Source organism: Paraburkholderia sp. RL17-381-BIF-C, from assembly GCF_046026435.1.
In the GTDB taxonomy this organism is placed as follows: Bacteria; Pseudomonadota; Gammaproteobacteria; order Burkholderiales; family Burkholderiaceae; genus Paraburkholderia.
On record NZ_JARESX010000061.1, the window covers coordinates 1 to 44,240 of the forward strand.

Genomic DNA, 44,240 nt, shown 5'->3' on the forward strand with positions numbered 1-44,240 from the left:
AAACAAATCAAGGAAAGGCCAAAAACCCAAAGAACAAAACCACAACCACGCCACAAAGGCAAAAAAAAACTAATCGGGCAACTCCGCCGCCCCCATCCTGCGAGCAATAACCCGCGACCGCTGCGCAAGATAAGGCGACCCTCGATGCTCATCAAAATACTTAGGCTGCGGCAACATAACAGCCAACCGGGCCGACTGCGCAGCAGTCAACTTACTCGCTGAAGTCTTATAGTAATAACGAGCCGCGGCCTCAGCCCCATAAACCCCATTCCCCCACTCAACGGAGTTGAGATAAATCTCAAAGATCCGTTCCTTATCCATCAAGGCCTCAAGCATCCACGTAATGATGAGTTCCTGCCCCTTGCGGATATAACTCTTCTCCCGCGACAAAAACAGATTGCGCGCCAACTGCTGAGTAATGGTCGACCCACCGCGCACAATCTTGCCCTTGGCCTTATTCCGCTCCCAGGCCTGCAAGATAGCGTCCGTCTCATACCCATTGTTATTGACGAAATTCGCATCCTCGGAAGCGATGATCGCGCGCTTCAGATTGCGCGAAATCTGGTCATACGGCACCCACGTATGCTGCACGGAAAGATCCGGCCGATCCTGCGACAAGCGCCACGCGTCCGAGCGCATAAACGCAGTGCTGCGTGGATTGACGTAATTCCAAACGGCGATCTGCGCGAAATAAAACGCCTGCGTCGCAATCCAAGCGATCGCCACCACCGCGCCCAGATAGACGATCCATCGCACCGGACCTGGCCGGCTCACGCGCCGCGTTGCTGTCATCGTGCTCCAGGTCCTCGTGTCGGTGAATTCGGCAAGGTAAGACGCAGCATTTGCGTGACGCGGTTAAGCGTGCGGCGGCGCAACCAACTGCGCACGCAATTCGGCCAGCACCGGCGCGCCGTCGGGCCGCACGCCGCGCCAAACGTAAAACGACTCGGCCGCCTGCTCGACCAGCATGCCGAGTCCATCGGCGCCGCGTGCACCCAGCTTCCGCGCGTGCTCCATGAATACCGTCGGATGCGCGCCGTACATCATGTCGTAGGCGAGCGTGCCGCTGCCGAACGCGCGGTCGTCGCACTCGGGCAACGACGCGTCCAGGCTACCCGCCGTCGCATTGACGATCACGTCATACGCGCTCGCTTCGATCACCCGCGCGCTACCACCGCTCAGACGACACGAGGCGTCACTCGCGGCCTGCGCGAACTGGCCGACCAATGCTTCGGCCTTCTCCGCCGTACGATTGACGATGGTGAGCGTATGCGGCGCGCGCTCGAGCATCGGCAGAACCACGCCACGTGCGGCGCCGCCCGCGCCCAGCAACAGAATGCGCGCGCCCTTCAGCGACACGCCGAGATTCACCTCGATATCGCGCACGAGACCGAAGCCATCGGTGTTGTCGCCGAAAATACCGTTCGCGTCGACGCGCAACGTATTCACCGCGCCCGCAGCCGCCGCGCGCGGCGACAACGTGTCGGCCAACGCATGCGCTTCGAGCTTGAACGGCACGGTGACGTTCAGCCCGCGCCCGCCTGCCTCGATGAAGGCCCGCACATGCGGCACGAACGCATCCACCGGCGCGAGCAGACGGCCGTACTCGACCGGCTCGCCGGTCTGCTCGGCAAAACGTCCATGAATGAACGGCGACTTGCTATGGCCGACCGGATTGCCGATGACCGCATAACGGTCGAGTGAATCGTTGGCGCTCATCGTCCGGGCTCCGCAATCTGCTGTTGAGTGGCGGGATCGTTCGCGCCATCGCCATTGGCGGCGTCGCTCGGCGTGGCCGCCTCGTTGCCCTCGAGTTCGGCTTCGGCCTGAGCCTCGGCTTCGCCTTCGGCGCTCTCGTCAGGAGCGTCGATGATTTCCTCTTCGCTCTCGTCCGCTTCTTCAGCCTCGCTGCCGCTCGTCACGGTCGGCGCGTCGAGCACGTGCAGGAGACGCACGGACGCTTCGACGGTCAACTCGTCGGTCGACATCACTTCCATCTGCAAGCGCGTGCCGCGCGCATGCACGCCGAGACCCGGCACGTGCAGCAGCAACGGAATCTCTTCGAGACGCACCAGATCGCCCTTCACGACCGATGCCACCACCTGCTTCCTGTTTTCCTGCTTCAGCCAGCGCAGACACCAGAAATACTCCATGCGGCGCTGATGATCGGCATACGCGGTGTAGGTATCGTCGAAACCTTGCACGACGGCGAACAGGTCGGCGTCCTTCGGTTTGAACGGTGCGGCCAATTTGGCGGTCACGCCGTGCTGCACACAGGCGATCAACTGCCATTGGTTCACCAGGTCGACATAACGGCGCAGCGGCGACGTGCTCCACGCGTACTGCGTGACGCCGAGGCCTTCATGCGGCGCGGCGTTGGTTTGCATGCGCGTGCGCTTCGGGCCGGTCGGGGCGCCGAACGCGCGCTGCGTGCGATAAATGCCCGGCACGCCGTGGTCGTGCAGGAACGCGCCCCACGACGAGTTGGCGAGAATCGCCAGCTCGGCGACGATCGTGTCGAGCGGCGAACCGCGCCGGCGCGGCGTGATCGTGATGTGCTCGCCTTCCACGTAGAAGTTGAAATCCGTATTGCGCTGCACTTCGCGACGCAAACCGTAACCGGCGCGCGCGGTCTGACGCTTCTCGAACAGCGCCTGCGCGAACGGCCACAGCACGGCGATGTCTTCCTTGTGCGGATAGTCGCCGGTGCCGGCGGCGAGCGCCTCTTCAGTCACCAGCTCGTCGAGCGTGTTGTGGCGCAGATTGTTCTTCACGAACACGCGCTCGGCGCGCGTTTCGCTCGCGACGATCTCCTGCGTCTCGCGATTGACGATCACATACAGAGAAAGCGCGGGGCGCAAGCCGCCTTCGGCCAGCGTGAACGCTTCAACGACGCTGTCGGGCAACATGGTGATCTTGTCGCCCGGCATGTACACGGTCGACAGGCGCGTGCGCGCGATCGCATCGACCTCGTCGCCGCGCTGAATGCCGAGCGCCGGCGCGGCAATGTGCACGCCGATCCGCACACGGCCATCGGCCAGATGCTCGACGGAAAAGGCGTCGTCGATTTCGGTCGTGGTGATGTCGTCGATCGAGAACGCCTGCACGTTCGCTTCGGGCAGATCTTCGGGCAACGCGCCGACGGTAACCGGCGGGAAGCCGGTGCCGTGCGGGAAAAACTCCGAGAGGAATTTCGCCTCGTGCAATGCGCGCGCCGACGGAATGGCGCCGCATTCGAGCATCAGGCGCGCTTGCGAAATGCCGCGCGCCGCCGCCGCGCCTTCGAGCGCCTTGTATTCGATCGTGTTCTTGTCGGGCTTGGTCAACAGCGCCAGCGCCTTGCTGCCGGTGAAGGCTTCCGGCAAACGGCCGGCCTTCAGCTCTTCCTCATAGCCGGCCTGCACCAGCGCCTGCTGACGCTTGCGCTCGAGTCCGGCAAGCGCCATCTTCAGTTGTTCTTGCGGCGCGCGCTGATACATGCCGCGGCCTTTGCGGCGGAAGTACACCGGCGAGCCGTGCATGCGCAACACCAGCGCGGCGCGCTCGATCGAGCCGAAGCGCTCGCCGAAATACTCGGCGCCGAGCGTGGCGAACGGGAATTCGTCGTCAGGCGCGCATTCCCACAGGAAATCCAGGTCGATCTCCTGCGCGGCGGCGTCGGCCTGTTGCATCAACTCGGCCGCAGTCGGCTTTTCGAATTCGATCAGCACGTCTTTCGCGCGCACCTTGGCGCGGCGTCCGCCCGGCAGCTCGACCTGAAACGCATCGCCCTGGCGCGACAGCACGCTGCCCGCCTTGAAACTGCCCGATTCCTCGAAGAAAACGTTCACTCAATACTCTCGTTCTGACTTGCATCTGCCGGCGCGCCCGATCTTGCTCTGCGATCGGTCACTGCGTGCGCGGCACGGCAACGTGTTCGTGGTAGTGGATCCGCGACGCGTCACACGCGCGCCGGCGGCATGAATCTGATGAGCAGCCAATGCCTCGCTGCTGGAAAGCCCGGCCTGGCCGACTCTACGCGGCTTCGCGCGGGGCGGGCGGTTCGACGTCTTCCGCGTCGCAAAAGGCCAGCACCTCGTCGACGTATTGCGCGAACTCGCTGATCGCGTGGTCGCTCCCTTCGATCAGCGTAGTGCGTGCGCCGGGATAGTGCGCGAGCATTTCGCGGTAGTCGAGCACTTCGTCGCCGGTCGCGGCCATCAAATAATAGCGATCGGGCCGCGTGATCGACGCGACGCCGAGCGCGCGCAATTCATCCAGATGATGCGGCTCGACGACGATGCTGCCGCCGCCGTGCCACAACGGCTGCTCGCCGAGATAGGCGGTCAGGTCGCGCTGCGGCACGACTGCCGGGTTGAGCAGCACCGCGGGCCAGCCATGCTTCTCCGCCAGATAAGTGGCGAAATAGCCGCCGAGCGAACTGCCGATCAGCGTGACGTTTTTCGGCTTGGCTTCGGCCACCAGCGACTCGGCGAGCGCCACCGTCTCGAACGGCGAGACCGGCAGCATCGGACAGCACCATTCGTCGCTGCGGCCGAGTTCGACGAGCCGCGCCGCCAGCACGCGCGCCTTGAACGAATTGGGTGACGAGCGGAAACCGTGCAGATAAAGGATCACGAAGTGCCTCGCGCGGAAAGAGCGTCGAGCAGTTTCTGGTGCACGCCGCCGAAGCCGCCGTTGCTCATCACCAGAATCTGGTCGCCGGGGCGCGCGGCGTGGACTACCGCTTTGACCAGCGCGTCGAGATTGTCGAAAGCCTGCGCTTTGCCGCCGAGCGGCGCGAGCGCCTCGCCGAGATTCCAGCCGAGCGCGTCGCGGCCGGTCGGCGCGCCGTAGCCGAACACGAGATCGGCGTCGGCGAGGCTGGCCGGCAATTGCGCTTTCATCACGCCGAGCTTCATGGTGTTGGAGCGCGGCTCCAGCACGGCGAGAATGCGCGTGTTCTCGCGCCCTACGCGGGCGCGCAGCCCCGCGACGGTCGTGTCGATGGCAGTGGGATGGTGCGCGAAATCGTCATAGACCGTCACGCCGTCCACGCTGCCGCGCACTTCCATGCGGCGCTTGACGTTGCGAAAGCTCGCCAGCGACCGGGCGGCCTGCGCCGGCGGCACGCCAACGTGGCGCGCGGCGGCGATCGCGGCCAGCGCGTTCATGCGGTTGTGCTCGCCTTGCACCTGCCACTCGACCACGCCGACGCGCTCACTGTTGTGATAGACGGCGAAACGCTCGTCGACCGGCACGCCGTCTTCCGCGGGCAAGGTTTCCCAGCCGCCCTGCACACCAAAACGCTCCACTTCGCTCCAGCAACCGCGCGTCAGCACGCGCTCCAGCGCGTCTTCACGGCCGTTCGTCACGATGCGGCCAATGCCCGGCACGGTGCGGATCAGATGATGGAACTGCGTTTCGATCGCGGCCAGATCCGGGAAAATGTCCGCGTGATCGAATTCGAGGTTGTTCAGCACGGCGGTTTTGGGCCGGTAGTGGACGAACTTCGAGCGCTTGTCGAAGAAGGCCGTGTCGTACTCGTCGGCTTCGATCACGAAGAAGCTCGAATCGGTCAGCCGGGCCGACACGCCGAAATTCAGCGGCACGCCGCCAATCAGAAAGCCCGGATTGAGGCCGGCGTCTTCGAGCAGCCAGGTCAGCATGGAGCTGGTGGTCGTCTTGCCGTGCGTGCCGGCCACCGCCAGCACCCATTTGCCGTTCAGCACATGCTCGCCGAGCCATTGCGGGCCGGAGGTGTACGGCAGACCGCGGTCGAGAATGGCTTCCATCAGCGGGTTGCCGCGTGAGACCACGTTGCCGATCACGAACAGGTCGGCATTCAGACCGTTCAACTGGTCCGCGTCATAACCTTCGATCAGACGAATACCTTGTGCCTCGAGCTGGGTGCTCATGGGCGGATAGACGCCGGCGTCGCAACCCGTCACGGTGTGGCCCGCGCCGCGCGCGAGGACCGCGAGACCGCCCATGAACGTGCCGCAGATACCGAGGATGTGGATGTGCATAAGCCTGTCGTGCCGCGCGGGCGTTTTTTCTGGAACGACCCCCTAAACCTGCCGCTTCGCGCCAGGCCCCCAGAGGGGCAAGAAAACTTGGGGCGGGCCGGCGTTTTCCTGAGAGGGATGGGAGCGCAGAAGAGCGGCCGAATCGACCGTCTGCAAAGGACGCTATTGTAACCGACGCCTCCCGATCGCCCTATGAACGCTTGCCCGTACTTCCCGTGCCCGGCCGCGCGGTGCGACCCGCCAGGAAAGGCTGTCATCAATCTCTAGTATGATCGGGGGATGGTTCGCAAATCACATTTCGATCCGCAGCGCGTGCGCGAGGAAATCGCCATCGCGGCTGCGCGCATGATCGCCGAAGACGGTCTGGACTACGCCACGGCGAAACGCAAAGCGGCCCGGCAAGTGGTCGGCGAGAGCCGTGTTGCCGGCGAATGGCTGCCGGATAACGACCAGATTGAAGAAGAAATCCGGGAATATCAGTCGCTGTTCCAAGGCGACAGCCAGCCTGCTCTGTTGCGGCGCCTGCGCCGTATCGCGGTCGACTGGATGGAGCGGCTCGCGCCGTTCAACCCCTATCTGACCGGCGCGGTGCTCGGCGGCACGGCCGGCGAACACTCGGACATTCACCTGCAGGTTTTCTGCGACAACCCGAAAGAAGTCGCGATCTACTTCCTGAACGCGAACATCCAGTACGACGTTTCGGAAACGCGGCATTTCGCCGGCCGCGGCTATGTCGAGACGCTCAGCTTCCTGTGGCGCCCCACCAATGAAGGGCGCGAGGCGGAACCGGTCGGCGTGCACGTCGCGCTCTACGAAACGGACGACCTGCGCGGCGCGGTACGGGCCGACGCGCGCGGCCGTACCGCGCGCGCGAATCTGCAAGCCGTACAGACGCTGCTCGACGGCAGCGACGTCGCCCCATCAACTAGCTAGATTGACAAGATGAACACGAGACGGATTATGGCGGGCGCGCTTGTCGCGATCGTCGCCGCGGGCGGCGGTGTGCTGGCGAGCCACTGGCTGAACGGCGGCAACACCGAAGTCGCGCCCAATGCACAGCCGGCTTCCGGCGAAAGCGCTGTCGCCCAACTGTGGAGCGCTCCGGTGACCACCGTGGACGGCAAGCCGCAAACCTTAAGTTCGCTTAAAGGACACCCAATCGTCGTCAACTTCTGGGCCTCGTGGTGCGGGCCTTGCGTCGAAGAAATGCCGGCGTTGTCCCAGCTTCAGCGCGACTACGCAGGAAAAGGGATCCAGTTCGTCGGACTTGGCGTCGATTCGGACAAAAACGTTCAGGCGTTCCTGCAGAAAGTGAAAGTGGCCTACCCGGTGTATGTCACGGGCTTCGGCGGGGCCGACCTCGCGCGGGCCTTCGGTAATACGGCGGGCGGTCTGCCCTTTACCGTCGTAATCGACGCAAAAGGTGAGATTCGCTCGACAAAATTAGGACAAATCGATCCGCAAGCGCTGAAAAAGACCCTCGACGCGCTTTAAATTTCACATTCTTTTGACACTCAAATACTCGCAGAACGCGCAAAAATGCGCGCAAATCGCTCGGATTTGAGAGAAGATGGGCGCCCGGCGCGGCGGCAAAATGCCGCCGTAATCTAACCGTACGTTCGGGAAACTAGACAAGTTTCTCTAATCAGCGCTAAAGTGCGCCCAATTCCACGGAAAAAGAAGCGACCATGACGCGACTGCTGGTACTGCACGGACCCAACCTCAACCTTCTCGGCACCCGGGAACCCGAGGTCTACGGTCGCGTGACCTTGCCGCAGATCGATCAGGCGCTGGCGGACCGCGCAGCGGACGCAGGCGTCGAACTCGCGTCGTTCCAGAGCAACCATGAAGGCGCTCTGGTGGACCGCATCCAATCCGCCCGGACTGAACAGACCGATTTCATATTGATCAATCCCGCCGCGTACACGCACACGAGCGTGGCGATTCGGGACGCACTGGCGGGGGTCGGCATCCCGTTCGTCGAGATTCATCTGTCGAACGTGCATCGTCGCGAACCGTTCCGGCATCACTCGTATTTTTCCGACCAGGCGGAGGGCGTCATTTGCGGCCTCGGCTGGAAGGGTTATCTGTACGCGCTCGAATTCGCGCTCGACCGGCTCGCCGCCGGCTCGTCGCGCGGCTGATTCCAAACACGTCTAATTTGCGCCGGCTGCGTATGCGCCGGCACTTTTCGCATTGAAAGGGGCTTCCTGATGGATCTTCGTAAACTGAAAACTCTGATCGACCTCGTCTCGGAGTCCGGTATTTCCGAACTCGAAGTGACCGAGGGCGAAGGCAAGGTTCGCATCGTCAAGAATGCGCCGCCGGTTTACGTGCAACCGTCCGCCTCGTATGCGCCGCAATACGCGCAACCGGCGCCGGCCATCGGCGGCGAAGCGCCGGCCGCTGCCGCAGCTGCGCCGGCCACGCCGGCCGCCGCCGCGCCGCAAGGCCACGTGGTGACCTCGCCGATGGTCGGCACGTTCTACCGCGCGCCGTCGCCGGGCGCCGACCCGTTCGTCCAGGTGGGCGACACGGTCAAGGAAGGCCAGACGATCTGCATCATCGAAGCGATGAAGCTGCTCAACGAAATCGAGTCGGACAAGTCCGGCGTGGTGAAGGAAATCCTCGTCGAAAACGGCCAGGCGGTCGAGTACGGCCAACCGCTGTTCGTGGTCGGCTGACGCGGCACGCTTAGCGCTTCGTTTTGCGCATGCCGCCCGCGCGCCCGCAGTCCCCAAGGCGCGCGACCGATCCTCTGAGGCAGCCGGCGTTGTGATCAACCCGGCGCCCATTGATGAGTCGAAAACCCGCTATGTTTGAAAAAATCCTCATTGCCAATCGTGGCGAGATCGCGCTTCGTATCCAGCGCGCCTGCCGCGAGCTTGGCGTCAAGACAGTCGTCGTCTATTCGGAAGCCGACAAGGAAGCCAAGTACGTGAAGCTCGCCGACGAGGCGGTCTGTATCGGCCCGGCGCCTTCCAACCTGAGCTATCTGAATATGCCCGCGCTGATCAGCGCGGCGGAAGTCACCGACGCCGAAGCGATCCACCCCGGCTACGGCTTCCTCTCGGAAAACGCCGACTTCGCCGAGCGCGTCGAGCAGTCCGGCTTCACCTTCATCGGCCCGCGTCCGGAAACGATCCGGATGATGGGCGACAAGGTCACGGCCAAGCAGACCATGATCAAGACCGGCGTGCCGTGCGTGCCGGGTTCGGAAGGCGCGTTGCCGGAAGATCCGAAAGAGATCGTGAAGATCGCCCGCCAGGTCGGCTACCCGGTCATCATCAAGGCCGCCGGCGGCGGTGGTGGCCGCGGCATGCGCGTGGTTCACACGGAAGCGGCGCTGGTCAACGCGGTCAACATGACGCGCGAAGAAGCCGGCCGTGCGTTCGGCAACCCGCAGGTCTACATGGAGAAATTCCTGGAGAACCCGCGGCACATCGAAATCCAGGTGCTGGCCGATTCGTTCAAGAATGCTGTCTGGCTGGGCGAGCGCGATTGCTCGATGCAGCGCCGTCACCAGAAAGTGATCGAGGAAGCGCCGGCGCCGGGTATCGCGCGCCGTCTGATCGACCGTATCGGCGATCGTTGCGCGGACGCCTGCAAGAAGATGGGCTATCTTGGCGCGGGTACCTTCGAGTTCCTGTACGAAAACGGCGAGTTCTACTTCATTGAAATGAACACGCGCGTGCAGGTCGAGCACCCGGTGACCGAACTGATCACGGGCGTCGACATCGTCCAGGAACAGATCCGCATTGCGGCCGGCGAAAAGCTCGCCTTCCGTCAGCGCGACATCGTGTTCAAGGGTCACGCGATCGAATGCCGGATCAACGCGGAGGATCCGTTCAAGTTCACTCCGTCGCCGGGACGTTTGACGTCGTGGCACATGCCGGGCGGCCCCGGCATCCGCGTCGACTCGCACGCCTACAATGGCTACTTCGTACCGCCGAACTATGATTCGATGATCGGCAAGCTGATCGCTTACGGCGCCACGCGCGAACAGGCGATCAAACGCATGCGCATCGCGCTGTCGGAAATGGTGGTGGAAGGCATTCAAACCAACATCCCGTTGCACCGCGAGCTGATGCTGGACGCGAAATTCGTCGAAGGCGGCACCAGCATTCACTACCTCGAAAACCGGTTGGCCGCGAAGCAGCAGGCCGCGCCGGAAGAAGCGTAAGTCATGAGCTACCGGGAACTGATCGCCGAGTTGGCACGCGAGCACGCGGAGGAATTCTCCGACGCGCTGCTCGAGTTGGGCGCGCTGTCCGTATCGGTCGAAGATGCGGACGCCGACACGCCCGACGAGCAGCCGCTGTTCGGCGAGCCCGGTCTCACGCCGGATCGCACGGCGTGGCAGCGTTCGCGCGTGATCGCACTGCTCGCGCCGGAACACGAGCCGGCAGTGCTGCTGACCGCGGCAGCCAATGAAATCGGCCTGGAGGCAGCACCGTCATTCACCGTGCGTGAAGTCGAGGATCAGGATTGGGTGCGGCTCACGCAGTCGCAGTTCGATCCGATCAAGATCGGCGAACGTATCTGGGTCGTGCCGTCGTGGCACGACGCGCCGGACCCTGAAGCACTCGTGCTGGAGCTCGATCCTGGCCTCGCGTTCGGCACCGGCAGCCATCCCACCACGCGGCTTTGCATGGAATGGCTGGAGCAATCGGTGAAGCCCGGGCAGTCATTGCTCGACTACGGCTGCGGCTCCGGCATCCTTGCGATTCTGGCGAAGAAGTGTGGCGCCGACCCGGTGTACGGCATCGACATCGACCCGCAAGCGGTCGAGTCGGCGCGTCACAACAGCGAGCGTAACCGCGCGGACGTCACGTACGGTTTGCCCGACGAATGTCCCACTGGCGAGTTCGATATCGTGGTCGCCAACATCCTCTCCAATCCGCTCAAGCTGATGGCGTCAATGCTCTCGTCGAAGGTCAAGCCGGGTGGCCGGATCGCGCTGTCCGGCATTCTGGCTCGGCAAGCGGACGAAGTCGCGCAGGTCTACGCACGATGGATCGATATCAGCGTATGGCGCGAACACGAAGGTTGGGTATGTCTGTCGGGAACGCGCCGCGAAAGCCATTAGAATAAGGCGTATTGTCCAACCAACGGCCTTCCGGCTTATCGGCTCAATATGCTCCTGGCGACGCGTTGCCCCTTCTGTGAAACCGTCTTCCGCCTGCAAACGGAACAGCTCGCGCTACGCCGCGGGCTAGTCCGCTGCGGGCATTGCCACGAAGTATTCGACGCGTCGAGCAGCCTGTTCGACATCACAGAAGGCGGTGATTTCTCCTCCGCCAAACCGGTCGCCGCTGCCGCGGCGATCGAAGCACTGTCGGGCGTGCGTCCGAAAGGTCCGGACTTCAGCGCCGAAGCCTGGGATCCGTGGGCGCCGGCACCCGACGCCGCCATCGACAATCGTCTGCGGCACCATGCCGGCAATGTGCCGCTCTCGCCGGTCTCCACCGACGCAGGCGTCGCGGTCACGCCGCGCCACGCCGCGGAGCCCGAACTGCCGGCCGGCGCATTCACCGCGCCCATTCCACCCGACCACGAACCGATTCTGGCGGACGCGCCGCTCGACCCGTTCGCGTATGACGTCGATCCGCCCGTCGAAGAAGCGCCGCGCGTCTGGCATAAGACCGAGCGCGCGTCTGACGCGCCGCTCGAAGAGCCGGTCCTGGATGAATCGGCCACTTTGCATGGCATCCCTGACAATGAGCCGCGTTTCGGCGCGGCGGGCGTAGGTGCGGCCGGTGTAGGTGCGGCCGGCGCAGGCGCCGCAAGCTTCGGTGGTGCCAGCGCGGCCGCTACCGCCGGCCCGGTTCCGGCAAGCGGCGAGCCCTTCTCCGTCCAGCCGGTCAACGACGGCGCCGAGCCCTTCCCCGTCGTGCGTGAAACGCGCCCGGCCGAGCCGCGGCGCACGGGCTGGATTATCGTCGGTTCGGTGGTGGCGGGACTGTTGATCATTGCGCTGCTCGCGCAGCTCGCCTGGTGGCAGCGCGAAACGGTGATGGTGTACTTGCCGCGCTCCCAGACGCTCTACGCGAAGGCCTGCGCGACGCTCGGCTGCCTCGTCACGCCACCGCACGACATCGACGGCTTGCAGGTCGAACCTTCCGATCTTCGGCAGATCGACGGCCCGCACAAGCTCGAACTGAAGATGCCGCTGCGCAACCGCTTCAACATTGCGCTCGCCTATCCGGCCATCGAGCTCACCCTTTTGGACGACCAGAACAATGTCGCGGTACGCCGCGTGCTGTGGCCGCAAGACTACGTCCCGCCCGGCACGGCGATCGCGGCCGGCCTGCCCGCCCACACGACTCAGACCATGATCGTGCATCTCGACACGGGCAATGCGGTCGCTTCCAATTTCCGCGTACAGATTTTTTATCCGTAACGCATTCTTGCGTGCCCGGCACCGACCGGGTACGTCCACCGTCATTACTGACGAATTTTCGGAGCACAACAACATGAGTCAAGTCACGCTGGGTGGCAACCCGATTGAAGTAGCCGGCACGTTCCCGTCGGTCGGCCAGGCCGCTCCCGCTTTCTCGCTGGTCGGCAAGGATCTGAAGCCGGTGTCGCTGGCCGATTTCGCCGGCAAGCGCAAAGTGCTGAACATCGTCCCGAGCCTCGACACGCCGACCTGCGCCACCTCGACCCGCAAGTTCAACGAAGCCGCCGCCAAGCTGACCAACACGTCGGTGATCGTCGTGTCGGGCGATTTGCCGTTCGCCGCATCGCGCTTTTGCACGACCGAAGGCATTGAGAACGTCGTCACGGCATCCACGTTCCGTGGCCATGAGTTCGCGCAAGCCTACGGCGTCGACGTGACGAGCGGCCCGCTGACCGGCCTGACGGCTCGCGCCGTGGTGGTGATCGACGAGAACGACAAGGTCGTTCACGCTGAACTGGTCGGCGAAATCAAGAACGAACCGAACTACGACGCAGCACTCGCCGCGCTGAAGTAAACCCTTCGCGTACGAACTCCGGCGCCGCGCTTCATGCGCGGCGCTGTCGCATCGACGCTCCCTTTTCCTTTATCGTTTTTACAGGACGCTCGCCTTGGCTACGCTCATTTGCGGCTCGCTCGCCTACGACAACATCATGACTTTCGAAGGCCGCTTCCGGGAGCACATCCTACCGGAGCAGGTCCACATCCTGAATGTGAGCTTTCTCGTGCCGACCATGCGCCGCGAGTTCGGCGGCTGTGCGGGCAACATCGCCTACTCGCTGCATCTGCTCGGCGGCGACGCGCGCATCATGGGCACGCTGGGCTCGGTCGACGCGCAACTCTATATGGACCGGTTCAAGCAACTCGGCCTGTCGACGGAAAGCGTGCTCGTGGTGCCGGACACCTATTCCGCTCAGGCGATGATCACCACGGATCTGGAAAACAATCAGATCACCGCGTTCCACCCCGGCGCGATGATGCAGTCGCATCTGAACCGGGCCGATCAGGCCAGCGGCATCACGCTCGGTATCGTCGCACCCGACGGCTACGACGGCATGATCCAGCATTCGGAGCATCTGGCGGCCGCGGGCGTGCCGTTCATCTTCGATCCGGGCCAAGGTTTGCCGCTCTTCGACGGCGAGTCGCTGCGACGCATGATTGAACTCGCTACGTATGTAGCGGTCAATGACTACGAAGCCAAACTGGTCAGCAACAAAACGGGTTGGTCGATCGAAGAAATCGCCGGCAAGGTCGAGGCGCTGATCGTCACGCTCGGCGAGCAAGGCGCGCAGATCCATCACGCGGGCGGCGTCGAAGACATTCCGGCGGTCAAGGCACGGCAAGTGCTCGATCCCACAGGCTGCGGCGACGCATTCCGCGGCGGCCTGCTGTACGGCATCGAGAACAAGCTTGGCTGGGCCACCACCGGCCGTCTCGCGAGTCTGATGGGTGCGCTGAAGATCGAACACCAGGGCCCGCAAAACTACGCGCCCAGCCGGGCGGAGATCAACGAGCGGTTCAAGCAGGCGTTCGGATACGACCTGCCGTAATACCGAGAGCTATTGGAGTTTAGGGAATGAGAACAACGAGTCGCCTGATAGTGGCCGCCTTGATCGCCGGTTCGCTTGCCATGTCGGGCTGTGCGTACAACAGCAGTTCCGCGGACGTGTACACGGCGTCGCAGGCACAGCGGGAAGAAACGGTCCGCATGGGTACGGTCGACAGCGTGCGCGCGGTGAAGATCAGTTCGAACAACGGTCAGCCGAGCGGTATCGGCGCGATCGGCGGCGGCGCGCTGGGTGCGGTGGCCGGCAGCAGGATCGGCGGTGGCACCGGCGCGATCGTCACGGGCATCATCGGCGGTCTCGCGGGCGCGATAGCCGGCAACTCGATCGAGAACGGCGTGGCTGTGCACGATGGCCTCGAGATCACCGTGCGGCTCGACAACGGCGACATCCGTGCCATTACCCAAAGCGCCACGGGCGAGATCTTCCGCGCCGGCGAGCGCGTGCGGCTGCTCTCCAGCGGTGGCGTCACGCGCGTCACCCACTAGGTTTCCCCTCTCGCGCGGCGAGGCTTTACGCCGCCGCGGCGACCTCACACGCATGCCCTCCCCTGTGCATGCGTTTTTTTTCGCCTGCGGATTTTGAAGCGCTTCTCGTAGCCGGCGCCTTCACCGGGGCAAAAAAAATCCCGTCGCCAGAAACCCGGCAACGGGACCCTGACCGAGTAGCGCTTGGTCATGCTGCTGAAGCGCTACTCGATCATCGACACACGATACGACGTGCCGAAGTACTTCTACGGCTTACGGACGGCTGCCCGTCGGGAACGGCCATGCCGCTGCCGGGTTCAGCGCGGTCTTCACCGTCGCCGCCGGTGCGCTCGAGACAGAAGTCGCAGCGGGTGCAGGAGCCGCCTTCTTGGCGACAGCCTTCTTCGCAGGGGCAGCCTTCTTGGCAGGAGCAGCGGCCTTCTTCGCGGCAGCCTTCTTGGCAGGCGCAGCCTTTTTAGCGGCAGCCTTTTTCGCGGGCGCAGCCTTTTTCGCAGCAGCCTTTTTCGCAGGCGCAGCCTTCTTGGCAGCAGCCTTCTTAGCCGGTGCAGCCTTCTTCGCTGCAGCCTTCTTGGCCGGTGCTGCTTTCTTTGCTGCAACCTTCTTCACTGCGGCTTTCTTAGCCGGCGCTGCCTTCTTGGCCGGCGCCTTCTTCGCTGCAACCTTCTTAGCCGCAACCTTCTTCACAGCGACTTTCTTGGCGGCGACCTTCTTGGCCGGCGCAGCTTTCTTCGCTGCAACCTTCTTAGCCGGTGCTGCCTTCTTCGCTGCAACCTTCTTCACTGCGACTTTCTTTGCAGCGACTTTCTTTGCCGGTGCGGCCTTCTTAGCCGGAGCAGCCTTCTTTGCTGCGGGCTTCTTAGCAGCCGCTTTCTTGATAGTTGCCATCATTTTCTCCTTCAGGTTTTCAGATGAGAGTCAGTTCAAACTACACCCTTCGTCAAAACCCGCTTCCCGCGGACGCTTCTCAGGGCGCGCGCTACGAAGCGGGCTATTCATCGGCGTACGCAGGTGCTGCGCGCTTACGCTAATGAATGCGGTAAGGCGCGCCGTGCCACAAGGCACCGCGCGCCAGATCTGATCGGCGTTGATACTCAACGCCGGCAATTGCTTGATCGAGCCGCCGGCGATCGCGCCAGCGGCTTTTTCCGGGGGGAAGTTTGCCCATCCCACTGAAGGGTTCGCAAAGTGCCTGTCATAGTTGTGGGCCGCGAAGGCACGCGGCGCACCGGGCATGCTTTGCATCAGGCGGTTCTGCTCCTAGCCAAAATTGCCGCGGCCCAAGCCAACGGCATCCCCATCAAAGAATGCATCTGCAGCACGAACCCGGATCACTCCCAGGTCAGCGCGCCGCCAGTCTGATATTCGATCACTCGCGTCTCGAAGAAGTTGCGTTCCTTCTTCAGGTCGATCATCTCGCTCATCCACGGGAACGGGTTTTCCTCGTTCGGGTACAGCGGATCGAGACCGATCTGCTGGCAACGGCGGTTGCAGATGAAGCGCAGGTAGCTCTTGAACATCGACGCATTGAGGCCAAGCACCCCGCGCGGCATCGTGTCTTCCGCGTAACGATATTCGAGTTCGACTGCCTGCTGGAAGATCTCGCGGATTTCCGCGCGGAATTCAGCCGTCCAGAGTTGCGGGTTTTCGAGTTTGATCTGGTTGATCAGGTCGATGCCGAAGTTGCAGTGCATCGACTCGTCGCGCAGGATGTACTGGTACTGTTCCGCCGCGCCGGTCATCTTGTTCTGGCGACCCAGCGCCAGGATCTGGGTAAAGCCGACGTAGAAGAACAGGCCTTCCATCACACAGGCGAACACGATCAGCGAGCGCAGCAGCGTCTGGTCTGCCTCGAGCGTGCCGGTCTTGAAGGCCGGATCGGTCAGCACGTGGATGTACGGAATCAGGAATTCGTCTTTCGCGCGGATCGAGGAGACCTCGTGATACGCGTTGAAGATTTCGCCTTCGTCGAGGCCCAGCGATTCGACGATGTACTGGTAGGCGTGCGTGTGGATCGCCTCTTCGAACGCCTGGCGCAGCAGGAACTGGCGGCATTCGGGCGCCGTGATGTGGCGGTAGGTGCCCAGCACGATATTGTTGGCGGCGAGGGAATCGGCCGTCACGAAGAAGCCCAGGTTGCGCTTGACGATGCGGCGCTCGTCTTCGGTCAGACCGTTCGGGTCTTTCCAGAGGGCGATGTCGCGCGACATGTTCACTTCTTGCGGCATCCAGTGGTTGGCACAACCAGCCAGATACTTTTCCCAAGCCCACTTGTATTTGAACGGCACCAACTGATTGACGTCGGTCTGGCCGTTGATGATGCGCTTGTCGGCGACGTTGACTCGCGCTTCCGAAACGGCAGCCGTTCCGGTAGCAGCATGAGCGACGGGAGCGACAGCAATGTCGTTCGCGAATACGTCTTGAGCCGAGGGAGCATGAGGAGCGGAACGCGTTCCGACTTGCGAACCGACAGCCGATCCCGCAGCGTTGCGCAACACATTCTGTTGCGTAGCGCTCGAGGGAGTTACGGCAGTGATCTCGTCATCCCAGTTGAGCATAAATGTCACCATCAATTTAGAACGGTTTGTACCATCTTTTCACGAGCGATAAAAGAGTTCGCTGATGAAAAATCCTGTTTTCGATTCGCGTTGCTACGTTCATACAACACTTTGTTCAACAGAGTGTGTGCGTCACCTCATGTGAAGCGTGTTGAACGAGTGTCGTCGAGGTGCTTCGCGAGCTCGAAGAGCAACGTGTCGATGCGACGTTTCGCTGCTCTATCTATCTGTATTGCGGAGCGTGCTTGTAGCGTCTTGCGATTGCTGGCTGCTCACTTGCGTGGCTCGTCGCGTTACTCGTCGCGGTGATCCGCGCTTGCCCTGCGTGTGCTTCGCATGTGCCTCGCATCTGCTGCTTCGTCAGTGCTGGCGAGGTGAAGTTCAATGCCATGTCGAGCGATGCATCGGGCCGGCTGCGTTGATCGACCCATCGATCGAAGCGTTTGCTGCGCGCACTGTGTCGCGCGCTTCGTCTGGTGCTGCCGACTGCTGACTGCCGATTGACCGCGTCACGATGGCCGGGTCACGATGACCGCGTCACGGCTTCAGTGACCTGCGCTGCTTCGCTGCGTTGCGATGAGCGGCGCGCTTCCTGTTTCACTCGCTGCGCCGCTCATCTACTTCACTTCCACTTCACTTCTACTTCTCTTCCATCTGCTTCGCTGCTCGCTGCATGCGGGTCATTACCTACTACCCGTCAGCAAGCAGCGATCCTGCTGCTTGCCCGCTACTTACTGACAAGCTTCGCACTCGTCGAAGCCAGGGTCGCCCGGACGCATCATGCACACCGGACCATCCGCTTCCGGCGCTGCTTCAACCGCGACTGCTGGCGTGGCCGCTGCAGCCTGAAAGCCACCTGCGGCACCGCCAGCCGCGCCGTTGTTCGCACCGAAACCACCTGCCGCGCCGCCCGCTGCACCACCCGAACCTTCGCCGCCGCCCGAACTCACCGCGTTCAGCGCGCCGTGCGCCACCGTCGACTTCTCGACGTGGGTCGCCGCCATCGTGCGGAGGTAGTAGGTCGTCTTCAGGCCACGCACCCAGGCGAGCTTGTAGATCTCGTCGAGCTTCTTACCCGACGCGCCGCCCATGTAGATGTTCAGCGACTGCGCCTGGTCGATCCACTTCTGACGACGCGACGCTGCTTCGACCAGCCACTTCGGATCGACTTCGAACGCGGTGGCGTAGATCGCGCGCAGGTCGGCCGGAATACGGTCGATGCGCGAGAGCGTGCCGTCAAAGTACTTCAGGTCGGCGACCATCACTTCGTCCCACAGACCGCGCGCCTTCAGGTCGCGCACCAGGTAGTCGTTGACCACCGTGAATTCGCCCGACAGATTCGACTTCACATACAGGTTCTGGAAGGTCGGTTCGATGCAGGCCGACACGCCGATGATGTTCGAGATCGTCGCCGTCGGCGCGATCGCGACGCAGTTCGAGTTGCGCATGCCGTACTGGGCGATGCGCGAACGCAGTTCGGTCCAGTCCATCGACTCGCTCGAATCGACTTCGACATAACCGCCGCGCGCTTGCTCCAGCAGCTTCACCGAGTCTTGCGGGAGGATGCCGCGATCCCACAGCGAGCCACGGTAGCTCGAGTAACGGCCACGTTCCTGCGCCAGTTCCGTCGACGCGTAGTAAGCGTAGTAGCAAACCGCTTCCATCGACGTGTCCGCGAACTTGACCGCTTCTTCCGACGCGTACGGCGTGCGCAGCAGATGCAGGCAGTCCTGGAAGCCCATGATGCCCATGCCGACCGGACGGTGCTTCAGGTTCGAGTTACGTGCCTTGGCGACCGCGTAGTAGTTGATGTCGATCACGTTGTCGAGCATGCGCATCGCCACGCTGACGGTGCGCTTGAGCTTGTCGTGGTCGAGCACGAGCGTGCCGTCGGCCTGTTCCTTCAGGTGGGCGACGAGGTTCACGGAGCCCAGGTTGCAGACGGCGATTTCGGCGTCGCTGGTGTTGAGCGTGATTTCCGTGCACAGGTTCGACGAGTGGACGACGCCGACGTGCTGTTGCGGCGAGCGCACATTGCACGGATCCTTGAACGTGATCCACGGGTGGCCGGTTTCGAACAGCATGCCCAGCATCTTGCGCCACAGTTGCGCCGCCGGGATCTTCTTGAACAGCTTGATCTCGCCGCGCGCGACCTTGTCTTCGTAAGCCGTGTAAGCCGTTTCGAACTCGGCGCCGAACTTGTCGTGCAGGTCCGGGCAGGTGGACGGCGAGAACAGCGTCCAGTCGCCGCCTTCCATCACGCGCTTCATGAACAGGTCGGGAATCCAGTTCGCCGTGTTCATGTCGTGCGTGCGACGACGGTCGTCGCCGGTGTTCTTGCGCAGCTCGAGGAATTCCTCGATGTCCAGGTGCCACGTTTCCAGGTACGCGCACACCGCGCCCTTGCGCTTGCCGCCCTGGTTCACGGCGACTGCCGTGTCGTTGACCACCTTCAGGAACGGCACGACGCCTTGCGACTTGCCGTTGGTGCCCTTGATGTGCGAACCCAAAGCACGCACGCGCGTCCAGTCGTTGCCCAGACCGCCGGCGAACTTCGACAGCAGCGCGTTTTCCTTCAGTGCTTCGTAGATGCCGTCGAGGTCGTCGTCGACCGTGGTCAGGTAGCACGACGACAGTTGCGAGCGGCGGGTGCCCGAGTTGAACAGCGTGGGCGTGGACGACATGAAGTCGAAGCTCGACAGCACGTTGTAAAACTCGATCGCGCGCGCTTCACGGTCGATCTCGTTGAGCGACAGACCCATCGCGACACGCATAAAGAATGCCTGCGGCATTTCGATGCGCACACCGTCGTGATGCAGGAAGTAGCGGTCGTACAGCGTTTGCAGACCGAGGTAGCCGAATTGCAGGTCGCGGTTGTTGTCGAGTGCTGCGCCGAGGCGCTTCAGGTCGAACTGCAGCAGCTTGTCGTCGAGCAGCTCGGCTTGCACGCCGCGCTTGATGAACTGCGGGAAATATTCGGCGTAACGCTCACCCATTTCCGTTTGCGTGACTTCCTCTTCGAGGATCTCGCGGCGAATGGTGTGCAGCAGGATGCGGGCGGTGACCTGGCTGTAAGCCGGGTCCTTTTCGATCATGGTACGGGCAGCCAGGATGGCCGAGTCGTAGACCTGGCTCATCGGCACGCCGTCGTACAGATTCTTGACCGTTTCCGCGATGATCGGATCGGCGCTCACGGCGTCGCCCAGGTTCGAGCAAGCCAGTTCGATGACACCGCGCAGCGCAGCCAGATCGAGCGGACGCGTCACGCCGTTGTCCGTGACGTTCAGGCCCGGCGCGCTGGCGGCCACCTGGTCGTCATGGCCGCGAGCCTGCGTGCGTTTCTCGCGATACAGCACGTACGCACGTGCGACGTTGTGTTCGCCGCCGCGCATCAGCGCGAGTTCGACCTGATCCTGAATGTCTTCGATATGGAACGTGCCGCCGTTCGGGCGGCTGCGCACGAGTGCGCGCACCACGTTCTGCGTGAGTTGTTCGACCAGCTCGCGCACACGCGCCGACGCGGCGCCTTGACCACCGTTGACGGCCAGAAATGCCTTCGTCACGGCGATGGCGATTTTCGACGGTTCGAACGACACGACGCTGCCGTTACGACGGATCACCTTGTAGTCGGCGAAGGTCGCTTGCGGCGCGAGCGCTTGTGCGCCTTGTGCCTGGCCGAAGGCCTGGCCAGTCGGTGAGCCCTCATACCGGGTCGTCACGTTGTCGGTGGTTTGCATGTGCAAAGCTCCTGGTCCTGGAAATGTTGCGGGAAGATCCGCGGATTAAAACGAACGCTGCGCCGCCGCGTGCGCAAGCGATGGGGTGCAGGAAAAAGGCCGGCTAAGCCGGGTGGCGGGATGCGACAGCGATGAAGCCTGATTCGAATTGATAACGGTCTTCGTCGTGTGTGTCGCGATCACTGGCTGAGCCCTTTTCCTGAATGTTTTCTGGATGCCGCCGGTGGTCAATCCGGCCGCGCCACAGGAATTTTTTTCGCTGCCTGGAATGCTTGCGGCGCCATGCTCGGGAGCGGGGCGCCGCTGACTTATACACTCGGTTATGCACTCAGTTATTCACACGGTTATGCACAGCTGAACACAAGATGTAGTGCAGAACCGAATTTCTGGCACCAAGTATAGTGGAGATTCGAGACAGGTCAAATCGTTTTATTTGCTTTCGAAGTCTTGACTTTTGGATAGCGCAACGCGAACAAGGCGCGCAGCCGACTCCCCGGAGAACAAGGCAGCGCCTTGCTCTCGTCGCATCACGCGAAGTCACGCGAAGAGTTGCGAAAGGGTCGTTACGGCGTTTTGGAAAACTTGAGATAGGGGAAATACTGAGCACTGAGCGAGGTGTCGCGCTGCAGACGCAGCCACTCGAAATGCGGCCCTGGATCGGTCTTGCGACCGGGAGCGATATCCGAGTGACCGGCGAGCGCCTCGACCGGATAGCGCGCCTTGAGCGCGTTCACAAGCGCGCCGAGCGTGCGGTATTGCGCCGCTTCGAAAGGCGTGGTGTCACTGCCTTCCAACTCGATACCGATCGAGAAATCATTGCAACGCTCGCGGCCGAAAAAATTCGACGGACCGGCGTGCCACGCGCGCTCGTTGCATGACACGAACTGCTCGAGCGCGCCGTCGCGATGAATCACGAAATGCGCCGACACCCGCACGCCGCGCAGGTGCGAGTCGTAGTACGGGTGAGCGTCGCAATCGAGCGTGTTGAGGAACAGTTCGGCAATCGCGGTGCCACCGAACTCGTTGGGCGGCAGGCTGATGTTGTGGACGACGATCAGCGTCGGCACGGCCCCTTCAGGTCGTGCTTCGAAATTCGGCGATGGCAGTTTGCGTGCGGCAGCGACCCAACCGTCGGCATCGACGGTGAACTCGACGCTCATCGAGCGTCGCGGCCCGTAGGTCGTGCGCCGTGACGCTGCGCGTGCGCGGCGCTGCAGAACGGCTGCCCCGCCACCACCACGGAATCGCTTTTCGGCGCGTGCACGCCGCATTCGACGCAACGGATCATCGGCTCGGCGAGTTGCGCCGGCGCGGGAGCGGACGCGCGCGCGCCGCCGTTCGAACCGTTCGGGCCTTTCGCACCCGCGGCGCCACTGGCGCCGGTACCGCTGCGTTGAGACGCCTGCGCGTCATGACGACGTAGCGCCTTCACCAGCCACTGGCCGACAATGAACAACAGGATCAACAGAAATATTTGTCGCATGGGACACGCTCACACTACAGCACGGTGCAACAGCACCTCGAAAACAAAACGGCTGCCGACGTACGCCAGCAACAGCGCGACGAACGACGCCAGCACCCAGCGCAATGCCGCACGGCCGCGCCAGCCGGAAACCTTGCGCGCGGTCAGCAGCGCGCCGAACATCACCCAGGAAAGAATCGCGAACACGGTCTTGTGATCGAGTTGCAACGCACGGTCGACCAGTTGCTCGCTGAACAGAATGCCTGACACGAGCGTGAGCGTCAGCAGGACAAAACCCGCGCCGATCAGCCGGAACAGCAGTTTCTCCAGCGTGAGGAGCGGCGGCAGCGTATCGAGCCAGCTCGATAGCCAGCCGTTGCCCGCCGCGGCCGTATGCCGCTGCGCAACGCCACCGCGCATGGCATGCAGACGCCGCTCGACCAGCAGCATCAGAACAGCGTGCAGCGCCGCGATCGCGAACAGGCCATACGCAATATTGGCGATCAGAAAATGCAGCTTGAACATCGGCGCGGCGGAATACGGCAGCACGCGCACGCCGTTGAACGCCAGCGGCAACAAGGAAGCGATGCAGGCGAGCGGCAAGACCAGCAGGCGCAGACCGTCTAGCGGAAAGAAAAAACTCTCGATCCAGTAGATGCCGGCGCCGAGCCAGAACATGGCCGACAGCGCGAACGCGAAACCGAACACCATCGCGTTCTGAGGAAAGATGGTGGTATGCAGCAGTACGCCGTGAGCGAGCAGCGCCACGAACAGCAGCGCGCGGCCCGAGCCGCTCATGCCCGAAGCGGCCGGCGGTGCCGGCAGAGGCGCCGCGGCGGCCGGCACCGCCGGCACGCTTTCGAGCATGGGGCGCACGGCGGCGTGCCGGTGCGAGCGCCAGCCGGCCACGGCTAAACCGCCGTAGAGGAGCGCAGTGAGGGCATACAGTACAATATCCATATTCGAAGTTTACACTAGGCCCCTACTCCGCGACGTCTTCCGCTTCGCGCGCTGCCCGGGCCGCACTGTTCATCGCTCCCCATGCTCGACAATCTGACTCAACGGATGGCGCGCGTCGTCAAGACGCTGCGCGGCGAAGCCCGGCTCACCGAGGCGAACACCCAGGAAATGCTGCGCGAGGTGCGTCTTGCGCTGCTCGAGGCCGACGTGGCGCTGCCCGTCGTGCGCGAGTTCATCGCCAAGGTGAAGGAAAAGGCGCTCGGCGAGGAAGTCATCAGCAGCCTGTCGCCCGGCCAGGCGCTGGTTGGCGTGGTGCAGCGCGAGCTGACCGCGATAATCGGCGGCGACTACGAAGGCAAGGCAGTCGAACTCAACCTCGCTGTCACGCCGCCGGCCGTCATCCTGATGGCGGGCCTGCAAGGCGCCGGTAAGACGACCACCGTCGGCAAGCTCGCCAAGCTGCTGCGCGAGAAGTACAAGAAGAAAGTACTGACCGTGTCGTGCGACGTTTACCGCCCTGCCGCTATCGCGCAGCTGAAGACGGTGACCGAGCAGGTCGGCGCGGATTTCTTCCCGTCCGAGCCGGATCAGAAGCCGGTCGACATCGCGCGCGCCGCCGTGGACTGGGCCAAGCGCCACTATCACGACGTGCTGCTGGTCGACACGGCCGGCCGTCTCGGTATCGACGAAGCGATGATGAAGGAAATCACCGCGCTGCACACCGAGCTGAAGCCGGCGGAAACGCTGTTCGTAGTCGACGCGATGCTCGGCCAGGACGCGGTGAACACCGCCAAGGCCTTTAGCGACGCGCTGCCGCTCACCGGCGTGGTCCTCACCAAGCTCGACGGCGACTCGCGCGGTGGCGCGGCGCTCTCGGTGCGTCACGTCACGGGCAAGCCGATCAAGTTCGTCGGCGTCGCGGAAAAGCTCGACGGCCTCGAAGTCTTCTACCCGGACCGCATGGCGAACCGGATTCTCGGCATGGGCGACATTCTCGCCCTCGTCGAAGAAGCACAACGCGGCGTGGACGTGCAGGCCGCGCAGAAGCTCGCCGACAAGGTCAAGAAAGGCGGCGACTTCGATCTGAACGATTTCCGCGCGCAACTCACGCAAATGAAGGGCATGGGCGGCCTGTCGTCGCTGATGGACAAATTGCCCGCGCAATTCCAGCAGGCGGCCGCCGGCGCCGACATGGGCCAGGCCGAAAAGCAGATGCGTCGCATGGAAGGCATCATCAATTCCATGACGCCGCTGGAGCGCGCGAAGCCCGATCTGATCAAGGCCACGCGCAAACGCCGCATTGCCGCGGGCGCGGGCGTGCAGGTGCAGGAAGTCAACCGCATGCTGAATCAGTACGACCAGATGCGCACCATGATGAAAAAGCTCAAGGGCGGCAATCTGCAAAAGATGATGCGCGGGATGAAGGGCATGTTGCCCGGCATGCGCTAAGCTTTAGCAAGACGGCGGCGCGCGGCTGACTTCAGCTTGTGCGGGTTTGCTCTGTACCGCGCGCCGCCGATCTCACTCACACTATGTATACAGTTACCGCCCGTCAGACGTCATGAACCGCGAAGAAGCCCTCCACATTTTTAGCCACTCCGAAGAAATCGTTTCGGCCGAAGACGTCAACGCGTCGATCAGCGGTATGGCGGCCGCCATCCGCGACGAGATGAGCGAGGACTTTCCGCTCGTGCTGTCGGTCATGGGCGGCGCGGCGGTGTTCACCGGCATGCTGTTGCCGCACCTCGATTTCCCGCTCGAGTTCGACTACATCCATCTGACCCGTTACCGCAACACCACCAAAGGCGGCAACGAGATGCAATGGCGCGTGGCGCCGGCGGAGTCGGTGAAGGATCGCGTCGTGCTGGTACTCGACGATATTCTCGACGAAGGCGAGACGATGGCCGCGATCCGCGACCGTATCCTCGCCATGGGCGCGAAGCGCTTCCTGAGCGCGGTGCTGTGCGAGAAGATCATTCCGAAGGCCAAGCCGCTGCGCCCGGATTATTGCGGGTTCGAAGTGCCTGACCGTTATGTGTTCGGTTGCGGGATGGATGCGAAGGGTTACTGGCGTAACCTGCCCACGATTCGTGCGCTGACAGAAGGCGCGTAAGTTGCCTGATTTTCTCGCCGCCGCGAGGTGTATCGCGGCGTGACGAGGAGACGAAGAAGCGGCCCTCACGGGGCCGCTTTTTTTTCATGGGAGATCGCGGGGCTTTGCGCTGCGCTGTCCGCGTTGTGTTGCGCCAAGAGTTGCGACGCGCGGATCACCTCGCGCGACAGCGAGCGCCTTTCACAGTTGATGCACGAATGACCGGATACCTCCGAGCATCATCTCAACTGAAATCGCCACCAGCACGAGGCCCATCAAGCGTTCGAAGGCCATCATGGCACGCTCGCCGAGCCACGCCTGAATGCGCTCCGCCAGCATTAGCACGATCGCGCAGACGACCATCGTGACGGTTAGCGCGCCAATCCACTCGAACATCTTGCCGGGCGCCTGAGATGTCAGCAGCATCACGGTGGCAAGCGCCGACGGTCCCGCGAGCGCCGGAATGGCGAGCGGCACGATCAGCGGCTCTCCGCCACGCGTGTCGCCGCCGAATGGACCATCCGGATGCGGAAACACCATTCTGAGCGCAATGAGGAACAGCACGATCCCGCCACCGATACGCAGCGACTGGTCGGTCAGGCTCATCATGCGCAGAAAGCCGTCGCCGACCACCATGAAGATCAGCAGGATCGCAAAGGCGATCGCCACCTCGCGGAGAATGACGATCGTGCGCCGCTTCGGCGACACCCCGCGCAGACAACTGATAAAGAGCGGAATGTTGCCGAGCGGATCCGTGATCAGAATCAGCAGGATGGTCGCGGACAGGAAGGTGTACTCCACCGTCCGCTCCGCTTAGCTCGCCAACGCTGCGCGAACCTTCGCGATCACCGCTTGCGCGGCCTCTTCGACCGGCAGCAGCGTCGCCTCGGCGTCGCGGCGGCCCTGGTATTCGAGCTTGCCGTCCTTGAGGCCACGGTCGCCGATCACGAGACGATGCGGCACGCCGATCAGCTCCCAGTCCGCAAACATCACGCCGGGGCGCTCCCCACGGTCGTCGAGAATCACGTCGATGCCCGCTTCGACCAGCGTTGCGTACAGCTTGTCGGCCGCTTCGCGCACGGCTTCGCTGCGGTCATACCCCATCGGGCACAGCACGACTTCGAACGGCGCGATCGATTCCGGCCAGATGATGCCCTTGTCGTCGAAATTCTGTTCGATCGCCGCGCCCAGAATACGCGTGATACCGATGCCGTAGCAGCCCATTTCCATCGGCCGCGGCTTGCCGGTTTCGTCGAGGCACGTTGCGTTCATGGCTTCGGAATACTTGGTGCCGAGCTGGAACACGTGGCCCACTTCAATTCCGCGGCAGATGTCGATCACGCCCTTGCCGTCCGGCGACGGGTCGCCCTTTTTCACGTTGCGAATGTCGGCGACGACCGGTTCCGGCAGATCGCGGCCCCAGTTCACACCGGTGGTGTGGTAATCCACCTCGTTCGAGCCGACCACGAAGTCGCTCATGTTCGCGACCGTGCGATCCGCCACGACCTTCACCGGCTTCTTCGTGTTGATAGGACCGAGGTAACCCGGCGGCGTGCCAAACGTTTCGATGATCTCAGCCTCGGTCGCCATGCGGAAGTCGGCCAGACCCGGCAGCTTGCTCGCCTTGATCTCGTTCAGATCGTGGTCGCCGCGCAGCATCAACAACCAGATGGTCGGCTCGGAGCCGTCGTTTTCAGTGGCGAGGATGATCGACTTGATCGTGCGCTCGAGCGGAATGTTCAGCAACTCGGCCACCGCTTCGCACTTCGCCTTGCCCGGCGTGGCGGTCTTCTTCAGCTCCTCGGCCGGCGCCGCGCGTTCCGCGTAGAGCGGCAGCGCTTCAGCCGCCTCGACGTTCGCGGCGAATTCGGAGGTCGGGCAATAGGCGATCGCGTCTTCACCCGTCTCGGCGATCACGTGAAATTCGTGCGAACCGCTGCCGCCGATCGATCCGTTGTCCGCCGCCACCGCGCGGAAGTCGAGGCCGAGGCGCGTGAAGATGCGCACGTACGCGTCGTACATCTTGCGATACGACTCGCGCAGACCTTCGATGTCCTTGTCGAACGAGTACGCGTCTTTCATGATGAACTCACGGCCGCGCATCACGCCGAAACGCGGACGGATCTCGTCGCGGAACTTTGTCTGGACCTGATAGAAGTTCACCGGCAACTGGCGATAGCTCTTGATCTGATTGCGCGCGATGTCCGTGACCACTTCCTCGTGGGTCGGCCCCAGCACGAAGTCGCCTTGCCTGCGATCCTTGAAGCGCAGCAGCTCGGGACCGTATTTTTCCCAGCGGCCCGATTCCTGCCACAGCTCGGCCGGCTGCACCGACGGCATCAACAACTCGATCGCGCCTGCCCGATTCATTTCTTCGCGCACAATGGCTTCCACCTTGCGGATCGAGCGCAGGCCGACCGGCAGGTAGTTATAGATACCGCCGGCGACACGCCGGATCATGCCGGCGCGCACCATGAGCTTGTGGCTGACGATCTCTGCGTCGGCGGGAGCTTCTTTCAGGGTACCGATAAAGAAACGGGAAGCTTTCATTCAGATTTTCCAAAAGCGGCGGCTCCGGAGGGACCGCCCGAAAGGTGAAAACGGTGGGGGAATCGGCACAGACCCGGCTCAGAGCCGGCACGGTTCGCCTGACATCGGCACACGCGCTACCCGAGCGCGATGCCGAAGCCGCCGCGCAAAGCCTTTGCACAAGGGATAAGGCACGGAAAGACTGTCAGGCTACCGCAAACGCGGGCCTTTTGCGGCGAATCGTTCCATTCTGGTGCGAATCGGTGCGTCGGGTCCGTTATCTGTTTATAATCAAAGCAATTTTAAAGGATTCGAAGGTGGTTGTATGCTGGATCGTGAAGGCTTTCGCCCGAACGTCGGCATCATCCTCTTGAACGCGCACAACGAGGTGTTTTGGGGCAAACGGCTCCGTGAACATTCCTGGCAGTTTCCGCAAGGGGGCATCAAGTACGGAGAGACCCCCGTGCAAGCGATGTATCGGGAGTTACACGAAGAAACCGGGCTGCTTCCTGAGCACGTCAAGGTGATCGGTCGCACGCGCGACTGGTTGCGTTACGAGGTGCCTGACAAGTTCATCAAGCGCGAAGTACGCGGTCATTACCGCGGCCAGAAACAAATCTGGTTTTTGCTCCGGATGGTTGGACGCGACTGCGACATCTGCTTGCGCGCCACCGACCACCCTGAGTTCGATGCATGGCGCTGGAACGAGTACTGGGTGCCGCTCGACTGTGTGATCGAGTTCAAGCGGGATGTATATCAGTTGGCGCTGACGGAGCTATCCCGTTTCATGCGCCGGGCTGCGCCGCGTGCGGAAAAACCTGGCGGGCACCATGGGCCGCGTTATCCCCGGATAGCGTCGTCAATGGAAAGTCCGCCGGATTCCACGGTAATGACGGTGACTTCTGTGACCACCGTCAGTATCGAAACATCGGTTCACGTAGCGATCGCGTCCGATTGCGGTCCGGGTTCCGGGGCAACGGCGGAAGTAGGCGCTGCGCCGGAACACGAAGACGAATCGGCAGGCGAAACGGCCGGCTCGTTGTTCCGCCCGGGCGTGCGCAATTAACAACTCTGTGCGGCTGTCCACGCCGCCTCTCCCTGGCGCGGCTCGTCGAGCCGCGCCAGTGCTTCGAGGAAATCATATTGAAAGCACTTGCTCTCGTCGTGGCGTGCGTCGCCACCGGCGCCCTGCTGGCTGGCTGTTCGAGCGCCGGCAAACCTACCAATAAAGACGACAGCGCGTTCACGTATTTGCTGGACCGCCAAGGCAACTGGGTAGAGAACAAGGTGGACACGCTCCCCCCGCTGCCGCAAGACTCGAATCTGCTGCCTTTCGAAGTCTCCGGCAATACGCCGTTGCAGTTCGCGGTCGACCGGAATTCGCTCAGCGTCGGAACGGACGGAGTGGTTCGCTTTACCGTCGTCGTGGCAAGCCCGAGCGGCGCTCGTAACGTAATCTACGAAGGGATTCGCTGCGACACGTATGAGTGGCGCCAGTATGCGGGCCTGAATTCGGATCACGACGGCTGGGACACGACGGTCGCGAACGATTTCACGCGCATCGAGAACGGCGCGCTGAACGCCTATCAGGCGGCGCTGTATCAGGATTATCTGTGCGCGAACAAGATGCCGATGGGGAATGCGAAGTCGATTCTGGAGAACATCCGGTACAAGCGTACGGCGAGTTCGTTGATTCACTGAGGCGCTTTGCTGAGCGCGCTTTGAATTTGAGCGCGCTTAAGTCGTAGACAAGAACAAGCCGCTCCAGCTTCCGCTGGAACGGCTTTTTTGTTTGCCGTGCTTGTGTGTGCGCCCTGCGCCGGTTACTAACTTAGACCAGCACCAGGTTGTCGCGATGAATTAGCTCCGGCTCCAGCATATAGCCGAGCACCGACTCGATTTCGCCACTCGGACGACGTTGAATCAGCTTGGTTTCAGCGCTGCTGTAGTTCGTCAGGCCACGCGCGACTTCACGCCCCGCAGCGCTCAGACAAGCAATCACCTCACCGCGCGCAAACGCGCCCTGAACGCCGACGATACCAATGGGCAGCAGGCTCTTGCCGCCTTCGGTCAGTTTTTCGACCGCGCCGTCGTCGATCACGACATGGCCGCGCACTTGCAGGTGATCCGCCATCCATTGCTTGCGCGCCGCCATCCGTGCGGTGCGCGCGATCAACTGCGTGCCGATCGCCTCGCCTGAGGCCAGCCGTGACAGCACGTCCGCTTCGCGCCCGCTTGCGATGACGGTATTTGCGCCACTGTGGGCCGCGCGCTTGGCGGCGAGAATCTTGGTCAGCATGCCGCCGCGCCCCAGACTCGAGCCCGCGCCGCCCGCCATTGCTTCGAGTTCCGGCGCGCCGGCATCGGCCTGCTGGACGAGCGTGGCGGCCGGATCCTTGCGCGGGTCGGCGGTGAACAGCCCTTGCTGATCGGTGAGGATGACGAGCGCATCGCCCTCGATCAGGTTCGCGACGAGCGCGCCTAACGTGTCGTTGTCGCCGAATTTGATTTCGTCGGTGACGACCGTGTCGTTCTCGTTGATGATCGGCACCACACCCAATCGCAGAAGCGTGAGCAGCGTGGAGCGTGCGTTCAGATAGCGTTCGCGGTCGGCCAGGTCGGCGTGAGTCAGCAGAATCTGCGCGGTCTGGATGGAATGCTCGGCAAAGCGGCTTTCGTAGACCTGCGCGAGGCCCATCTGCCCGACGGCCGCGGCCGCTTGCAGTTCGTCGATCTCGCGCGGCCTTTTGGTCCAGCCGAGCCGTTGCATTCCTTCGGCGATGGCACCCGAACTGACGAGCACCACTTCCTTGCCTTGCGCGCGCAGGGCGGCAATCTGTGCGGCCCAGCGGCCGATAGCAGCATGATCGAGGCCGCGCCCGTCATTCGTGACGAGGCTCGAACCGACTTTCACTACCAATCGCCGTGAATCTGCGATGACGGAACGCATTGTGCGCGGTCTCCAAGATGACGCGTGATGCAGACCGGCAGCCCGTTCGGGCGCCGGCGCTCGAGCTTCTTATTCCTGCGGGTCGATGCTGGCGTCGTCCGCCGCGGCCGGGGCTTCCGGCTTGTCGCGGAAACGTACGTCGGCGGCGAGATCTTCGGCTTCAGCCGCGCGCTGCGCGTCCGAATGCGCGGCGATGTGGTCGAACACCGCATAGCAAAGGTTTTCACAACCCTGCCCGGTCAACGCCGAGATTTCGAACACCGGACCGTCCCAACCGAAGCCTTCGAGGAATGCCGACACACGCGCTTCGCGCTCGTCTTCCGGCACCATATCCAGCTTGTTCAATACCAGCCAGCGCGGCTTTTCATACAGCAACTCGTCGTACTTGCGCAGTTCGTTGACGATCGCCTTGGCTTCCGCGACCGGATCGACCGATTCGTCGAACGGTGCGAGGTCGACGATGTGCAGCAACAAGCCCGTGCGCTGCAAGTGACGCAGGAACTGATGGCCAAGGCCCGCGCCTTCCGCCGCGCCTTCGATCAAGCCAGGAATGTCCGCAATAACGAAGCTGCGGCTCGGTCCGACACGCACCACGCCGAGATTCGGCGCGAGCGTCGTGAACGGATAATCGGCGATCTTCGGCCTTGCGTTCGACACCGACGAGATAAAAGTCGACTTGCCGGCGTTCGGCATGCCGAGCAGACCGACGTCCGCCAGCACCTTCAATTCGAGGCGCACCATTCGGCGTTCGCCCGGCTTGCCGTCTGTCTTCTGACGCGGCGCGCGGTTCGTGCTGGACTTGAAATGCAGGTTGCCGAGACCGCCCGCGCCGCCCTGAGCAATCTGCACGCTCTGGTTGTGCTCGGTCAGATCGGCGATCAACTCGCCGGTCTCCATGTCGGTGATCGTGGTGCCGACCGGCATGCGCAGCGTAATGTCGTCGCCGCCCTTGCCGTAGCAGTCCGCGCCGCGGCCGTTTTCGCCGTTGCGCGCCAGGTGTTTCTTCGCGTAGCGATAGTCGATCAGCGTGTTGATGTTGCGGTCCGCGACCGCGATCACGCTGCCGCCCCGCCCGCCGTCGCCGCCATCCGGGCCGCCGAACGGAACGAATTTCTCGCGGCGCATCGACGCGCTGCCATCCCCTCCGTCGCCGGCGATGACTTCAATCCTCGCTTCGTCAATGAACTTCATGCGTAACTCCGTCCCGTGGTGTGCTGCCAGATAGTGCTGCTAAATTTGGTTGCTACTGGATGATGCTATTTTGCCGCGCCCGCCGGGCGCTGATCAATCAGCCGAACAGCATAGGCGCGCGGCATGAGCGCATGCAATCACGCCCATCTCGTCCGGCAAAAGCCGCCGGAATAAAAAAAGCCCCGCTAACTTCGCGGGGCCTTTTTCCGGTCCTGAAGCCCGTGCCTGAGTAAACTCAGACTGCTGCCGGGACGACGTTGACCATGTGCTTCTTCGCTGCGCCCTTCGTCGAGAAATTGACGTGGCCGTCCGTCAGCGCGAACAAGGTGTGATCCTTGCCGATACCGACGTTTTCGCCCGGGTGCATACGCGTGCCACGTTGACGAACGATGATGCCGCCAGCGTTGATAGCCTGACCGCCGTAGACCTTCACGCCAAGGCGTTTCGATTCGGAGTCGCGGCCGTTGCGGGATGATCCGCCTGCCTTTTTGTGTGCCATTTGATTTGCTCCTTAACCGGTGCGCTTACGCGTTGATCGCGTCGATGCGCAGTTCGGTATAGTTCTGGCGGTGGCCGCCATGCTTCTGGTAGTGCTTCCGGCGACGCATCTTGAAGATGGTCACTTTTGCGTGACGACCTTGCGACACGACGGTAGCCTTGACGGAAGCCCCACTGACCAGCGGCGTACCGAACTTAATCGATTCGCCTTCGCCCACTGCGAGAACCTGGTCGAGCGTGATTTCAGCGTCAATGTCTGCCGGTATCTGTTCTACTTTAAGTTTTTCGCCGACGGCAACTTTATACTGCTTGCCACCGGTTTTTATGACCGCGTACATTGAGAACCTCACTCTGTGTTCATTTTTCCCACGCACCGCGCGCGGAAACCCGTGATTATACATAGAGTTAGCTGCTCGGTCAAAACTCATTGAGCGCCGCCGCGCCGAGCGCCCGGCGCCTTGCCGCACGCCCCGGCGCGCGGCTCTGCCACAGCCCCGGAACGCGCCGCGCCGCAGCCTGCGACCCGGAACTGTCGCGATTCGCCTTATAATTCGCGGCACTACCCAAATCAGCCATCATGTCGTCGACTGCCACCCCCTCCTCCAACGCCGCCAGCCTGCTAGCTCCGATCGCCGAAGACATGCAGCAGGTGAATCGCGTCATTCGGCACCGTCTTGCGTCCGACGTGATGCTGATCAACCAGATTTCCGAGTACATCATCAGTGCCGGCGGCAAGCGGCTGCGGCCCGCGCTGCTGTTGCTGGTGGCCGGCGCGCTGGGTGAAACCACGGGGCACCGGCACGAACTGGCGGCGGTCGTCGAATTCATCCATACGGCTACGCTGCTGCACGATGACGTGGTCGACGAATCCGACCTGCGGCGCGGTCGCCAGACCGCCAACGCGCTGTTCGGCAACGCGGCGAGCGTACTGGTGGGCGATTTCCTGTATTCGCGCTCGTTCCAGATGATGGTCGGCGTGGGCAAGATGCGCGTCATGGAAATTCTGTCCGAGGCGACCAACATCATCTCCGAAGGCGAAGTGCTGCAACTCCTCAACATGCACGACGCCGACGTGGACGAAGCCCGCTACATGCAGGTGATCCGCTACAAGACCGCCAAGCTGTTCGAGGCAGCCGCCCAACTCGGCGCCGTGCTGGCCGGCTCGGACGCGAAAACCGAAGCGGCCGCGGCGGAATTCGGCCGGCGCATCGGCACCGCGTTCCAGATCATGGACGACTGGCTCGACTACACGGGCACGGCGGAATCAATGGGCAAGAACGCCGGCGACGACCTTCGCGAAGGCAAACCCACGCTTCCGTTGATCTATCTGATCGAACGCGGCACACCGGAACAATCGGCGCTCGCGCGGGAAGCAATCGAACAAGGCGGCACGGACCGGTTCGACACCATTTTCGAGGCAATCACGCGTTCCGGCGCGCTGGATCACACGCTCGAATGCGCGAAGCAGGAAGCCCAGGCAGCCGCCGCAGCAATTTCTTCGTTTCCTGATTCCATTTTCAAAGATAGCCTGCTAGAATTATGTTCTTACTCGACGGCAAGACAGTCTTGAACGAGACTGAAACGCTGACTTAGTCTGAATCGAGTTCGCAGTACAAATCGGGGTGTAGCTTAGCCTGGTAGAGCGCTACGTTCGGGACGTAGAGGCCGGAGGTTCGAATCCTCTCACCCCGACCAGATTCGCCTTGTTAGTTCAAGGCTCAAAAAACCGCCCAGCTTGCTCGGCGGTTTTTTGTTTTGGGTCGCGCATATTGCTTCGCTTCACAACCGCGCTTGCCCTGCAGCGCCACTACCGCCGCCAGTCCTGTCTTCAGCCGCCAAGCCCGGCGGCTCGCGCAAGTCCCTCTGCTATATTCTCTCCATCCTTTCCCCTATCCTTCACGACGCGTGGAACAACTTCCCTTATGGGCGCAGATCGGCGCCGTCTTTCTGCTGCTCATCTGCTCGAGTTTCTTTTCGAGTTCCGAAACGGCCATGATGGCGATCAATCGCCATCGCCTGAAACATCTTGCCAACCAGAATGCGCTCGGCGCAAAGACCACTCAGGGTCTGCTCGCTCACACCGATCAACTGCTAAGCGTCGTGCTGATCGGCAACAACCTCTTCAATACGATCATTCCGGTGCTCACCACCTCGATCGCGCTGCACACGTTCGGACGTAACAACCTGGTGCTGTCGATCGCGACCGGGATCGTCGCGTTTCTGATCATCGTGTTCGCGGAGATCACGCCGAAGATCATCGGCGCGACGTTCCCGGAAAAGGTCGCCCTGCCGGCCAGCCTGCTGATCGCGCCGATGATGCGCGTCGCCAAACCGCTCGTCTGGTTCGTCAATCTGTTCGCGAACGGCATCTTGCGCGTGTTGCACATCAATACGAAAGGCGGCCACGATCAGCGGCTGTCCACCGAAGAACTGCGCACCATCGTCCTCGAGTCCGGCAGCTTCATGCCGACCAAGCACCGCAGCATTCTGCTCAACCTGTTCGATCTCGAAAACATTTCCGTCGACGACGTGATGATCCCGCGCCGCCGTATCGAGGCACTCGACTTCGACGCGCCGTTCGAACAGATCCTGCATCAGCTGGAAACCTGCTATCACAACAAGCTGATCGTCTATCAAGGCGATATCGACCGGGTGCTCGGCGTGCTGCACGTACGCAAGACGCTGGCGGCGCTGCACAACCAGGAACTCGAGCGCGAGACGCTGCGCGAATTGCTGGCCGAACCTTACTTCGTGCCGAGCGGCACACCGGTGTTCCAGCAGCTGCAATACTTCCAGGAGAGCCGTCATCGCACGGCGCTGGTCGTCAACGAATACGGCGAGTTGCAGGGCCTCGTCACGCCGGAAGACATCATCGAGGAACTGATCGGTGAATTCACCACGTCGATTCCGCGGAGCGCCAATTCGCGCGGTGGCTGGAACGAGAACGGCGAATGCATCGTGGCAGGCAGCATGCCGCTACGCGAGTTGAACCGCTGGCTACATCTCACGTTGCCCACCGACGGGCCGAAAACGCTCAATGGCCTGATCCTCGAAATTCTCGAAGACATTCCCGACGGCGACGTGTGCGTGCAGATCGGCGAAGTCAAACTCGAAGTCATGCGCAGCGACGATCAGGCGATTCGCACCGTCAAGCTGTTCAGGCCGCCGGTGCGCGCAAAAACCGGCAAGGTGTTGCGCGGCTGAGCGACATTGCGCGACGGTCTGAGCGACACAGCCAGATACGACACACAGCAGCATCGCACACAGGCGCAACATGCGCCATTAGCCGAATGGCCGAATGGCGGCGCCCGCCGCCGTGCCGGAAGATGAAGCCGTCCGTGTTCTACAGGCGGCTCATCACCGGTCCCTCATGCAAGCTTCGATTCAACCCGCAACGCCGTCGCCGCGTCCCATCGCAAGCGCTCACGAGAACGCTGCCCAGGCAAAGCCGAAGGCATTCGCACGCGACGCTGGCGCAGCAACTATCGCCAGTTCCGACGACGCCCCCGCCGTGCGTCTGCTGACCGATACGTTGCAGGAAGCCACCCGCCGCAACGCGTCGGACCTTCACATCGAACCGGCGGAACACGGCTGGCGCGTGCGCTTGCGTATCGACGGCGTGCTGCACGAGATCCCGCGGCCGCCCGCGCATCTGCGCGATGCCTTCATCACTCGCGTGAAGGTGCTCGCTCGCATGGATATCGCCGAGCGGCGCGTACCGCAGGACGGGCGGCTGCGCATTTCCACCTCGCCCGGCCGCGTCGAGGACTATCGCGTCAATTCGCTGCCTACGCTGTTCGGCGAAAAGCTCGTACTGCGAAGACTCGATGCGCTGCCCGCGAATCTTTCTCTCGACTCGCTCGGACTCGATGCGCGCCAACGCGCAACTGTCGACGCCGCGATTCGCGCGCCGCACGGCCTCGTGCTCGTCACGGGGCCGACAGGGAGTGGCAAGACGCTGTCGCTCTATTGCTTCCTGAATCTGCTCAACGGCGAGGCGCGCAATCTGTGTTCCGTGGAAGATCCCGCCGAAATCCAGTTGGCCGGTATCAATCAGGTCAGCGTGCGCGAGAAAGCCGGCCTGACCTTCGCAGTGGCGTTGCGCGCCTTTCTCCGCCAGGACCCGGACGTCATCATGGTTGGTGAAATCCGCGACGAAGAGACCGCCGACGTCGCGGTGAAAGCCGCGCAAACCGGCCACCTCGTCCTGTCGACGCTGCATACGAACGACGCGCCCGCTGCAGTCGCGCGCCTGATCGATATCGGCGTGGAGCCATACAACCTCGCGGCCGCGTTGCGGATGGTGACCGCACAACGGCTGGTGCGGCGCCTCTGCGCTGCGTGCCGCGTGCCTGCGCCGCAGTCGGCGGCGGCGCTTCGGGCAGCGGGCTTCGGTGAGCATCAACTCGACGGCTGGCAGCCGTTCGCCGCCTGCGGATGCGCGGCGTGCCACGGCATCGGCTATCGGGGCCGGGTCGGCGTTCATCAGGTTATGCCCGTTTCCGATGCGATGCGCGAGTTGATCGTGGCCAGCGCCGGCACGCACGAACTCGCGCGGCTCGCGCAGACCGAACAGGTGGCCACCCTGCGTGACGCGGCGTTAGCGCGTGTGCGCGACGGCACTACCAGTCTCGCCGAAGCACTCGCCGCCACCGAGGTCGCATGAACCTGGCCACGACCCATCGACCGTTGCCCGCCGACACGCGTTTCAAATGGCGCGGCGTCGACGCCAACGGCGTGCGAAAAAGCGGCTCGCTCATTGCGCCGGACGCGGCCACCGCACGCATGCTCCTCAAACGCGACCATCTCTTTGTCATCGAGTTGACGGCGCATGGCGCCGCACCTCGCCCGACCGCACGCGCAGCGGACATCACGCTATTCACCCGGCAACTCGCCAGCCTGCTGCGCGCCGGCCTGCCACTCGCGCCCGCGCTGGACCTGCTCGCACAAGCGCAGACTTCCCGCCATCAGGGCATGCCGCGAATCGTCGGCGCTTTAGCGCGCGACATTACCGGAGGGCTGCGTTTTTCGGCGGCGTTGCAGCGGCATCCCGCGCAGTTCAACGCGCTGTACTGCCAGCTGGTCGAAGTCGGCGAGGCAGCAGGCGCGCTCGCGGCCGTCCTCGCCCGCATCGCCGAGGACCGCGAACGCGCCGCCGCGCAGCGTGCGAAAGTGCGCGCGGCACTGACCTATCCGGTCGCGATACTCGTGCTGGCCATGGCGATTACCGCCGCATTGCTCGTGTGGGTCGTGCCGACCTTCAAGCAGATTTTCGACGGCTTCGGCGCCAGACTGCCCGCGCCGACGCAATTCGTGCTGGCGTTGTCGTCCGGCGTGGCGCGTTGGAGCATACCGGCACTCGCCATGACTTTCGCCACCGGTTCGGCAGTGACATTTCTGCTGCGACGTTCCGAAGCGGCGCGCATCCGGTTCGCGCGCGCATCGCTGACAATACCGGTTGCCGGCCCGCTGCTGCGCACTCTGTGCGCCGCTCGCTGGAGCCGCGCGCTAGGCACGTTGCTATCGGCCGGCACACCGCTGGCCGACGCATTCGACTCACTGACTCACGCCACCGGCAACGCCTTCTTCGACCGCGCCACCGTGGAAATCGCCGCGCGGCTGCGGCGCGGCGAACGGCTCGCGGCCGCCATGCGCGGGGCGCGCTGCTTCCCGCCCGAGGTCGTGCAGCCCATCGCGGTTGCCGAGGAGTCCGGAGCACTCGACACCATGTTGATCGACGTAGCGTCGCTCGCCGATCGCCAGGTAGACGAGAAGATCGGCACGCTGTCGAGCCTGTGCGAGCCGCTCGTCATCATCGTGCTGGGCGCGCTGGTCGGCGGCCTCGTGATCGCGATGTATCTTCCCATTATTCAACTCGGCAACGTGGTGTAGGATCGCAGCCGAATCCATCCCTTATCCATGCGGGCGACAACTCTTCTCGTGCCAGACACCTCTTCCAGCCTGCTGCCGGGCTTACTGCCCGGCCGTATCGATCATTTCGCAACCGGTCTCGGTTTCGCGTTCGGCAGCTTGCCCACGGGCCTGCAGATCACGTTTGCCATCGTGTTCGGCCTCGTGATCGGCAGCTTCCTGAACGTGGTCGTGCATCGGCTGCCCATCATGCTTGAACGCGCATGGCGAGCGGAAATCAGCGAGGCCGCCGGTGAACCGATGGAACAGGACGGCCTGCCGGCGCGCTACAACCTGTGGGTGCCGCGCAGCGCGTGCCCTCACTGCGGCCACGTATTGAGCGCGTGGGAAAATCTGCCGGTGCTGAGTTACGTGCTGCTGCGCGGGCGCTGTTCCGCCTGCAAGGCGCGTGTGAGCCTGCGCTATCCGTTGCTCGAAATCGCTAGCGCGGGGTTCGCGGCCGGCTCGCTTGCACTGTTCGGCCCAACCCTCACGGCGCTCGCAGCCTTCGGACTGTGCGCGGCGCTGCTCGCCATGAGCGCGATCGACATCGACACCCACCTGCTGCCCGACTCGTTGACGCTGCCGTTGCTGTGGGCCGGCATCATCGTCAACTTCAACGGCATGTTTGCGAATCTCCACGACGCGGTGCTCGGTGCGATCTTCGGCTACCTGGTGCTGTGGGTTGTCCATTGGCTGTTTCGCCTGGTGCGCGGCGTCGAAGGCATGGGTTACGGCGATTTCAAACTGCTCGCGGCGCTCGGCGCGTGGCTCGGCTGGGCGGCGCTGCCGCAGATCGTGCTGATCGCGGCGGTGGCCGGCGCCGTAGTCGGACTGCTGGCAACATGGCGTGGCCAAATGCGCTTCGAAGAGCCGTTGCCTTTCGGGCCATTCCTCGCGGCAGGCGGCGCACTGACGCTGTTTCTCGGTACACCGCTTTATCTGGCTCTGGGAGGCTGAAGCATGTTCGTTGTGGGACTCACCGGTGGCATAGGCAGCGGCAAATCGACTGTCGCCGACCTGTTTGCCGCGCACGGCGTGCCGCTGGTCGACACCGACCTGATCGCGCATCGCATCACCGCGCCGCATGGCGTGGCGATGCCGCAGATCGCCACCGAATTTGGCGAGGCGTTCGTCGCCGCTGACGGCTCGCTCGACCGCGCCCGCATGCGCACGCTCGTATTCAGCGACGACAGCGCGCGCAAACGCCTCGAGGCCATCACGCATCCACTGATTCGTGCGGAGACCGAACGTGAGCAGCGCGAGGCCCAAGGGCCATATGTGATCGTGGTGGTGCCGCTGCTGGTCGAGTCCGGCAGTTGGAAAAGCCGCGTGAATCGCGTGCTGACGGTCGATTGCAGCGTGGAAACGCAGATTTCGCGCGTGATGAGCCGCAACAATTTCAGCCGCGAACAGGTGCTGGCAATCATCGCCCGCCAGGCCACGCGCGAAGCACGCCTCACCGCAGCCGACGACGTGATCGACAACGACAACGCGCCGCTCCACGCGCTCAAGGCGCAAGTCGACGCACAGCATCGCGTGTATCTGTCGCTTGCCGGAGCATGAGGCCGGCGCGTCACCTCGGGAAATCCCGGTTGAACTTCACAGCGACGCGCATGCCAAAAGCGCGTTGAAAACCGCCCGAAACACGTGAAAAAAATTGCGAAAGCGCGCTGAAAAAGTGCGTGATTGCTAGGGTAGTCTCACGGCATTAGAATGTTCTGCATTCCCGTCACCGACCACGCCCGAGGCGAGCCCGCTTGATCCTTTACGAGTATCCCTTCAACGAGCGAATCCGGACGCTGCTGCGCCTCGAAGATCTGTTCGAGCGCTTCACGTTCTTTCTGACTCAGGAAGACGCCAGGGAACATCACGTCGCACTGACCACGCTGTTCGAAATCTCAGAGGTTGCGGGTCGCGCGGATCTGAAGTCGGATCTGATGAAAGAACTCGAGCGCCAACGGCAAACGCTGGCGCCGTTTCGCGGCAATCCAGGAATCGAGCAGAACGCGCTCGAGGCCGTACTCGGCGAGATCGAGCAAACGCTCGCGGGGCTTTCGCAGATGCAAGGCAAAACCGGCCAGCACCTTGCGGACAACGAATGGCTCGCCAGTATCCGCAGCCGCGCGATCATTCCGGGCGGCACCTGCAAGTTCGATTTGCCGTCCTACTATGCCTGGCAACAGATTCATCCCGATCAGCGCCGCCAGGACATCGCCAAGTGGGTGACGCCGCTGCTGCCGCTGCGCGACGCGGCCACCATCGTTCTGCGGTTGGCGCGTGAATCCGGCCAGGCGTCCAAGGTCATGGCCATGCAGGGCAGCTATCAGCAAATGCTGTCCGGCCGTTCGTATCAACTGATGCAGGTGCGGGTGGCGCCGGAATTGCGCGTGATCCCCGAGGCCAGCGCCAACAAGTACATGCTGTGGGTGCGCTTTACCGTGCAGGACGGCGATCTGCGTCCGCGCGCGGTAGATGTCGACGTACCGTTCCAGCTCACGCTTTGCAGCCTGTAACCAGCGCTCACAAGCCTGTCATGTTTGCCGGGTAAATCCGGACCGAAGGAAGGGCACGCCTTTAAAGCGGCGAGAAATGCCCCTATATTCGTTACTTATTCCGTTTGCGATTGACTGCCTGACCGTATGCCTACTGTCGTCAAATGCCCCACTTGCGGAAAGGACGTCCGCTGGACACCTGAAAACCGCTTCCGCCCGTTCTGCTCTGACCGCTGCAAGCAGATCGATCTCGGCGCCTGGGCCGCTGAGAAGTACAAGATTGGTGGATCCGAGCAGGAAGCGTCGTCGGACGAGACGCCGGGCGGGGATTACAGCGCGCATTGAAGGTGGCGCGCTGTCCTCGTCGCGTTGACCGGTGCCGCCTTGACCGGGTCGTGCGGTCCAGTCACGCTGACCGGCGCCGTTAGCGCAACGCCTACGACGCGCGCGCAGCCTGAATGAAAATGCCAGGGTAGCGCGCCTCAGCTAGGCGCACAGCGTTTTCCCCTTCTCTTTCCCTGTCAGTTCTTTTCCGCCGCCAGCCATTCCAGCACGGGAATGGTCGCCGGCAAGAGAGGCTCGACATCCGCAGGCAGCGTCTGCCAGACAAAAGCCTGACCTTCGCGGCCGTGCGGTTCGCCGGACCACTGCGTCACCTTGCAGAAAAAGAGCCGCACATAAGCGTGCGGATAGTCGTGCTCGAGCGTGTGCCACAGATGGCTCGCCTTAACGTCGATACCGAGCTCCTCGTGCAACTCACGGGCGAGCGCTGCCTCGACCGACTCGCCCGCTTCCAGCTTGCCGCCCGGAAATTCCCAATACCCCTCGTACGGCTTGCCGGCCGGGCGCTGCGCCAGCAGATAGCGCCCATCGGGTTGAACCAGCACGCCGACGGCGACTTCCGTCACCTTGCGGCCCGCGGCGTTCTTCTGCGTGTCGTCGCTCATGCCGAGGCTCACGCTGAGGTCTTGCGGCCGGACCAGTCGCGCGCGAACTGCCACGCAACGCGTCCCGAACGCGAGCCGCGCTCCAGTGCCCACACCAGCGCATCGCCGCGCGCCGCTTCGATTTCGGCGTCGTCGCAGCCAAAATGCCGCAGCCAGTGGGCGATGATCGACAGGTAGTCGTCCTGCTTGAACGGATAGAAGCTGACCCACAGCCCGAAACGCTCGGACAGCGAGATCTTCTCTTCCACCAGTTCGCCCGGGTGAATCTCGCCGTCGGACGTGTGCTTGTATGTCTCGTTGTCGCTCATATACTCGGGCAACAGATGACGGCGATTCGACGTCGCGTAAATCAGCACGTTGTCCGACTGCGCGGCGATCGAGCCGTCGAGCGCGACCTTCAGCGCCTTGTAGCCCGATTCGCCGTCTTCGAACGAGAGGTCGTCGCAGAACACCACGAAGCGCTCCGGCCTCTGCGCGATCAGGTCGACAATATCGCCGAGGTCGTGCAGATCGTCCTTGTCCACTTCGATCAGACGCAGGCCGTCTTTTGCATAGGCGTTCAGACACGCCTTGATTAGCGACGATTTTCCGGTGCCACGGGCGCCCGTCAGCAGCACGTTGTTGGCCGGTTGCTTATGCACGAATTGCCGGGTGTTCTGCTCGATCAGGCCTTTCTGGCGATCAATGTTCTGCAGGTCGTCGAGCGTGATCGCCGAGATAGCCGGCACCGGTTGCAGGTAACCGCGCCCCTGGCGCTTGCGCCAGCGGAAGGCGACTGCGGCCGACCAGTCGATATCCGGTGCGGCGGGCGGAAGCATGGCCTCCAGGCGGACGAGCACGGCTTCGGCCCGCGTCAGAAACTGTTCGAGTTTGTCCATGGCTGTGTGGAGAGCGGCCCGCAGGCCGCCTTAAAACCCCAATGAGAAACCTGGTTACGAACGATAGTCGGCGTTGATGCTCACGTAGTCGTGCGAGAGGTCGCAAGTCCAGATCGTGGCTTGCGCGTCGCCGCGCCCGAGTACGACACGAATGCCGATCTCGCTCTTTTTCATGACGCGCTGGCCGTCTTCTTCACGGTAGGCCGGATTGCGGCCGCCGGCAGTGGCAACCAGCACGTCGTCCAGATACAGATCGATCTTGCCGACGTCGAGATCGTCCACGCCGGCATAGCCGATGGCCGCGAGAATGCGGCCGAGATTTGGGTCCGATGCATAGAAGGCCGTCTTCACGAGCGGCGAGTGGCCGATCGCATACGCGATCTGGCGGCATTCGCCGACGCTCGAGCCGCCTTCCACCTGCACGGTCATGAATTTGGTCGCGCCTTCGCCATCGCGCACGATCAGTTGCGCGAGGGTTTGGGCGACTTCGGTTACCGCGTCGCGCAGCGCTGCGTAAGCGGGCGAATCGGTGGACGTGATCGCCGGCAGGCTCGATTTGCCCGACGCGATCAGGATGAACGAATCATTGGTCGACGTATCGCCATCGATCGTGATGCAGTTGAACGACCGATCCGCCACGTGCTTGACCAGCGCATCGAGCACCGGCTGGGCGACGGCGGCGTCGAACGCGAGAAAGCCGAGCATGGTCGCCATGTTCGGCTTGATCATGCCGGCGCCCTTGCTGATGCCGGTCAGCGTGACCGTGTGGCCCTCGATCGTGACCTGGCGCGACGTGGCTTTGGGCAGCGTGTCGGTGGTCATGATCGCCTGGGCAGCGTCGTACCAGTTCGCTTCCTTGCGGTTGGCCAGCGCAGCCGGCAGACCCGCCTTCAGACGATCGACCGGCAGCGGTTCCAGAATCACGCCCGTCGAAAACGGCAGCACCTGTTCCGGTGTGATGTCCGCGAGACGCGCAAGCTCAGCGCAGGTTTCGCGCGCCGCCACGAGGCCCGGTTCGCCCGTGCCCGCGTTCGCGTTGCCGGTGTTGATCACCAGCGCGCGAATCGGCTTGCCGCATGCGCGCACGCGTTCCAGATTCTCACGGCATACCGTGACGGGCGCCGCGCAAAAGCGGTTCTGCGTGAACACGCCGCCGACCGTGGCGCCTTCGCCCACGGAAATGACGAGCACGTCCTTGCGGTTCGGCTTGCGGATATTCGCCTCTGCCCAGCCAAGCGAAACGCCGGCGACGGGGTGGAGTTGAGCGGGATCGATCGAGGGGAAATTGACAGCCATGGTCGCGACCTGTCGAAGAAAATGCCGGCAGGCGCCGGCATCGAGGGAAACGGAAACTGATGGCCCGGGCAGGTTGCCGAACCACCGCGAAATCAAGACAAAGTACCGCGTAAAACGACGCGGCGCGCCTCTGAGCGCGCCGCCTTCGGCATTACACGATCTTGCCGTGGCACTGCTTGTACTTCTTGCCGCTGCCGCACGGGCACGGGTCGTTACGGC

General features: G+C 62.9%; 44 protein-coding genes and 1 tRNA gene. 23 read left to right on the forward strand and 22 right to left on the reverse strand.

The annotated features are described in order from the left end of the window. Positions 1-69: 69 nt before the first annotated feature. From mtgA to mpl, 5 genes are all read right to left on the reverse strand, one after another. Entirely contained in the window at positions 70-792 is a 723-nt protein-coding gene (mtgA, locus tag P0D70_RS27890) for a monofunctional biosynthetic peptidoglycan transglycosylase (RefSeq protein ID WP_091799039.1), read from the reverse strand. Positions 793-855: 63 nt separating this feature from the next. Beyond that, positions 856-1,719, reverse strand: coding sequence for a shikimate dehydrogenase (gene aroE, locus P0D70_RS27895; protein WP_408186837.1), 864 nt, complete (start codon positions 1,717-1,719; stop codon positions 856-858). Continuing rightward, on the reverse strand, positions 1,716-3,830 hold the full coding sequence (locus P0D70_RS27900) for a ribonuclease catalytic domain-containing protein (protein ID WP_408186838.1): 2,115 nt from the start codon (positions 3,828-3,830) through the stop codon (positions 1,716-1,718). Before P0D70_RS27900 ends, aroE begins: the two co-directional genes overlap by 4 nt. Before the next feature lie 184 nt (positions 3,831-4,014). Continuing rightward, positions 4,015-4,617, reverse strand: coding sequence for a YqiA/YcfP family alpha/beta fold hydrolase (locus P0D70_RS27905; RefSeq protein WP_408186839.1), 603 nt, complete (start codon positions 4,615-4,617; stop codon positions 4,015-4,017). Beyond that, complete coding sequence (gene mpl, locus P0D70_RS27910) at positions 4,614-6,008, reverse strand: UDP-N-acetylmuramate:L-alanyl-gamma-D-glutamyl-meso-diaminopimelate ligase (protein WP_408186840.1); 1,395 nt, start codon at positions 6,006-6,008, stop codon at positions 4,614-4,616. Before mpl ends, P0D70_RS27905 begins: the two co-directional genes overlap by 4 nt. 279 nt (positions 6,009-6,287) lie before the next feature. Here mpl and P0D70_RS27915 point away from each other — a divergent pair, with 279 nt between their 5' ends. The 10 genes from P0D70_RS27915 (at position 6,288) to P0D70_RS27960 (ending at position 14,521) form a co-directional block, all read left to right on the forward strand. Next, entirely contained in the window at positions 6,288-6,941 is a 654-nt protein-coding gene (locus tag P0D70_RS27915; RefSeq protein ID WP_408186841.1) for a UDP-N-acetylmuramate--alanine ligase, read from the forward strand. Positions 6,942-6,950: 9 nt separating this feature from the next. Next, entirely contained in the window at positions 6,951-7,502 is a 552-nt protein-coding gene (locus P0D70_RS27920; protein ID WP_408186842.1) for a TlpA family protein disulfide reductase, read from the forward strand. Positions 7,503-7,696: 194 nt separating this feature from the next. After that, the gene (gene aroQ, locus P0D70_RS27925) at positions 7,697-8,152 is read left to right on the forward strand and encodes a type II 3-dehydroquinate dehydratase (protein ID WP_091799017.1); all 456 of its coding nucleotides are present in this window, start codon (positions 7,697-7,699) and stop codon (positions 8,150-8,152) included. A gap of 69 nt (positions 8,153-8,221) precedes the next feature. Continuing rightward, a complete protein-coding gene (gene accB / locus P0D70_RS27930; protein ID WP_012434379.1) occupies positions 8,222-8,692 on the forward strand; it encodes an acetyl-CoA carboxylase biotin carboxyl carrier protein in 471 nt (156 codons plus the stop codon). A 131-nt stretch (positions 8,693-8,823) separates the two neighbouring features. Then, positions 8,824-10,191: an acetyl-CoA carboxylase biotin carboxylase subunit gene (gene accC, locus P0D70_RS27935; RefSeq protein ID WP_091799014.1), complete on the forward strand. Its 1,368-nt coding sequence runs from the start codon at positions 8,824-8,826 to the stop codon at positions 10,189-10,191. A gap of 3 nt (positions 10,192-10,194) precedes the next feature. Beyond that, positions 10,195-11,097, forward strand: coding sequence for a 50S ribosomal protein L11 methyltransferase (gene prmA, locus P0D70_RS27940; protein WP_408186843.1), 903 nt, complete (start codon positions 10,195-10,197; stop codon positions 11,095-11,097). Between the two features lie 48 nt (positions 11,098-11,145). Further along, the gene (locus tag P0D70_RS27945; protein ID WP_408186844.1) at positions 11,146-12,411 is read left to right on the forward strand and encodes a DUF3426 domain-containing protein; all 1,266 of its coding nucleotides are present in this window, start codon (positions 11,146-11,148) and stop codon (positions 12,409-12,411) included. A gap of 73 nt (positions 12,412-12,484) precedes the next feature. Then, positions 12,485-12,985 carry a thiol peroxidase gene (tpx, locus tag P0D70_RS27950; RefSeq protein WP_091799005.1) on the forward strand — a complete coding sequence of 167 codons (501 nt, stop codon included), beginning with the start codon at positions 12,485-12,487 and terminating at the stop codon, positions 12,983-12,985. A 94-nt stretch (positions 12,986-13,079) separates the two neighbouring features. Next, complete coding sequence (locus tag P0D70_RS27955) at positions 13,080-14,018, forward strand: carbohydrate kinase family protein (protein ID WP_408186845.1); 939 nt, start codon at positions 13,080-13,082, stop codon at positions 14,016-14,018. 26 nt (positions 14,019-14,044) lie between these two features. After that, positions 14,045-14,521 carry an outer membrane lipoprotein gene (locus tag P0D70_RS27960; protein WP_091798999.1) on the forward strand — a complete coding sequence of 159 codons (477 nt, stop codon included), beginning with the start codon at positions 14,045-14,047 and terminating at the stop codon, positions 14,519-14,521. Positions 14,522-14,773: 252 nt separating this feature from the next. Here P0D70_RS27960 and P0D70_RS27965 read toward each other — a convergent pair whose 3' ends face one another. The 7 genes from P0D70_RS27965 to P0D70_RS27995 form a co-directional block, all read right to left on the reverse strand. Beyond that, positions 14,774-15,406, reverse strand: coding sequence for a histone H1-like repetitive region-containing protein (locus tag P0D70_RS27965; RefSeq protein WP_408186857.1), 633 nt, complete (start codon positions 15,404-15,406; stop codon positions 14,774-14,776). Between the two features lie 30 nt (positions 15,407-15,436). Beyond that, positions 15,437-15,763 (reverse strand): hypothetical protein, encoded by a 327-nt coding sequence (locus P0D70_RS27970; protein WP_091798993.1) that lies wholly within the window; start codon positions 15,761-15,763, stop codon positions 15,437-15,439. A gap of 86 nt (positions 15,764-15,849) precedes the next feature. Continuing rightward, positions 15,850-17,076: a ribonucleotide-diphosphate reductase subunit beta gene (locus P0D70_RS27975; protein WP_091798990.1), complete on the reverse strand. Its 1,227-nt coding sequence runs from the start codon at positions 17,074-17,076 to the stop codon at positions 15,850-15,852. Positions 17,077-17,807: 731 nt separating this feature from the next. Beyond that, on the reverse strand, positions 17,808-20,813 hold the full coding sequence (locus P0D70_RS27980) for a ribonucleoside-diphosphate reductase subunit alpha (protein WP_408186846.1): 3,006 nt from the start codon (positions 20,811-20,813) through the stop codon (positions 17,808-17,810). 563 nt (positions 20,814-21,376) lie between these two features. Next, positions 21,377-21,973: a 1,6-anhydro-N-acetylmuramyl-L-alanine amidase AmpD gene (ampD, locus tag P0D70_RS27985; RefSeq protein WP_091798984.1), complete on the reverse strand. Its 597-nt coding sequence runs from the start codon at positions 21,971-21,973 to the stop codon at positions 21,377-21,379. Continuing rightward, complete coding sequence (locus tag P0D70_RS27990) at positions 21,970-22,296, reverse strand: PP0621 family protein (RefSeq protein WP_091798981.1); 327 nt, start codon at positions 22,294-22,296, stop codon at positions 21,970-21,972. The genes ampD and P0D70_RS27990 overlap by 4 nt, the downstream gene beginning before the upstream one ends. Positions 22,297-22,305: 9 nt before the next feature. After that, entirely contained in the window at positions 22,306-23,235 is a 930-nt protein-coding gene (locus P0D70_RS27995) for a cytochrome C assembly family protein (RefSeq protein WP_408186847.1), read from the reverse strand. 81 nt (positions 23,236-23,316) lie between these two features. On the opposite strand from P0D70_RS27995, the gene ffh reads away from it, so the two are divergent. After that, entirely contained in the window at positions 23,317-24,684 is a 1,368-nt protein-coding gene (gene ffh, locus P0D70_RS28000) for a signal recognition particle protein (RefSeq protein WP_091798975.1), read from the forward strand. Positions 24,685-24,796: 112 nt separating this feature from the next. Continuing rightward, entirely contained in the window at positions 24,797-25,348 is a 552-nt protein-coding gene (locus P0D70_RS28005; protein WP_091798973.1) for a hypoxanthine-guanine phosphoribosyltransferase, read from the forward strand. 180 nt (positions 25,349-25,528) lie between these two features. Here P0D70_RS28005 and P0D70_RS28010 read toward each other — a convergent pair whose 3' ends face one another. After that, the gene (locus P0D70_RS28010) at positions 25,529-26,128 is read right to left on the reverse strand and encodes a MarC family protein (protein WP_408186848.1); all 600 of its coding nucleotides are present in this window, start codon (positions 26,126-26,128) and stop codon (positions 25,529-25,531) included. Between the two features lie 12 nt (positions 26,129-26,140). Next, a complete protein-coding gene (locus tag P0D70_RS28015; RefSeq protein ID WP_408186849.1) occupies positions 26,141-27,877 on the reverse strand; it encodes a proline--tRNA ligase in 1,737 nt (578 codons plus the stop codon). Between the two features lie 304 nt (positions 27,878-28,181). Here P0D70_RS28015 and P0D70_RS28020 point away from each other — a divergent pair, with 304 nt between their 5' ends. Next, the gene (locus P0D70_RS28020; protein ID WP_408186850.1) at positions 28,182-28,922 is read left to right on the forward strand and encodes an RNA pyrophosphohydrolase; all 741 of its coding nucleotides are present in this window, start codon (positions 28,182-28,184) and stop codon (positions 28,920-28,922) included. Between the two features lie 77 nt (positions 28,923-28,999). Next, on the forward strand, positions 29,000-29,557 hold the full coding sequence (locus P0D70_RS28025; RefSeq protein ID WP_091798956.1) for a CNP1-like family protein: 558 nt from the start codon (positions 29,000-29,002) through the stop codon (positions 29,555-29,557). Between the two features lie 130 nt (positions 29,558-29,687). Here the strand turns inward: P0D70_RS28025 and proB are convergent, their stop codons facing one another. From proB to rplU, 4 genes are all read right to left on the reverse strand, one after another. Continuing rightward, a complete protein-coding gene (gene proB / locus P0D70_RS28030; protein ID WP_091798953.1) occupies positions 29,688-30,806 on the reverse strand; it encodes a glutamate 5-kinase in 1,119 nt (372 codons plus the stop codon). 69 nt (positions 30,807-30,875) lie between these two features. Beyond that, complete coding sequence (gene cgtA / locus P0D70_RS28035; RefSeq protein WP_408186851.1) at positions 30,876-31,997, reverse strand: Obg family GTPase CgtA; 1,122 nt, start codon at positions 31,995-31,997, stop codon at positions 30,876-30,878. 235 nt (positions 31,998-32,232) lie between these two features. After that, the gene (gene rpmA, locus P0D70_RS28040) at positions 32,233-32,496 is read right to left on the reverse strand and encodes a 50S ribosomal protein L27 (RefSeq protein WP_007180330.1); all 264 of its coding nucleotides are present in this window, start codon (positions 32,494-32,496) and stop codon (positions 32,233-32,235) included. 25 nt (positions 32,497-32,521) lie between these two features. Beyond that, positions 32,522-32,833 (reverse strand): 50S ribosomal protein L21, encoded by a 312-nt coding sequence (gene rplU / locus P0D70_RS28045; protein ID WP_007180329.1) that lies wholly within the window; start codon positions 32,831-32,833, stop codon positions 32,522-32,524. 239 nt (positions 32,834-33,072) lie between these two features. Between rplU and P0D70_RS28050 the strand changes: the two genes are divergently transcribed. From P0D70_RS28050 to yacG, 9 genes are all read left to right on the forward strand, one after another. Next, positions 33,073-34,065: a polyprenyl synthetase family protein gene (locus P0D70_RS28050; protein WP_011489900.1), complete on the forward strand. Its 993-nt coding sequence runs from the start codon at positions 33,073-33,075 to the stop codon at positions 34,063-34,065. A gap of 48 nt (positions 34,066-34,113) precedes the next feature. Beyond that, positions 34,114-34,190: transfer RNA gene (locus tag P0D70_RS28055), tRNA-Pro, on the forward strand. A 210-nt stretch (positions 34,191-34,400) separates the two neighbouring features. Next, positions 34,401-35,699 carry an HlyC/CorC family transporter gene (locus P0D70_RS28060; protein ID WP_177205063.1) on the forward strand — a complete coding sequence of 433 codons (1,299 nt, stop codon included), beginning with the start codon at positions 34,401-34,403 and terminating at the stop codon, positions 35,697-35,699. Between the two features lie 166 nt (positions 35,700-35,865). Next, complete coding sequence (locus P0D70_RS28065) at positions 35,866-37,161, forward strand: GspE/PulE family protein (RefSeq protein ID WP_091798851.1); 1,296 nt, start codon at positions 35,866-35,868, stop codon at positions 37,159-37,161. Continuing rightward, positions 37,158-38,387 (forward strand): type II secretion system F family protein, encoded by a 1,230-nt coding sequence (locus P0D70_RS28070; RefSeq protein WP_408186852.1) that lies wholly within the window; start codon positions 37,158-37,160, stop codon positions 38,385-38,387. The genes P0D70_RS28065 and P0D70_RS28070 overlap by 4 nt, the downstream gene beginning before the upstream one ends. 27 nt (positions 38,388-38,414) lie before the next feature. Beyond that, a complete protein-coding gene (locus tag P0D70_RS28075) occupies positions 38,415-39,365 on the forward strand; it encodes a prepilin peptidase (RefSeq protein ID WP_408186853.1) in 951 nt (316 codons plus the stop codon). A gap of 3 nt (positions 39,366-39,368) precedes the next feature. After that, positions 39,369-39,971: a dephospho-CoA kinase gene (gene coaE, locus P0D70_RS28080; RefSeq protein WP_408186854.1), complete on the forward strand. Its 603-nt coding sequence runs from the start codon at positions 39,369-39,371 to the stop codon at positions 39,969-39,971. Between the two features lie 194 nt (positions 39,972-40,165). Then, positions 40,166-40,921, forward strand: coding sequence for a cell division protein ZapD (gene zapD / locus P0D70_RS28085; RefSeq protein WP_091798841.1), 756 nt, complete (start codon positions 40,166-40,168; stop codon positions 40,919-40,921). 126 nt (positions 40,922-41,047) lie between these two features. After that, positions 41,048-41,245, forward strand: coding sequence for a DNA gyrase inhibitor YacG (yacG, locus tag P0D70_RS28090; RefSeq protein WP_091798839.1), 198 nt, complete (start codon positions 41,048-41,050; stop codon positions 41,243-41,245). A 176-nt stretch (positions 41,246-41,421) separates the two neighbouring features. Here the strand turns inward: yacG and P0D70_RS28095 are convergent, their stop codons facing one another. The 4 genes from P0D70_RS28095 to P0D70_RS28110 all read right to left on the reverse strand — a co-directional run. After that, the gene (locus P0D70_RS28095; RefSeq protein ID WP_408186855.1) at positions 41,422-41,847 is read right to left on the reverse strand and encodes an NUDIX domain-containing protein; all 426 of its coding nucleotides are present in this window, start codon (positions 41,845-41,847) and stop codon (positions 41,422-41,424) included. Positions 41,848-41,855: 8 nt separating this feature from the next. Further along, on the reverse strand, positions 41,856-42,725 hold the full coding sequence (locus P0D70_RS28100; protein ID WP_091798833.1) for an ATP-binding protein: 870 nt from the start codon (positions 42,723-42,725) through the stop codon (positions 41,856-41,858). A 54-nt stretch (positions 42,726-42,779) separates the two neighbouring features. Beyond that, on the reverse strand, positions 42,780-44,021 hold the full coding sequence (gene argJ / locus P0D70_RS28105) for a bifunctional glutamate N-acetyltransferase/amino-acid acetyltransferase ArgJ (RefSeq protein ID WP_408186856.1): 1,242 nt from the start codon (positions 44,019-44,021) through the stop codon (positions 42,780-42,782). Between the two features lie 151 nt (positions 44,022-44,172). After that, positions 44,173-44,240, reverse strand: a 68-nt coding sequence (locus P0D70_RS28110; protein ID WP_408186858.1) for an SEC-C metal-binding domain-containing protein, incomplete at its 5' end; no start/stop codon positions are given.

Bases quoted from the DNA above. Each gene is read 5' to 3' on its own strand.
- P0D70_RS28005 (WP_091798973.1), top strand. From the start codon at position 24,797: ATGAACCGCGAAGAAGCCCTCCACATTTTTAGCCACTCCGAAGAAATC.
- P0D70_RS28100 (WP_091798833.1), bottom strand. From the start codon at position 42,725: ATGGACAAACTCGAACAGTTTCTGACGCGGGCCGAAGCCGTGCTCGTC.
- P0D70_RS28020 (WP_408186850.1), top strand. From the start codon at position 28,182: ATGCTGGATCGTGAAGGCTTTCGCCCGAACGTCGGCATCATCCTCTTG.
- aroE (WP_408186837.1), bottom strand. From the start codon at position 1,719: ATGAGCGCCAACGATTCACTCGACCGTTATGCGGTCATCGGCAATCCG.
- rpmA (WP_007180330.1), bottom strand. From the start codon at position 32,496: ATGGCACACAAAAAGGCAGGCGGATCATCCCGCAACGGCCGCGACTCC.
- yacG (WP_091798839.1), top strand. From the start codon at position 41,048: ATGCCTACTGTCGTCAAATGCCCCACTTGCGGAAAGGACGTCCGCTGG.
- mpl (WP_408186840.1), bottom strand. From the start codon at position 6,008: ATGCACATCCACATCCTCGGTATCTGCGGCACGTTCATGGGCGGTCTC.
- P0D70_RS28095 (WP_408186855.1), bottom strand. From the start codon at position 41,847: ATGAGCGACGACACGCAGAAGAACGCCGCGGGCCGCAAGGTGACGGAA.
- coaE (WP_408186854.1), top strand. From the start codon at position 39,369: ATGTTCGTTGTGGGACTCACCGGTGGCATAGGCAGCGGCAAATCGACT.
- P0D70_RS27965 (WP_408186857.1), bottom strand. From the start codon at position 15,406: ATGGCAACTATCAAGAAAGCGGCTGCTAAGAAGCCCGCAGCAAAGAAG.
- P0D70_RS27980 (WP_408186846.1), bottom strand. From the start codon at position 20,813: ATGCAAACCACCGACAACGTGACGACCCGGTATGAGGGCTCACCGACT.
- P0D70_RS27915 (WP_408186841.1), top strand. From the start codon at position 6,288: ATGGTTCGCAAATCACATTTCGATCCGCAGCGCGTGCGCGAGGAAATC.
- tpx (WP_091799005.1), top strand. From the start codon at position 12,485: ATGAGTCAAGTCACGCTGGGTGGCAACCCGATTGAAGTAGCCGGCACG.
- mtgA (WP_091799039.1), bottom strand. From the start codon at position 792: ATGACAGCAACGCGGCGCGTGAGCCGGCCAGGTCCGGTGCGATGGATC.
- P0D70_RS27960 (WP_091798999.1), top strand. From the start codon at position 14,045: ATGAGAACAACGAGTCGCCTGATAGTGGCCGCCTTGATCGCCGGTTCG.
- aroQ (WP_091799017.1), top strand. From the start codon at position 7,697: ATGACGCGACTGCTGGTACTGCACGGACCCAACCTCAACCTTCTCGGC.
- P0D70_RS27920 (WP_408186842.1), top strand. From the start codon at position 6,951: ATGAACACGAGACGGATTATGGCGGGCGCGCTTGTCGCGATCGTCGCC.
- accC (WP_091799014.1), top strand. From the start codon at position 8,824: ATGTTTGAAAAAATCCTCATTGCCAATCGTGGCGAGATCGCGCTTCGT.
- cgtA (WP_408186851.1), bottom strand. From the start codon at position 31,997: ATGAAGTTCATTGACGAAGCGAGGATTGAAGTCATCGCCGGCGACGGA.
- ampD (WP_091798984.1), bottom strand. From the start codon at position 21,973: ATGAGCGTCGAGTTCACCGTCGATGCCGACGGTTGGGTCGCTGCCGCA.
- argJ (WP_408186856.1), bottom strand. From the start codon at position 44,021: ATGGCTGTCAATTTCCCCTCGATCGATCCCGCTCAACTCCACCCCGTC.
- P0D70_RS27945 (WP_408186844.1), top strand. From the start codon at position 11,146: ATGCTCCTGGCGACGCGTTGCCCCTTCTGTGAAACCGTCTTCCGCCTG.
- P0D70_RS28050 (WP_011489900.1), top strand. From the start codon at position 33,073: ATGTCGTCGACTGCCACCCCCTCCTCCAACGCCGCCAGCCTGCTAGCT.
- proB (WP_091798953.1), bottom strand. From the start codon at position 30,806: ATGCGTTCCGTCATCGCAGATTCACGGCGATTGGTAGTGAAAGTCGGT.
- ffh (WP_091798975.1), top strand. From the start codon at position 23,317: ATGCTCGACAATCTGACTCAACGGATGGCGCGCGTCGTCAAGACGCTG.
- P0D70_RS28075 (WP_408186853.1), top strand. From the start codon at position 38,415: ATGCGGGCGACAACTCTTCTCGTGCCAGACACCTCTTCCAGCCTGCTG.
- rplU (WP_007180329.1), bottom strand. From the start codon at position 32,833: ATGTACGCGGTCATAAAAACCGGTGGCAAGCAGTATAAAGTTGCCGTC.
- P0D70_RS28065 (WP_091798851.1), top strand. From the start codon at position 35,866: ATGCAAGCTTCGATTCAACCCGCAACGCCGTCGCCGCGTCCCATCGCA.
- P0D70_RS27995 (WP_408186847.1), bottom strand. From the start codon at position 23,235: ATGGATATTGTACTGTATGCCCTCACTGCGCTCCTCTACGGCGGTTTA.
- P0D70_RS27970 (WP_091798993.1), bottom strand. From the start codon at position 15,763: ATGCAAAGCATGCCCGGTGCGCCGCGTGCCTTCGCGGCCCACAACTAT.
- accB (WP_012434379.1), top strand. From the start codon at position 8,222: ATGGATCTTCGTAAACTGAAAACTCTGATCGACCTCGTCTCGGAGTCC.
- P0D70_RS27975 (WP_091798990.1), bottom strand. From the start codon at position 17,076: ATGCTCAACTGGGATGACGAGATCACTGCCGTAACTCCCTCGAGCGCT.
- P0D70_RS28070 (WP_408186852.1), top strand. From the start codon at position 37,158: ATGAACCTGGCCACGACCCATCGACCGTTGCCCGCCGACACGCGTTTC.
- prmA (WP_408186843.1), top strand. From the start codon at position 10,195: ATGAGCTACCGGGAACTGATCGCCGAGTTGGCACGCGAGCACGCGGAG.
- P0D70_RS28015 (WP_408186849.1), bottom strand. From the start codon at position 27,877: ATGAAAGCTTCCCGTTTCTTTATCGGTACCCTGAAAGAAGCTCCCGCC.
- P0D70_RS27990 (WP_091798981.1), bottom strand. From the start codon at position 22,296: ATGCGACAAATATTTCTGTTGATCCTGTTGTTCATTGTCGGCCAGTGG.